The sequence below is a fragment of the Frankia sp. CcI49 genome (assembly GCF_001983215.1).
In the GTDB taxonomy this organism is placed as follows: domain Bacteria; phylum Actinomycetota; class Actinomycetes; order Frankiales; family Frankiaceae; genus Parafrankia; species Parafrankia irregularis.
Genome location: NZ_MOWP01000001.1, coordinates 173,014 through 230,684 on the forward strand (window position 1 = coordinate 173,014; position 57,671 = coordinate 230,684).

Below are 57,671 nucleotides of genomic sequence, written 5' to 3' on the forward strand. Positions count from 1 at the left end.
GGTCATCGACGTCGCCCGCTCGGCGGCGGCGAGATCCCAGATCGCGGGCGCGTCGAAGCTGCGGCCCGTCCACAGCACGGTGGTGCCCGCGGTGGCGATCGCGATGAGCACGCCGAGCTGGGCGGCCCCGTGCATGAGCGGTGCCAGGGTGAAGTAGTTCAGCGGCGGGTTCGCCGCGTGCTCGACGAAGTCGGTGATGCCGGTCGGGATCCGGCCGTCCGGCAGGGGGCGGGCGATCGCCGCCCGGAACAGGTCGGCGGACCGCCACACCACCCCCTTGGGTAGTCCCGTCGTACCGCCCGTGTAGATGATGTAGTGATCATCGCCGTCGCGGGGGATCCGAACCGGTCGCGGATCGGTCGCCGGATCGGCTGTCGGATCCTCGAACCCGACCGTTCGCCACGACGTCGCCTGACTCCCGGCCGCGCCGCCGGTCCGGGCCTCGGCACCGCTCCCGCCGTCGACCTGGGCGTCGACCTGGACGTCGGCCGGGAGCGGGGACCCGTCCTCGAGGACGACGACGGCGCGGACCGGTGAGGCGTCCGCCAGTGCCGTGGCGAGGGTGGGCAGGTAGCGCCGTTCGACGACGATCGTGCGCAGGTCGGCGTTGTCGATCAGATACCGCAGCTCCGCCGCGACATACCGGTAGTTGATGTTCACCGGGGTGGCCCGCAGCTTGAGGCAGCCGATCATCGCCTCGACCCATTCGATCCGGTTCACCGCGTAGATGCCGACGTGCTCGCCGGGCTGGACCCCGGCGTCCCGCAGCAGCCGCGCGGCGCGGTCGGCACGGGCGTCCAGCTCGGCGTAGGTCAGTCGGGACGATCCGGCGACGATGGCCGGCCGGCCCGGCACCGTGTCCGCGATGAGCTCGATCATGTCCGCGAAGTTGACCCCGGTGCTCACAGCATCCCTTTCGACGTTCCTGGCGGATGGAATTCGATTCGGGTGGCGGATCGTCGGGACGGATCGGGATCGGATCAGGGTCGGAGCGGAGCGGATTCGGACCGCTATTCGAAGGTGTTCGTCAGCCTTGCCACATTGGACGGATCGCAGTTGAAGATGCCGTTGTTCGGCTGGGTGAGCTCGCGGTCGTAGACGAAACCGTCGGGGGTGACCTTCATGAGCAGGACGCAGGTGCTGAGATCACCCTTCCCGCCGGGGGCGATGTCGTGTGCGGGATAGAGGCCGCCGGCCGACCACTGCTTCGTCGCGCCGGCCTTCTCCAGCACGCAGGCGCTGGTCAGGTCCGCCCCGCATTCGGTCGCCGCCTTCGCCCACAGCAGCCAGGCGTTGAAGCCGATGGCGGTGAAGTCGGTGAGCTTCGCCTCCGGGTGGGTGTCCCGCAGAATCGTCACGGCTTCCTTCACCGCGGGCACGGTGTCGGCGAGCTCGAACGGAACGTGGTCGAGCGTGAGGTAGACGTTGGAGAAGTTCGCCGTGGTCACCGCCTTGATCGTGCCCGGGTCGTACAGCTGGTGCGCGATGACGACGAAGTCCGGCTTCCACCCGATGTTGTTGATCGCGGTCAGCGGCGCGGTGAGGTCCTGCAGGGCGATCGCCTCCAGCCCCCGGGTCCCCTTGGCCCGCATCTCCTCCATGTACGGCCGGTAGTTCGCCACCAGCGGGGGCCATTCCTGGTAGGAGCTCACCTTGAAACCGTTGGTGGTGAGGGCCTCCTGCAGCCGCAGGCCCTGCGGGCGCAGCGTCGCGAGGTTGTTTCCGGCCACACCGAGATGGTCGGCCGCGTCGGGATAGCGCTTCACGAGCTGCCGGTAGGCGCCGATCGGGTACTGGTCGAACGGCGCCGGAATCGGCACGACCTGAAGCGGAGCCCTGATGGCCTCCGGGGAGACGGTGTAGCCGGAGATCTGACCGAGCCCGCAGTCGACCCGCGGCCCGACCGCGGCGGCGTCACCGACCATGCCGCCGCCGACAATCATGAAGTCGGTCTGACAGGCCTGGATCATCTGCGCGGCGGCTTCGGACAGTTTCGCGTCGTGCTTGATGAGCCTGAGCTTCCGGCCGTTGATGCCACCGGCCTTGTTGCACCAGGCGACGAACGCGTCGCCCACGTCGAAGAACTCCTGGCCCAGGCCGGGGGTGATGTTGCTGCCCACATCGGCGGTGGTGCCGATCGTGATCTCCGAGTCGGTGACCCCGCGAACGCTCGCACCGCCCGCGGCCCCGCCGCCGCTACCGCTACTGCCCCCGCCGCCGCTCGCGGGGCCGGGGCCGCACACGCCCCGCAGGTCGCCGAAGTCGCCGGCCGCGGCGGCTGCCGGCGATGCGCCAGCCGCCGTCGCGGCGGGCTCGGATCCCCCCGTCTCACGTTCGTCGGCGGACCGGGTGCACGCCGTCAGGGCAACGCTGACGGCGATGGCGATCGTCAGCGCGGATGCTAAGCGGCTTCTGTGACGGCGGGGGTGGGGTCTCATCGGGGGATGTCCTCTCCCTTGACGCCCGCACGTCGGCCGGTCAGCCGGCGGCCGGCGGCCGCGGGGAGGCAGGCCGCGGCGACTCGGCGGGCGTGTGAGGCGGCGAAACGCGCTCGTTGCACCGGGCGCGCCGACAGACCGACAGACTAGAACACGTTCTCTTCTGGCGATAGAGGTTTCCGAGAGGTTTCTGACGCCATCTCAGGGCTCGGATCGCTGGCTGTGGCGCAAATGCCGGCACTGGTTGCGTGTACTGAGAGAGCGGGTCGCCCCGTACACCTGACGGATCGTCAGAAACGGAGCTACCCTGCCCCCATGCACGACTTCCCGAAGATTGTCTCGGTAGACGATCACGTCGTCGAGCCACCCGACGTGTGGAGCAGCCGGCTGCCGGCGCGGTATCGCGACGTCGGCCCCCGGGTGGTCCACGCCCCGAAGGGCGAGGTCACCTTCGTGGGCGGCCGGCTGACGGTGACCATGGGCGCGCCGGGCAGCGGCCCGGACGTCGCCTGGTGGCGCTACGAGGACCTGTGCCGCCCGCTGATGCGCCTCGACGCCGCGGTCGGCTTCGACCGCGACGAGGTCGACCTGCGCCTGGTGCGCTACGACCAGATGCGCCCGGGTGCCTTCATGGTCGCCGACCGGCTCGCCGACATGGACGTCAACCACATCGAGTCGTCACTGTGCTTCCCCACCTTCCCGCGTTTCTGCGGCCAGACCTTCACCGAGGCCGCCGACCGCGAGCTGGCACTGCTGTGCGTGCGCGCCTACAACGACTGGATGGTCGAGGAATGGTGCGGCGCGGCGGCCGGCCGGCTGATCCCGCTCGCGATCGTCCCGCTGTGGGACGCCGGGCTCGCCGCCGCCGAGGTCCACCGCAACGCCGCCCGGGGTGTGCGCGCCGTCTGCTTCAGCGAGATCCCACCGTTTCTCGGCCTGCCCTCCATCCACGACCGCGATCACTACTGGGATCCGTTCTTCGCCGCCTGCGCGGAGACCGGGACGACCATCAACATGCACATCGGGTCGTCGTCGAAGATGCCCTCGACCTCGGCGGACGCCCCGCCCGCGGTCGGCTCCACCCTGACGTTCGCGAACTCGTGCTATTCCCTCGTCGACTGGCTGCTGTCGGGCACGTTCGAGCGCTTCCCGGAGCTCACGATCGCCTACTCGGAAGGCTCCATCGGCTGGATTCCGTACATCCTGCACCGCGCCGACGTCGTCTGGCGGGAGAACCGCGGCTGGGGCGGGCTGGGGGAGACCGTGACCGTGCCTCCGAGCGAGCTGTACCGCCGGCACGTGTACGGCTGTTTCTTCGACGACCCGCACGGCCTGCTCAGCCTGGACGAGATCGGCGCCGACACCGTCACCTACGAAAGCGACTACCCGCATTCGGACAGCACCTGGCCCGACACCCGGGCCGTCGCCGAACGCCAGATGAAGCACCTGCCGATGGAGACCATCGAGAAGATCGTCCGCGGCAACGCGATCCGCATGCTCGGCCTCACCCCGGACGGACGCTGGGCCGCCGCCCCCGACCTGCCGAGCGCCGCCGCGCCGGGCGCCCGGGGGTAGTGCCATGTTCGACACGCTGATCACCGGTGGTCTCGTCGTGGACGGTACCGGCGCGCCGGGTCGGCACGCCGACGTCGCGATCAAGGACGGCCGGATCGCGGCCGTCACCCCACCCGGTGAGCCCACCCAGGCTCGGGTGCGAATCCAGGCTGACGGGCTCGTCGTCGCGCCGGGCTTCGTCGATGTCCACACGCACTATGACGCGCAGCTGCTCTGGGATCCGTACGCCACCCCGTCGAACGTGCACGGGGTCACCACGGTGATCGGCGGCAACTGCGGGTTCACCCTCGCCCCGCTGCGTCCCGGCGGCGCCGACTACCTGCGCCGGATGATGGCCCGCGTCGAGGGGATGCCGYTGGCCGCGCTGGAGACCGGCGTCGACTGGAGCTGGGAGACGTTCGCCGAGTACCTCGACACCCTCGACGGGCGGATCGGCGTCAACGCCGGGTTCCTCGTCGGCCACTGCGCGCTGCGCTCCTACGTGCTGGGTGCCGAGGCGGTCGGCCGGGCGGCGACCGCGGGCGAGGTCGCCGCGATGACCGCGGTGCTGCACGACGCGCTCGCCGCCGGAGCGCTGGGCCTGTCCACCACGCTTTCCTCGACGCATGTCGACGGCGACGGCCGGCCGGTCGCCTCCCGCTGGGCGTCCCACGAGGAGACGCTCGCGCTGTGCGCGGCCGTCGGCGAGCACGAGGGCACCTTCCTGGAGGGGATCGTCCCCGGCTGCCTGAACACCTTCGACGACGACGAGATCGACCTGCTCGCGCGGATGAGCGCGGCGGCCGGCCGGCCGCTCAACTGGAACGTGCTGACCATCGACGCGGCCGCCCCCGACCGGGTCCCGCGCCAGTTGGCCGCGTCCGCGCGGGCCCGCGAGCTCGGCGGCCGGGTCGTCGCACTGACCATGCCGACGCTGGTGCCGATGAACATGAGCCTGCGCACCTTCTGCGCGCTGCACCTCATCCCCGGCTGGGGGGACGTCCTCGGCCTGCCGATCCCCGAGCGGATCGCCGCGCTGCGCGACCCGGCGGTGCGCGCCCGCCTGCTGGAACGGGCCCGCGCCCCGGAGGCCGGTGTCCTGCGCCGGCTCGCGGACTTCCGCCGCTACGTCATCGGCGACACCTATTCACGGGCCAACGCCGGCCTGACCGGCCGCGTCGTCGGCGACATCGCCACCGAACGCGACCTCGACCCCTTCGCGGCCCTCGTCGAGATCGCCGCCGCCGACGACCTGCGGACGGTCCTGTGGCCGATGCCGACCGACAACGACCCCGACTCGTGGGCACTGCGGCGCGACACCTGGGCACACCCGGACGTCCTGCTCGGCGGCTCGGACGCCGGTGCGCACCTGGACCGGATGGCCGGCGCGCCCTACCCGACCAGGTTCCTCGGCGACTGCCTGCGCGGGCGCCGCCTCGTCGGCCTGGAGGCGGCCGTCGCGATGATGACCGGCGAGCCGGCGGCCCTGTTCGGCCTGCGCGACCGGGGCCGGCTCGCACCGGGCTGCCACGCCGACATCACCGTCTTCGACCCGGCCACCGTCGACGCCGAGCACGCCGCCCTGGTCGACGACCTCCCCGGCGGCGCGGCCCGCCTCACCGCCGGCTCGATCGGCGTCGCCCACGTGCTGGTCAACGGCGTCGAGATCGTCCGGGACGGGACAACCACCGGCGCCACCCCGGGGACCCTGCTGCGCTCCGGCCGCGACACAGCGACCGTGCCGATCGCGGCTGAACCGCCCAGGGTCAGGTAGCACAAGTGCTACTCTCGGGGGGTGGACGAGATAGGGCTTCGAGAGGTCCGGCAGAACGCCAGCGATCTGGTACGCCGTGCTCAGGCCGGTGAACGGCTCACCATCACCGTGGCCGGCCGGCCAGCAGCCGTCCTCGGCCCGGTGAGTCCGCGTGTGTGGCGGCGCTGGGGCGATCTGGCGGATCTCTTCGCGCAGCCGGAGGACACTGACTGGCCGCAGGACCGCGACCTCGTCGACGGTTCCCTCACGGATCCCTGGGAAGGTCGATGAATCGAGGCATCCTCGACACCAGCGTCCTGGTCGCCACGGACGTCACCCCCATTCCCGGCGAGTTGGCGGTCAGCGTCGTCAGCATTGCCGAACTACAGTTCGGCATCCTCGTCGCCAGGACGCCCCAGGCCCGCGCGACCCGGCTCGCCCGCCTCAGCGCGATCCAACGACGGTTCGACCCACTGCCTGTTGACGATGCCGTCGCCGACAGCTACGGGCGTCTCGCCGCCCGCATCGTCGAAGTCGGGCGCCAGCCACGCGCACGCACCATGGACCTGCTGATCGCGGCCACCGCCCACGCCCACGGAGCCAGCATCTACACCCGCAACGCCGCCGACCTCGTCGGCCTGGAGGACCTCCTGAGGATCGTCACGATTTAGGGCACTGTTGCGTTCCGGGGAAGCTCGTTCCACACCAGGCGATCTTCTCATCAAAGTGCGCGCCGTTCCGTCGGCGAGTACATCCGGGCGACCCCTGGCGACGCCGGGCCATCTTCGGGAAACCGGAATTACCGTGCTATTCATCGGTTGTCGCTGGCGATGCCTCACTGTCTCGGTGCTGCGCCTTTTCGAGGCTGCTCGGTGCGACCCCCGCGTTCGACAACACGATCCAGATCGACTCCGCCAAGGCGATGGCGAAGTTCCTCAATGTGCACGCCGGCGGCATCGGTGGCAGGCCGATCGAACTCGTCACCTGCGAGTCACTGGCCGACCCGGCGAAAGCGACCGACTGCGCGACCGAGTTCATCCAGCAGGACGTCGTGATCACGGTGGCCGGCGAGACGACGGCCATCGGCACCATGTGGCAGTCGCTGCATGACGCCGGCATACCAGTCTTCCTGTATGGAACCACCGAGCAGTCCGTCATCCTCGACCCCGACTCGACGTTCGTCCTCGGAGACCTGATCGCCGGGCTCGGCACGTTGCCGATCACAGTCGCCAAGGAGAACAAGGTCGGGAAGGTCACGGTCGTCGCGATCGATGTCCCGGTCGTCACCGGGTTCTACGACGCCGTCGGCGACCAGGTCTTCGGCGATGCCGGGCTTGACCTGCAGGTGGTCAGGATCCCGCCCGACCAGGCGGACATGACACCGCAGATGGCGAGGATCGCGGCGGGCGAACCGACCGAGGTGCACATCATCGGCAGCGACACGTTCTGCATCTCGGCGTTCAACGGGCTGCGCGCCGCGAGCTTCACCGGCCCGATCGGCGTCGTCAGCCAGTGCGTCTCCGACAGCTCGCGGAAGGCGCTCGGCGATGCCTTCGACGGGGTCTACACCTCCACACCGTTCGCGGTCGGCGACACCGAGAACATCGACATGAGCCAGTGGCGAGCGATCGTGGCTGCCTACGACGAGACCGACATCGACCTGAGCAACTCGATGGGGCCGACCATCTACTTCACGATGACCGCGCTGAGCCGGGCACTCGACGGGATCAGCGGCGACATCACCCCTGCCCGGATCACAGAGAAGATCAAGTCGGCGCCGAAGCTCCCGCTACCGGCGGCACCAGGACTCACCTTCCAGTGCGACGGCTCGGCCAACCCGCTTGTGCCGGCGGCCTGCTCCCGAGGCGCCCTGCTGACGACACTCGACTCCGACGGCGAACCAACGCTGCCCTACCGGTCGTTCGGAACCGCAGGCTAGTTACGGAGCACCGACGGCCTCGTGACCGGGACCACGTCCATGAGTTTTTCCAGGCCGACGTAGTCGCCCGGATTCGTGGTGAACAGGGGCAGGCTCTCCGTGATCGCCGTAGCGGCGATCATGAGATCCGCGACGCGGCGGCGTGGTTTGYGTCCAGCAACGACGACGGCTGCCGACAGACGGCCGTAGACACGGGCGGCCTCGGCATCGAACGGTATCGGGTCGAACTCGTTCTCGGCGCGCTGAAGGGTTTCCATCCGCCGCGCGCGTTCCTCGTGCTCGTCGTACAGGTCCTGTTCGTCGTTGCGCCGGACCTGATGCGGCCCCGCGGACAACTCGGCAAGCGTCACGGCGCTGATCGCCATCTCGTCGGGAAGCTCGGCGGGATCTATCCAGCGACGCAGGATCAGAATGTTGGTGTCGAGCAGGCCCTGCCGGAAGTTCTCAGTGTTCGTAGCCACCGGCGGCCTCGTGGTCGACCACCGCGTCCTGGTCCGCGCGGAAGGCGTCCAGATCCGTGCCGGGGGCGTTACGTGACATTGCGGCGAACTCCTGCCGGGAAATGAACCTGCGCCTCCGTCGAATGGGCACCAGCTGGCCGATCTGACGACCATCCCGGGTGACGGTAAAGGACTCGCCGTGCTCGACGGCATCCATGATCTCCCGCGATCTCGACCGCAGATCTCGTTGGGTGATCTCCAGACTGCCCATGGCGCCTATGGTAGCACTCGGTGCTACAGCGTGCTACTTGCTATGGGGGACGTCCTCGCTCCATCGCCGAAGGTCAGAAGGTGAGCACGCCGCGGGCCAGGTCGCCGGCTTCCAGGTCGACCATCGCCTGGCCGACGGCGTCGAGTGGGTAGGTGCGGGTCACCAGCTCGTCGAGCAGGAGGCGACCGCCGCGGTACAGGCCCAGGTAGGTGCGGACGTCCCGCTGCGGGCGGGACGAGCCGTACCGGCAGCCCAGCACCGACTTGTCGAGGTACAGGTCGGTGATGGGGACGGACAGCTCGGCGGCCTCCGCCGGCACCCCGAGCAGAACGGCGGTGCCGTGCCAGCCGAGCATGTCGACGGCGGCCCGGGCCAGCGCCGGGTGCCCGACGCATTCGAAGGAGTAGTCCACCCCGGTGCTGTCGGCGGGCAGCAGGTCGCGGACGGCGCCGGCGGTGTCCCGGCCGGACGGGTCGACGAAGTCGGTCGCCCCGAACCGGTACGCCAGGTCGGCCTTCGCCGGGTTGGTGTCGACGGCGACGACGCGGGTCGCGCCGGCGAGCGCCGCGCCCTGGATCACGTTCAGGCCGATGCCGCCGACACCGATGACGGCGACCGTCGACCCGGGCCGCACCTGGGCGCGGTTGAGCACGGCGCCGACGCCGGTCAGCACCCCGCAGCCGAGCAGCGCCGCCGACGCGGCGGGGACGTCGTCGGGAACCGGCACGCACTGGTTCGCCGCGACGACGACCCGCTCGGCGAAACAGGACGTGTTCGCGAAGTTGTAGGTGGGCGCGCCGCGCCAGGTGAACGGCTGCGGCCGGCGGCCGAAGGTGGAGCGGCACATCGTCGGCTGGCCGGCGTCGCAGTGCTCGCAGGCACCGCAGTTGCCGAGGGTGGTGAGCGCGACCACGTCACCCTCCGCAAGCCCCGTCGCCCCCGTCACCCCGGGCCCCAGTGCCGAGACGACGCCGGCGCCCTCGTGGCCGAGAACGACCGGGGTCGGGAAGGGGATCGTCCCCCGCACGACCGCCAGGTCGCTGTGGCACAGTCCGGCGGCGGTCATCCGCACCTCGACCTCGCCGGGCCCGGGTGGGCGCACCTCCAGGTCGTCGACCACGTGGTAGGCGGAACCGTCCCAGACGATGCCACGCAGCAGATCACCCATGCTCGTCGCTCCTCAGCTTCAGCTTGACCAGACGATGCTCTGTAACTCGCTGTAGGCGTGCATCGCGAAGGTGCCGCAGTCGCGCCCGACGCCGCTGTGCCTGAAACCACCGAACGGCGTCTCGTGGTTGCGCTGCACGGTGTTGATCCCGACGCTGCCGGAGCGCAGCCGGCGGGCGACGCGGTAGCCGCGCCCGGTGTCCGCGGTCCAGACGTAGTCGCTCAGGCCGAACGGGCTGTCGTTCGCGAGCTCGACGGCCTCGTCCTCGTCGTTGAACGTCATGAGGACCACCACCGGCGCGAAGAACTCCTCGCGGGCGATCGACATCCCGGGCGTGACGTCGGTGAACAGCGTCGGCGCGACGTAGAAGCCGGTGTCGGACGCCGGCCGGCGGCCACCGACCGCCAGGGTCGCGCCTTCGGCCACACCTTTCTCGATCATCGCCTCGACCCGGTCGCGGTGGGCGGTGGAGATGACCGGGCCGACGACGGTGTCCGCGGCGCGCGGGTCGCCGACCCGGCAGGCGCCGGCATAGGCGGTGAGCCGGTCGACGAGGGCGTCGCGCACGCCGCGCTGGACCAGCACGCGGGTCGGCGCGGTGCAGATCTGCCCGGAGTGGAAGCTCCAGGTCGAGCCGATGCCACCGACCGCCGCGTCGAGGTCGGCGTCGTCGAAGACGATGGCGGCGCCCTTCCCGCCGAGCTCCATCAGCACCCGCTTCATGTCACGCCCGGCGGCCGCGGCGATGGCCTGCCCGACCTGGGTGCTCCCGGTGAAGCTGATCATGTCGACGTCGGGGGAGTCGACCAGCGCCGCGCCGATCGACGGGGCGGACCCGGTGACGACGTTGACCACGCCGGGCGGCACCCCGGCCTCCGCGACGATCTCGGCGAAGAGCAGGATCTGCAGCGGATCCTGCGGCGCCGGCTTGACCACGACGGTGTTGYCCATGGCGAGCGCGGGCGCGACCTTCCCCGCCAGGCTGACCAGCGGGAAGTTGTACGGGGTGATGCAGGCGACGACGCCGACGGGCTGGCGTACGGCGACCGCGCCGATCAGGCCGCCGGGCGCGAGCGGGGTGGCGGGCATCGGCTGCGGAGGCAGTGGCACGGTAACCGGGTCGAGCGCCTCCTTGGCGTAGCGGCGGAAGCGGTCGACGGCCACCGGCACCTGCATGGTCTGCGCGACCCGTGCGGTCGCGCCGGTCTCCGCCTGGACCAGCCCGACCAGCTCGTCGTTGTGCGTGATCAGCAGGTCCGCGATCCGCCCGAGCAGCTCTGCGCGCCGCTCGGGGGCGGTCTGCGACCAGGAGCGCCAGGCGGCGCGGGCCGCGGCGGCGGCCTCGCGGGCCTGCTCGGGCGAGGCCTGTGGTGCCTCGCCGACCAGCTCCTCACTGGCCGGGTCGATCACCGGGTAGCGCCCCGCCGCGCCCGGCACGAGGTCGCCGCCGATGAACAGCGACCCGGTGCGCGCGGCGGTCGTCTCCAGAGCGCTCATGACCATCCTTCCGCCCCCGGTGAGAAGCATCCGGACGCCCGGCCTGTACCTGACGGTAGGTCAGGGATGACTCGCCTGGGGGCGACGTCCGGTGACTCTTGCACCCACGGTTCCAGTCGCTAGAGTCTAGAACACGTTCTAGATATTGTCGCTGCCGAGCCGCGATTTCCGGACGGGGCGTCAGATCGGCGGGGCTCGGGTCGGCCGCTTGGGCTGGGCCGCGCCGGGTGGGCCGCGCGCGTCGCGCCGCGGCCGTCAGTCGAACGGTGAGAGGTGGTCCGGCCATGGAATTCGGGATCTTCAACTCGCTCTACCTGCCGCGCCGGCTGTCGGAACGCGACCCGCTGGGCGCGGAGCACAACCGGCTGATGGACGAGGTCACCTGGACCAGGGCCGCGGACCGGGCCGGATTCAAGTACACCTGGGCCACCGAGCACCATTTCCTCGACGAGTACTCGCACCTGTCGGCGAACGAGAGCTTTCTGGCCTACCTCGCCGGGGTCACCGAACGCATCCACATCGGCAGCGGCATCTTCAACATCACGCCGCCGGTGAACCACCCGGCCCGCATCGCCGAGCGGGCCGCGATGCTCGACCATCTCTCCGGCGGGCGTTTCGAGCTTGGTATGGGGCGTGGCTCGTCCACCACCGAGCAGCGCGGTTTCGGGATCACCGACCCGGACCTGACCAAGAAGATGTTCGACGAGGTCGTCGCCGAGCTGCCGAAGATGTGGGCGGACGGCGAGTACGAACACGACGGCGAGTTCTTCTCGATGCCGGCACGGAACGTCCTGCCGAAGCCGTACACCCGCCCGCATCCGCCGATGTGGGTGGCGGCGGGAAATCCCGGGACGTTCGAGAAGGCCGCGCGGATGGGGCTCGGTGTGCTCTGTTTCGCGCACGGAACCCCCGACCAGCTGGCCCCGCTCATCGAGATCTACAAGAAGAACATCGAGAAGGCCGAGCCGGTCGGCGGGTACGTCAACAACAACGTCATGGTCACCAGCCAGATGCTCTGCCTGGAGGACGGCGCCCGGGCCCGGGAGATCGCCACCGACATCACGATGAGCTACCAGAACAGCCTCGTGTACCGGTACCTCGACACCTTCCCGAAGCCGGCCTACATTCCCGACTGGCCGCAGGTGCTGCCCGAGCCGACCGTCGAGCTGCTCGACCTCGCGATCGGGGCCGGCCACATCGTCATCGGTGACCCGGAAGAGTGTGAGCGGGCGGTGCGCACCTACGCCGACATCGGCGCCGACCAGCTCACCTTCGGCATGCTGTCGACGACGATGCCGGTCGAGGTGGCCTGCGAGGCCGTCGAGGTGTTCGGCCGGCACGTCCTGCCGATCTTCGACCGGGACCCGGTGCACAGCACCACCCGCCAGCGGGCGGCGCAGCTCGGCGACGACGCAACCGGGTGACGACGCATCGACCGCCGCCGTTGGCTGAGTCGCGGCAGGCTCGCTCGCCCCGCCGCGGCTCAGCGGGGCGAGCGGGCCTGCGCGTCCTGCGCGGTCTACGGGTTCGGTGCGCCCTCGGGGTTCGGGGTGTGCTGGCGGTTCGGGGTGTCGTCCCGAGCGTCGCCACGGCCGAGCGCGCCCTCGGCCCGCAGGCGGTCGATCCGCGCGTCGTCGTAACCGAGGACATCGCGCAGCACCTCGGCCGTGTGCTCGCCGACCCGCGGCGCGCGGGCCGGGTGCGGAAGGTCGCCGTCGACGATCCTGATGGGAATCGGCAGCTGGTCGGCGCCGAGGCTTTCCTTGGGAATCCAGGGCAGCCGGTCGGCGAACTGGGGGTCGTCCGCGAGCGTGCGGGGGGTGTTTACCGGGGCGATCGGGGTGTTCACCCGCCCGCCGAAGGCGATCCATTCCGCGCTGGTGCGGGTCAGGAAGACGGCCCGCAGCTCCCGGCGCAGGGCGGTGTTCCCGGCGGCGTGGTCGGCGTAACGCTCCCCGGGATAGCGGTCGAACAGGTCGGCGCGGCCCACCCCGACGCAGAAGTTCTTCCAGAACTCCCGTTCCGACGCCATGAAGAGAATGTGGCCGTCGCTGGTCGCGTAGATGTTGTAACGGACGCCCTCGGCCATTCCGGCGGTGCCGGGAAGGCGGCGGCGCCCGCCGTCGGAGGCGTTTCCGGTCACCTCGTCCGCCGGGCGTTCGTAGGCCCGGTGGGTTTCCGAGCGCAGCCAGTCCACGGCGGCCGCCGCGTCGGACTGGGCGACCTCCAGCCACCGCCCGACACCGGTGGACCGGGCGGCCAGAATGCCCGCGAGAACGCCCAGCGAACCGTAGAGCGGGCCGGCGTTGATACCGAGCGAGACGTGCTCGGGAATGGCGGTGAAACCGTCGTCGTCGACGACGGGGGTTACCACTCCGGCCCAGGTGTCGTACGCGACTCCGTGGCTTGGGTAGTCCTTGTACGGGCCGGTCAGGCCATAGCCGGAGATCGTCAGCAGGACGATCGCCGGGTTCACCGCCCGCAGTGCGTCGAAGCCGAGGCCGCGGCGGGCGAGCCCACCCGGGCGCATCGCCTCCACCACCGCGTCGGCCCCGCGGACGAGGTCGAGGAACACCGCGTGCCCGCCGGGGGTGCGCAGGTCCAGCACGATCCCGCGCTTCCCCCGGTTCACATGCAGGTGCATGAGGGACGTCCCGTCGACGATCGGCCAGGTCATCGACCGCACGTAGTCGCCCTGGGGCGGCTCGACCTTGATGACCTCGGCGCCGAGGTCGGCCAGCGCGGTGGTGACGGCGGCGGGCCCGAGCATCGAGCACTCGATGATGCGGACGCCGGCCAGCGGGGTGACTGTCTCGGGCACGCCTGTTCCCCTTCCACTTGCACGACTCCGACGGACCTGACTACCCGTCAGATCTTCGACATTAGCGTGCCGCCTTCGACCGTGGACGACGAACCGGGCAACCGGGACGGATCCCGCAACACCCTGCTCACCAGGGACTCTCGTGATGGTGGGCGACAGAAACTAGTACGTGTTCTAGCCTGGGGCCGCGCCGTGGGGCCGGTCGGCGGCAGCGCGCTCCACCGTGGCAGACGAACCGTGGAGGACATGATGAGCGAACATCTTGTGGTCGAGCGCTCGGGCCCCGTCGTCGTGGTGACGATGAACCGGCCCGAGGCACGCAACGCCCTGTCACCATCCATGATCGTGGGTCTTGCCGACGCCTGGGAGATGATCGACGCCGACCCGGCGGTCCGCGTCGCCGTCCTCACCGGAGCCGGCGGGGTGTTCTGCGCCGGCGCCGATCTGAAGGCGATGAACAACGCGGTGAGTGCCGACGGAGCCGCGAAACGCTTCCGGGAGGACACCGGCATCGCCTGGCGCGCCCTGCTGCGCTCGAAGCAGCTGGCCAAGCCGCTGATCGCCGCGGTCGAGGGGCCCGCCGTCGCCGGCGGCACGGAGATCCTGCAGGCGACGGACGTCCGGATCGCCGCCGAGAGCGCCACGTTCGGCGTCGTCGAGGTCACCCGCGGGCTTTTCCCGCTCGGCGGGTCGACGGTCCGGCTGCGCCGGCAGATCCCCTACGCGCGGGCGATGGAGCTGCTGCTCACCGGCGAGACGATCACCGCCGCCGAGGCCGCCGACATCGGTCTGATCAGCCGGGTCGTCCCGGATGGCAAGGCCCTCGACGAAGCCCTGCGGGTCGCCGAGCGCATCGCCGCCAACGCCCCGCTGGCCGTGCAGGCCGTGAAGCGCTCGGTGCGGGAGACCGAGGGGCTGCCCGAGACGGAGGCGCTGGCCCGTGAGCTGGAGATCGGCCTGCCCGTCTTCGCCACCGAGGACGCCAAGGAGGGCACCCGCGCCTTCTCCGAACGCCGTCCCCCCGTCTACACCGGCCGCTGACCCGAGACGGATCACCCGAAAGGAGCCGGCGTGCTCGCCGTGCTGCGCTTCAACTTCGCCGTGCCCGGCCTGGATCCGGGCGCCCTTTCCGCCGCCTACACCGCGGGCATCGAGATGGCCCGCCATGCCGACGCACACGGCCTCGACCTGGTCAGCCTGGAGGAACATCATGCGTCCGGCGATGGCTGGAGCCCCGCGCCGCTGCTGAACGCCGCGATGATCCTCGGTGCGACGTCCCAGTTGCGGGTGATCATCCAGGCGCTGCTGGTGCCGTTGTACGACCCGCCGCGGCTCGCCGAGGAGCTCGCGGTGCTCGACCTCGCCAGCGGCGGGCGGCTCACCATCGTCGCTGGTCTCGGATACCGGCCGGAGGAGTACACGGCGCTGGGCCGGGACTGGAAGACCCGCGGCCGGGCGCTCGACGAAGCCCTGGAAACCCTGCTCGCCGTCTGGTCGGGCGAGCCGTTCGAGCATGAGGGCCGGCAGGTGCGGCTTACCCCGGTGCCGCGGCGCGCCCCCTCCGCGCTGGTGTGGGTCGGCGGCGGAAAGCCGGTGTCGGCACGCCGGGCCGCCCGCCTCGGCCTGCCGTTCTGCATGCCGAAGAACGACCCCGCGCTCGCCGCCTACTACACCGAGCAGCTCGCCGCGCACGGGACGTCCGGCTTCGTCATCATGCCGCCGGAGCGGACCCGGCTGACGTTCCTCGCCGACGACCCCGACCGGGCCTGGGCGCGGCTCGGCCACCATTTCCTGCACGAGGCCCGCGCCTACGCCTCCTGGCAGCAGCCCGGCCAGACCTCGGCGGTCCGCTCACACGCCGACACCGTCGACGAGCTGCGCGCCGAGGGCGTCTACGAGGTGCTGACCCCGGCTGAGTGCGTCGAACGCGCACAGGCGGCCGGGCCGATGGACACGATGGTCCTGCATCCGCTCGTCGGCGGCCTGCCACCTGCCGACGGCTGGGAGAGCCTGCACCTCTACACCGACAAGGTCCTGCCCGCGCTCACGGCCGCCGCTGGCTGAACCCGAGTACACGGATGACCGAACCGACCAGCCGCGTCCCGGAGATCCGTTACCGGCAACTATGAAATGAACATTACAAATGACGTGCATGGCCGGACTTCCTTGATCTCCACGTCGGTTTTCAGGTAACGCTTACCGTCGGGATCGGTGACCATCGCAAGGCCGCCCGCATGACTTACTTGGCCGGTGAAGTCGTCTGCCTGCTGGAAGGCGACCATCGGTATTATCCTTGGCACATCAAAGAAGTCGTCGACCGGGCCGAACCTGAGCGTGTACCGCCCCGGCCCGCTGAGGTCTATGGGGAGTGAGGCGTAGGCGTAGTCGCCGCTGTTCGTCGTCTGTGGCTCGGATGTGGCCGAAAGCTTCGGCGGCGGCGCCGTCGCCAACTCGCGCTTGCCCGCACGAATTCTGAGCAGCTCAGCCGGCACGTCGACCCTGGTGCACAAAGGGTCGGTGTTTCCGGCCGGCGGTACCGTACTGGCTGCGGTAACCCCTGCGCTGGGCGCGGTGGCCGTCACAGCGGTACTGGCTGCGCTAGTCGTCCCACCGGCTGCGGTGACCGTCGCGCCGTCGCCGCCGCACCCCGCCGACAGCGCTACCGCCATAGCTCCGACGACAACGACGAAATAGCGCATGGCGCGTTTCATCCGGCTCTCACTTCCGCTCCGGTGCAGAGATGGCTGAACCAGCGCCAAGGATTGCGTCGCCAGCATTTGGGGGCAATGATTTGTGATCTTGATCACGGTGTAGTCGAATGCTGGTCGTGGAATTATTCCGCCGGGCTGCCCCTGACCTGCGGCTTCTTGTCGGGGCGTGCAGACGGTCGAGGGGTCGAGCTGAAGCGTGAAGGATTCTGGTCACGGGAGAGCCTGTCCCGGATTGACGCGGCCAAGATCGTTAGTTGGTGAGTGGGGGCTCGCGCTCCATCGTCAACGCGGCCGGACCGCTGAGAACCCGGTGGCCTGAGGCCTCGGTTTGGCGAGCCGCAAGAGTGAAGGATTTCTGTCGTTCCAACGACCAAAATCCTTCACTCTTGCGAGTTGTCAGGCGGGGACCACGCCCCTTTCGTCCCTATTAAGGCGAATTGCTGGCGCTGCGCGGCGGTGCGGGACCCTCGATGCGTGGGCGTGCGGGTGGGGTTGGCGTTCCATCGGCGCGGCTCCGCCACGCCCAGGCTGGTGGCCCGGATCCGCCGCGTCTCAGGATTCTGCTACGGGCTCTGGAACGACGAGAATGCGCCACTCTTGGGATGAGCTGGGCGCCGGGGGCGTCAGGGAGTGGTGGGCGGTAGGTCGTCTGCGTCGGTGGCCGGGCCGTGCGGGCGGATTCCGTCCAGGAGCATGCGCAGAAAGTGGTCGGCGAGCTGGTCGGGTGACAGCCGCCCGCTGGGGGAGTACCACCGGACGGACACCCAGACCGAGTCGCGCAGGAGCCGGTAGGTGATCTTGGGGTCCAGGTCGGCGCGCAGCTGGCCGGCCGCGATGCCGTCGCGCAGCACCTTCATCCACAGCCGTTGGGTCGACTGCTCGGCGGCGGTCAGATAGGCGAAGCGCGGAAGCTGGATGAGGTGCACCCGCTCGTTCTGGAAGACGGTGACCGCGGCGCGGTGCCGGGCCACCGAGGAGAACGCGGCCCGCACGAGACCGTCGATCTGGTCGACGGCCGTCCCGCCCCGCTCGACGATGGCCTCGTATTCGCGGTGCAGATCGTCGAGGTAGCTGGACAGCAGCTCGTCGATGATCGACTCCTTGGAGTCGAAATGGTGATACAGGCTGCCGGAGAGCATCCCGGCCGCGTCGGCGATCTCGCGTACCGTGGTGGCCCGGTAGCCGCGCTCGGCGAACAGGTCGGCGGCCAGCCCGACGATCGCCGCGCGGCGCTCCGACTCGCCCGACCCGGCGGCCCGGCCACCGCCAGCTCGCCGACCCGCAGCGTTGCGCCGGCCGCCCTCCGCTGGCGCGGGCCCGGCGTCGCCCGCCGGCACCGCCGCACTCTGGCGCGGGCGGCGAGCTGGCTGGTCGGGCGACGACACTGAACTTCGAGCCATGCCGGGATTATGCCCCACCAAGCGCTTGCTCTTCAGATGGCGGCCTCAGCCTCGACCGCTCTGGAGGGCCTATGCACTCGTGGTGGCGGTGCGGCGGCCCTCGACGGTGTAGGTGAGAGCGGCCGTTCCCCTGCTTGTGATGCCGCTTCCGATGAGCCGGAGTGGCCGTGGTGCCGGCAGGCCTCCGAACAGCCGCTTCCCCGTCCCGAGCAGCAGCGGGTGCACGAACAGCCGCAGTTCGTCGACGAGATCGGCCTCCATCAGCTGCCGAACCACGGCCCCACTGCCAAGTACCACGATGTCCCCGCGGTCCGCGGTGTTCTTCAGCCGGGTCACGGCGGTGACCAGATCATCTTCGAGTGGCTCGGCCCCCTTCCAGCCAAGCGGAGCGCTCAGCGTCCTGGTCGCGACGTACTTGGGTGTGGCGTTCAGAGCCGCAGCCATGGGGTTGTCGTTCGGCTGGAAAGGCCAGAACGCGGCCATCTTCTCGTAGGTCCGGCGCCCGAAGAGGTACGCCGAGGTCCCGCCGAGCCCAGCCGGATCGATCACCTCGTGCAGCACCTCTCCATACGGAACACCCCAGCCGCCGTGCTCGAATCCACCATCCCGGTCCTCGTCGGGAGAACCGAGACCCTGCATCACACCGTCGACGCTGAGGAACTCGACAGCTGCCAGCCCGCGCATGTCATCTCTCCCATCTCGATCGTTCACACACTCTCGATGCGGCGACCGCCGAGGTCGGCATGCCGCGCCGCCGTTGTGGTCACCGGAGGCGTGCTGTGCCTGGGGTTGGCGCATCAGCGGTGATGCTGCCGTGGCAGGGCCGGTGATGGCTTGAAGAAAACTGACCGCCGATACTCGCCTTATGGCGGCAACAGCGCCCGAGCTCGTCCGGCGTCCCGCGCACCCCGCCCTCGCCGGGCTGGTCGCGGGAATCGTCGGCTACCAGCAACGCGCTGACCGCCCGGTCGAGCGCCGGCAGCCGGCCGGGAGCCTGCTGCCGCTGGTGCTGTCCTTCGGCGACCCGCTCGAGGTGGTCGCCCTGTCCGACGGCGAGGGTGTCGGCCGGCATGGCTCCTTCGTGGCCGGCTTCATGCGGGGGCATGCGACGACTCGCTTCGAGAACAGCCAGCGATGTGTGCAGGTCTATCTGACCCCGCTCGGCGCGTACCGGCTCCTCGGCCTGCCCGGACGCGACCTCGCCGGCCGCGTCCTGCCGTTGGGCGACGTCTCGCCGACACTCGCGGGATCGCTGCCCGAGAGGCTCGCCGTGGCGGGGTCATGGGACGAGCGGCTCGCCCTCGCCGAAGACGCACTGCTACGGCTCGCCGTGGTCGAACGCGAACCGGAGCCGTTCGTGACATGGATGTGGGAGCGGATCCAGGCGTCCGAAGGGCAGGCCCGGATCGGCCAGCTCATCGAGAGCACCGGCTGGAGCGGGCGGCACGCCGCCGCCCGCTTCCGCGAGCAGGTCGGACTGACGCCCAAGGCCGCCGCGGCCGTGGTCCGGTTCGAACACGCGGCGGCTGACCTCAGGCGGTTCCCGCTCGCCCAGGTCGCGGCCCGGCACGGCTATGCCGACCAGAGCCACCTCACCCGCGAGGTCGTGCGTTACGCCGGCGAGCCGCCGCGCGTGCTTGTCGCCCAGCACCGCCCCACCGCGCACACCGCGCTGGGAAGGCCACCGCAATGTGGGTGTCAGACGGGTAGCAGTTCGAAGCCGGGGCTGTGACGCCGGGTCGCAGCCAGGAAGCGACGGCGGTCGGTGGTCGCCAGTTGCCTGATGTCGAGGCGCTCGGCGAGCCCGATGACGTAGGCGTGGCTTGATGCCGTGAGGAAACCCGACGTACAGGTCGGATCCAGGAGCTTCTGGCTCGGGTTTGGGAGATATTCTATGTGGCCAGTTGACGCCGACTTCTAGCCACCCACCTCGTAGGGGATGGGTCCCTGTCTACATCGGAGTACCATGATGATCATCTTTTGTCTATATGCAACCACTTGAGTCCGGAGACCCCTCGACGATCGGTCCGTACACTCTGCGGGCCCGTATCGGTGAGGGCGGGATGGGGCGCGTCTACCTGGCCAGTTCACCTTCGGGTCGACTCATCGCGGTCAAGGTGGTGCGACCGGATCTGGCGAGCGACGGCCAATTCCGTCATCGTTTCCAACGGGAGGTGGAGGCGGCCAGTCTTGTCAGCGGGGCGTTCACCGCTCCAGTGGTTGACTTTGATCTCACGGGTGTCATGCCCTGGTTGGCCACCTTGTATGTTCCCGGTCCCTCCCTGCATGAGGCCATCGTCAGGTATGGAACATTACCGGAGGCCGTGCTCTGCCGGCTGGCTGCCGGCATGTTGGAGGCAATTATTGCCATCCACCGGGTCGGCATTGTGCACCGCGATCTGAAGCCGAGTAATGTTCTGCTCGCCAGTGACGGGCCGCGTGTCATTGATTTCGGCATCGCGCGGGCGATGGAGCAGACGTCACTGACTCGGGTTGGTGGTGTTCTTGGGACTCCTGCGTACATGTCCCCAGAGCAGGCGGCGGGCGCTCACGCCGGTCCCCAGAGCGACGTTTTCTCCTTCGCCGCGGTACTCGTTTTCGCCGCGACCCGGCGTGGCCCGTTCGGCTCGGGCGATCCGGCGGCGCTGCTGTTCCGGGTTGTACACGGCGAGCCGGATCTGACGGGGGTGCCCACAGCGCCCGGCGATCTTCTTCGCCAATGCCTGGTGAAGAATCCGGCGGAGCGGCCAGCCCCAGATGCGCTGCTTCGGATGTTCGTGGACCGCCTGCCCTCAGGGCCGGTTGTCTGGCCGGAGGACATCACCCGACTGGTCTCGGCACGTGAGACCGAGGTCGCCGCACGGGTACCGACCCACCGTCCTCGGATCGCGCCTCCCGATACCGAAGTCGCTCGGGAAGCCGAAGCCGAAACCTACGTTTTTCCGGGAAATCGCCGAAAAATTCTCCTGGCTGGCTCCCTGCTGCTCGGCATCGCCATACCGCTGTTAGTCCTGTTTGTGATAGGGCTGGTAAATGTTGCGGTTTCGGTCGCTCGGCATGAGCCCATGGCCACCGATGATGTTGTCGGCAACATCGTCGGCGGCACCTTATGGGCAATTCTCACAATTATTCCACTTGTGTCCGGGTTGTGGCGATTTCGTTATGGTAGTTCCCGGCTGGAACTGTCCATGGCACCCGACAGCCTGCACGTCAGGGCGGGTGGACGACGTTATGATATTGCGTGGCAGGATCTGGTGAGCGTGAGCGTCGTCAGGCTGGGGAAGCGCGAGGTGCTGGCGGTCTGGCCGACCGCAGGATGGGCGCTCCGGAACCGGSACCTGGGATGGGTGCGTCGCGGACTTCTGAAATGGGTTGTACGAGACTCCTATTCGTTGCGCTACTACTTTGGAATTTGGTACCACCCGGCACTGAAATGCGATATGCTTATCGACTTGAAACTGCTGCGCGGGGCGACTCCCGACCATGTGATTTCCGCTGTCACCGCCCACGCCGGTGCTCTGAGCCGTTAGGGCTGGCCGCGGACCGTGTCCGGCAGCAAGGCCCACGTCACTGCCCTGGGCCAGCGCTCAGGGGTGCGCTGGTCGCGTTGGCGGACAAGGTGGACCTGATCAGCGTCAGGTCTGGGAACAGCAGGGCCGTCTGGCAACCACTCTCTGGGGGAAAGTCGGTTCAGCAGGCGTCGCCGGGGTTTTCCAGGTGTACAAGGGCATCGCCGAGTTCGCTCAGCAGGGCTGAGGCGCCGCCGGTGAGCAGCTCGATCTGTTTGCCCCAGAGGAAGTAGCGGTGGACGGGGTAGGAGATGTCGGCGCCGAGGCCGCCGTGCAGATGCTGGGTGAGGTGGACGCAGTGCTGGCCGGCCTCGGCGGCCCACCAGGCCGCGGTGAGGATCTCGGCGGTGGCGTCCAGGCCCTGGTCGAGGCGCCAGGCGGCCTGCATGGCGGTGGCGGAGATGCCGACGGTGTCGACGTAGGCGTCGGCGGCCTTGAGCGCCACGCCCTGGAACGTCGACAGCGGGCGGCCGAACTGGGTGCGGGTCGAGGTGTGCTCCGCGGCCATTTGCAGCGCCGCCGCTGTCACCCCGGCGGCGAGGGCGGCGAGCAACACCAGCAGATGCGCCCGCAGGTCGGTGGCAGCGCCGGGCAGGCGCAGCGCGGGCACGTCGGTGAGCTCCAACTCACCGTGCAGCTCACCGCTGGTGGACGGACCCGATCGCACAGCGCAGCCGGGGCTCGACGGGTCGAGAAGCCACCCGTCGGCGCCGATGGGCAGCAGGATGCGTTCGGCGACATGGGCGTACGGCACCCCGGCGATCCGTCCGCTCACCCGACCGGCGGCGGGGCCGGTCGCGGTCACCCGCAGCGGTGCGGCGACCTGCTCCGGTGCGCAGGTCAGCATCACCTCGCCGGCGACCACCCTGCGCAGCAGCGCCAGGATGTCCTCCGCCCAGGCCGGGCGCTCCGGTTCCGCGGAACCGCTGGGGCATGCCGGTTCCGCGGAACCGGAGCGGTGTTGTGCTTCTGCGGGGCCGTCGGGCCGTGCTGGTTCCGCGACGCCGGTGAGATGTTGCGGTTCCGCGGAACCGCCGGGCTGGGCCGGTTCCGCGGAGCCGGAGTGGCGTTGCGGTTCCGCGGAACCGAGGGGCTGGGTGGGGTTCGGGCCGGACGCCGCAGCGACCGCAGCCGGGCCCGGGGTCGGGGCTGCGTGCGCGAGCACGCGGGCAGCGGCGATCGTCCAGAGCAGGGGGACGGGGGCGACGACGCGGCCCTGTTCGACGCAGACGATGGCGGCCTCGACCAGGCCGAGGCCGGCGCCGCCCAGCTCCTCGGGCAGGGCCACCCCGAGCAGGCCGGCGGCGCCGAGATCGGCCCACAGGTCACGGTCGACGCGCTCCTCGGTCGCCTCGACCGCCGCCACCCGGGCGACCGGGGACCGCTTGGCGAACAGTTCCGCCGCGAGCTCGCGCAGCGCGTCCTGGCTTTCGTCGAAGGTCAGGTCCATCGCGGCGTCACCTGGCCCGGCGGGCCATGCCGAGCCCGGCGCTCGCGACGATCTCCCGTTGCACCTCGTTCACTCCTCCGCCGAAGGTGTTGATCTGCGCGGCCCGCGCGGCGCGTTCGATCTCGCCGGCCAGCAGGGCGCCGGGGGAGCCGGTGCGCAGCCAGGCGCCGGCGCCGAGGATTCCCAGCAGCAGCCGGTAGACCTCGACGTGCGTCTCGGTGCCGTAGAACTTCACGGTGCTGGAGTCGGCGGGGCGCAGCTCACCGGTCGCGATCGTGGTGGCCATCTGCCAGTTGAGCAGCTTCATCACCTCGAGCCGGGCGAAGCACCGCGCCAGGTCGGCGCGCACCCACGGCCGGTCGGCGATGCGCGCGCCCGCGGGCGCGCCGGCGGCGGGGGTGGGGTCGGGGGTGGCCAGCGCCCAGCGGCGCACCTCGCCCCACATGCGCCAGGCGTGGCCACCGAGCGCGGCGAGGCCGACCCGCTCGTGGTTGAGCTGGGTGGTGATCATGCGCCAGCCGCCGCCCCGTTCACCGACCAGGTTCGCCGCCGGGACGCGCACGTCGTCGTAGTAGGTCGCCGTCGTCATCACACCGCCCACGGTCATGATCGGCGTCCATCGGAAGCCCGGTTGCGCGGTCGGCACGAGGAGGATGGAGATGCCCCGGTGGCGGGGCAGGTCCGGGTCGGTCCGGGCGGCCAGCCAGATGTGGTCGGCGTGGTTGGCACCCGAGGTGAAGACCTTCCCGCCGCGCACCACCCACTCGTCGCCTTCCAGCCGGGCGGACGTCCGCAGCGAGGCGAGGTCGGTGCCCGCCTCCGGTTCGCTGTAGCCGATCGCGAAGACGGACTCACCGGCCAGGATGGCGGGCAGGTACCGCTCCTTCTGCTGATCCGATCCGAACCGCATCAGCGTCGGCCCGACCGTGTTCACGGTGACGAACGGGAACGGGACGCCGGCCCGCTGCACCTCGTCGAACATGACGTACTGGTCGGTCGCGGGCCGGCCCTGGCCGCCGTACTCGACCGGCCACCCGAGGCCCAGCCAGCCGTCCGCGCCGAGCCGGCGGACGATCCGGCGGAACGTCACGCTCGCGGTCGCCGGGGACGTGGCCAGGGCCGGGGCTGTGGCCGTGGTCGTGGCCGGGGCCGGGGACAGAGCCGGGGACGCCAGGTCGGCGCGGTCGGCGGGGGTGAGCAGCTCGGCGAAGTACGCCCGCAGCCGCCGGCGCAGCGCCAGCTGTTCCGGCGTGTAGTCCAGGAACATGTCTTCGCACCAATCGACATCGACGGAGGTGGGGCTGCGCGGGTGCGCTCGGGCTGTGCGCCGGGCCGCTCAGGCTGGCAGGGGCTCGTCGGCGAGCAGCGCGCCGAGCGCGGCGGCCTGGCGGCTGACCCCGCCCAGGGCGAGCTCCAGCTGCTTGGCCAGCACGTAGCAGCGGTGCACCGGGTAGGCGCGGTCGACGCCGGTCGCGCCGTGCAGATGCTGCGCGGCCCGGGTGACCCGCCGCCCGCCGCTCGCCGCGACGAGCTTCGCGACGGCGACCTCCTTCGCCGCGGGCAGTCCCTCGTCGAGCCGCCACAGCGCCTCCGCGGCCGTCCACCGGATGGCCCGGGCGTCGATGAACCCGTCGGCGAGGCGCTGGCGCACCGCCTGGAAGCCCGCGATCGGATGTCCGAACTGCTCGCGGGTGCGGGTGTGCAGCGAGGTGAGGCGCAGCGCCTCGTCGACGACGCCGGCCATCACCGCGCAGCTCGCGGTCGTCGCCCGGGCGAGGGTCCAGTCGAGCGCGCTGGTGTCGAGTGGGCCGACCGCCGCGGCGGGCGCCACCCGGACGTCGGTGAGCTCCAGCTCGGCCTCGACGGCCCAGGCGATCGTCCGCTGTGCCCGCCGGGTCACGCCGGGGGCAGCCGGGTCGACGAGGAACAGCCCGGCGCCGGTCTCGGTCGTCGCCGACACCAGGATCGCGTCGGCGATCATGCCGGCCGGGACGCAGGTCTTCGTCCCGGAGAGCACCCAGCCTCCGCCCGAGCCGGCCCCCGCGCCGCCGCCGCCCGGGCCGCCGCTGCCCTCGGCCCCCGCGCCGCTGGCCTCGGTGCGGGCGGTCGTCGCCGGGCGGCGTGGGTCGCCGAGCGGCTCGGCCAGCGCCGCCGTCAGCACGGTGGAGCCGTCGAGCACCCCGGGCAGCAGGGCGTCCCGCAGGGCCGGTGTCCCGAAGCGGACGATCGGGGGCACGGCGTATCCGAGGGTGGCCAGGGCGGGGACCGGCGCCGCCGTCCGGCCGGCGTGCTCCAGCAGCCGGGCGAGCGCGACCAGACCGAGGCCAAGACCGCCCGCCTCCTCCGGAACAGCGGTTCCGAGCAGGCCGGCGTCGGCGAGCGCGGTCCACAGGTCGCGGTCGAAGGGGGGATCGGCGCCCTCCTCGGCGGCCCGCAGCCGCTCCGGGGAGGTGTGGTCGCCGAACAGGCGGCCGGCGAGCTCGTCGACCGCCAGCTCCGGCTCGCTCAGGGTGAAGTCCACGGTCATGGTCCTTCCGGACGTCGGCGGGAGTCAGCGGTGTCAGCGGCGTCAGCGGTGTCAGCGGAGTCGACGCGCGTCGGTACGCGTCAGCGGGTGACGGGAAGCCCGAGGCCGAACTGGGCGATCAGGTCCCGCTGCAGCTCGTTCACGCCACCGCCGAAGGTGAGGATCACCAGGCCGCGGTAGAGCGACTCCAGCCGGCCGGCGAGCACGGCGCCGGGTGACGAGGCCCGCAGGTAGCCGGGCTCGCCGACGATCTCCATGAGCAGCGTGAGGGCGTCGAGGTAGTGCTCGGTGCCGAAGACCTTGATGCCGCTGGCGTCGGCGACGTCCAGCACGCCGCGCTCGCCGTCGGCGGCGACCTTCCAGTTGAGCAGGCGCAGCACGGAGAACCCGGCGTAGGCGTGGGCCAGGTTCGCCCGCACCCACTCCTGGTCGATGACACGGCGGCCGTCGGGCAGCAGGGTGCTCGCGGCCCAGCGCCGGACGTCCGTCAGCGCGCTGTCGACCATGCCGGGGCTCGCGAGCGTCACCCGCTCGTGGTTGAGCTGGTTGGTGATGACCGTCCAGCCGTTGTCCTCGCCGCCGACGAGGTTCGCCGCCGGCACCCGCACCTGGTCGTAGTGCACGGCGGCGATCTCGTGCTCGCCGAGCAGCGACAGCGGGCTGACGGTGATGCCGGGGGTCTCCATCGGCACGATCAGGATCGAGATCCCGCGGTGCTTGCGCACATGCGGGTTCGTCCGGACCGCCAGCCAGCAGAAGTCGGCGGTCTGGGCGTAGCTCGTCCACAGCTTCGACCCGCTGATGACGTAGCTGTCGCCGTCGCGGACGGCGGTGGTGCGCAGCGACGCCAGGTCGGTGCCGGCCTCCGGCTCGCTGTAGCCGACGCAGAAATGGACCGTGCCGGCGAGGATCGCGGGCAGGAACCGTTCCCGCTGCGCGTCCGTGCCGAACTGCATCAGCGTCGGCCCGATGGTGTTGATCGTCAGCATCGGCACCGGTGCCCGGGCCCGCAGCGACTCGTCGAAGAAGATGAACTGCTCGACATGGCCGAGCCCGCGCCCGCCGTAGCGGGCGGGCCAGCCGAGACCGAGCCAGCCGTCGGCACCCATCCGGCGGACGAGCCGGCGCATCACCGGCCCGGTGAGGTCGGCGTCGAGGGCGGCCCGGGTGTCGGCGTCGATCAGCTCGGCGTAGTAGTCACGCAGCTCGGCGCGCAGCTTCTCCTGTTCGGGTGTGTACGCGAGGTGCATCTCAGCCCGCCCCGCCCCGCTCGGCGAGACCGGCCTGCAGCTCCCGCTGCTCGTGCTGCTCCCGCTGTTCGAACAGGATGCGGGCCAGCCAGAAGCGCAGGAAGCCGGTCAGCGAGTAGCGCAGGAAGAGCGCCGTCCCGGTGACCGTCACGCAGACGCCGATCAGCGAGATGTTGAGGGCGTCCCGCTGCTGCAACGGGTTCGTGGTCGCGTGCGAGATGGTGTAGCCGAAGATCGCGAGGAGGATCCCGAGCGCCATCAGGACCACGCCGAGGCGCAGCAGCTGGGCGTCGAGGCGGGTCCGCGGGTCGCGGATGCGCAGCCGGGTGAGCTCGGCGCGGAACCGGTCGGACCGGTCGGACCGGTCGGACCGGTCCGACCGGTCTGTCGCAGAAGCGGTGCTCGTCGGGGTGGCCGCGGTGTTCATGGTGTTCGCGGCGGTGCTCGTGCTCGTGGTCGTCTCGGCGCTCATGCCCTCTCCGTCAACACGTCGTCGCGGTGGTCTGGCCCGCCCAGGTACACGCCCTGCAGCTCGCCTCGGATGTCGTCCGGTGCGCCGGCGAGCACGATCCGTCCGTCCGCCAACACCACGGCGGTGGTCGCGACCCCGAGCACCGCCGCCGCGAACTGCTCGACGGCGACGATGGTCACGCCGGTCGCGGCGATCTCGCGGACCTTGTCGTAGAGCTCCCCGACGATGCGCGGCGCCAGCCCCATGGACAGCTCGTCCAGCAGCAGGACGGCGGGGTCGCCGGCGATCGCGCGGGCCATCGCGAGCATCTGCTGCTCGCCGCCGGACATGGTGCCGGCACGCTGGCGCCGCCGCTGCGCGAGCCGGGGGAACGCGGTGAACGCCCGGTGCTCGACCTCCGCCCGGGAAACCCCCCGGTAGGTCACCATCCGCAGGTTCTCCCCGACGGTGAGCGTGGGGAAGATCCCGCGCCCCTCCGGGATCAGGCACAGGCCGCTGCGGGCGAGCGCGACCGGGTCCGCGCCGGTCACCGGCCGCCCGTCGAGCAGCAGATCGCCCGCGGACGGACGATGCAGCCCGGCGGCCACCCGCAGCGTGGTGCTCTTGCCCGCCCCGTTGGGCCCGAGCACGGCGAGCACCTCGCCGGCCGCGACCTCGAGATCGATGCCGTGCAGGACCGTGATGGCGCCGTAGCCGGCCTCGACGCCGCGCAGCGTCAGCAGCGGCGGCTGCGACCGGGTGGCGCTCACCGAGGTTCCCGGACGAGCTGGTCCGATCCGGTGTCGCCGAGGTAGGCGGTGCGCACCCGTGGGTCGGACCGCACCTGCGCCGGGCTGCCGGCCACCATCAGCTCCCCGAAGTCGAGGACGTAGAGGTGTTCGCACACATCCATCACCAGGTCCATGTCGTGCTCGACGAGCAGGATGGCCATGCCGTCGGCGGCCAGCTCCCGCAGCAGCGCCGCGAACCTCGCGGTCTCCTGGCCGTCCTGCCCCGACGCCGGTTCGTCCAGCAGCAGCACCGACGGACGGATCGCGAGGGCCCGGGCCAGCTCGACCAGCCGCCCCAGCCCGGTGGGCAGGGAGTCGGCACGTTCGTCCGCGACCGCGGTGAGCCCGACCTGGGCGACGATCGCCGCCGCCTCGGCCCGCCCCCCGGCGGGGCGCGCGCCGGCGGGGCGGCCCGCGCCGTCGGCGCTGTGCCGGCCGCCGAGCCGGGCGCTGTGCCTGCGGCTTCTGGTCCATCGTTCGCGCATGCGCACCGCGATCAGCACGTTCTCCAGGACGGTGAGCTGCCCGAACAGCTCCAGCTGCTGGAAGGTGCGGGCCATGCCCAGGCGGGCCCGCTCGTGCGGGGCGAGGCCGGCGAGCTGGTGCCCGCCGAGCCGGACGCTGCCGCCCGTCGGTGTCAGGAGACCGGTGATGACGTTGAACAACGTCGTCTTGCCCGCCCCGTTGGGACCGATCAGGCCGGTCACCCGCCCGGCGGGCACCGCCAGGCTGATCCCGCCCAGGATCACGTGTGCCCCGTAGCGGACGGTGATGCCGTCGACCTCGAGAACGGAGAGCACCTCAAGGGCGGGGCTGGACGAAGCCGCGGGGCCGGGGCTGGCGTCAGAGGTGGGGCTGACGTCAGAGGCGGGGCTGGAGTCGGAGGTGGGGCTGGTCTCAGGGGTGGGGCTGGTCTCAGGGGCGGGCATGGGCCACCTCCGGCAGGCCGAGCGCCCGGTCGACGGCCGCGATGTCCGCCCGCCCCACCTGCCCCCGCAGGCCGAGCCACTCCAGCGGTTCGGACAGGCCGCCGTCCGGCAGTCCGCCGGTGCCGGACGACGGCCCGTCCTGGCGGGCGGCGAGCCGGCTGCCGGCGACCATCGCGGCGAGCACCGGCACCGCCGCCGCCAGCAGCAGGACGCCGAGCACGAGTGAGTAGCCGTCGATGAGGTCCACCAGGCGGGCCGCCCAGAGCAGGACCAGCACCCCGAGCCCGGCGACCGCGACGCCCGGGGCCCGGGCGACCGGGGCGAACGCGGGCCGCAGGAAGCCCGGGATCAGCCCGTTCGGGTTCGCGGCCAGCGCGATCGCGGACAGCCCGACCGCGGTCGCGGTGATCCTCGTCGCGTCACCACCGAAGGCGTTCGACAGGCTGGAGGTCCCCAGCAGCAGGGCCACCGCGAGACCACTGCCGAGCGAGCTGACCCCCGCCACCACCACGATCAGCAGCACGGTCAGGCCGGTGACGAACGTGAACGTCTCCGGGGTCGCCGACTGCAGCCCGGCCGCGTAGATGCCGCCGCCGAGCCCGGCGATGGCCGCGGACAGCGTGAACACGGCGAGGTTCGTCGTGCGCAGGTTGACGCCGATGGTCGCGCAGGCGGTCGGGCTCTCCTTGCGCGCGATGAGGCGCTGCCCCAGATCGCTGCGGCGCAGCCCGACCAGGCCGAGGATGACCAGGCAGAACACGACGGCGCCGAAGACGAAGTAGGGCCGGGTGCCCGCGGTGTCGACGCCGAAGGCGTGGAACCGGGTGAACGTGAGCGACCCGGCGCCGAACAGGTCGAACCGGTGCCCGAACACGGTGAACGCCGGCAGCTGGAAGATCCAGCCGTCGAGCGCGACGGCGAACGCGCCGGTGAGCAGCGCCAGGAAGATGGCGGACAGCCGCAGCGCGGGCAGCGACACCAGCGCGCCGACCAGCGCCGTCACAGCCGCGGCGAGCAGCAGTGAGAGCGGGTTGCCGTCCGCGCCGGCGTGCGCCACGACGACCGCGCCGATCCCGGCGAAGGAGAGCTGGCACAGCGACGTCTGACCGGCGTAGCCGACCAGCGGCACCACTGACAGCCCGACGATGCCCAGCCCCCACATCTGCGTCGAGGAGAACAGGTCCGCCTCGGTGACGGTGGTGACCGCGATGGCCGCCCCGAGCAGGGTGCCGGCGACCAGCAGCCCGGCCGCGGGCCAGCTCGGCGACGGGGTGATCTCCCGGATCCGGGCGGCCGGGCGGCCACGCGGCCGGGACGACGGCAGCACCAGCAGCGCCAGCGCCAGCACCACCACCGGGATGATCGCGACCAGGCCGGTCAGGTACTGGGCGCCGGTGTGGATCTTCGGTAGGTAGCCGATGCCGTAGTCGTTGGCCAGCCCGACGACGAGCGCCCCGACGAACGTCAGCGGGAGGCTGCGCAGCCCGCCGATCACCGCCGCCGCGTACGCGTTGACGATCAGCAGCGTGAGCGGGATGGCGGACAGCGTCAGCTTCGGCGCGACCAGGATCCCGGCCAGCGCCGCCAGCGAGGTGCCGACGGCCCAGGCGAGGCGGGACGTCGCCGTCGGGCGGGCGCCGTTGAGGACGGTGAGCGTCCGGTCGTCCACCACCGCCCGCATCGCGACCCCGACCCGGGTGAAGTGCAGCAGCGCCCACAGCCCGGCGGCGACCAGCGCCGCGAGCCCGAGGACGAGCACGTCGTCGTAGGGCACCGCGACACCCGCCACGGTGAAGCCGGAGCCGGGGAACAGTTCGCTCAGGGCACGGAAGTCGGACGGATCCCAGATCCACTGCGCGGCGCTGAGCAGGCTGACGAGCAGCGCGACCGTCGCCATCAGCCGCGTCGTCGGTGAGGTCCCGTCCAGGCGCCGCATGACGAGGCGCTCGATCAGGATGCCGAGCGCCGGGGCCAGCACGCAGACGCACAGCAGCAGCGCGACCGGCGTGGGCCAGCCCCAGCCGACGCGCAGCTGCCAGTAGGCGAACGCGGCGATCATGCCGGTCGCGCCGTGGGCGACGTTGAACACGCCCGTTGTCACGTAGGTCAGCGTCAGTCCGCTGGCGGTGATCGCGTAGATGCCGGCTGTGGTGAGACCACTGATCGTGAAGACGAGGAACTCGTGCATCCGGTTGCCGTTTCTCTGTGACGTCGCCCGGCCCGGGTGGTGGAAGCCGCGTGGTCGCCGACGGCGGCCGGCGGTGGCCGGGCCGTGTGCGGTCCGTGCGGGAGACCGCGGCCGACGGATCGCCCGACGGACTACCGATGTTGTGCTTCGGGTCACATAATGAAACACGTTCTCGTATGGGTGCGCAACGGCCCACCCGCCACCTACGGGCCGACCTGCTCGGTTTCGTGTTACCCAAGCAAGCGCTTGACCGTACGCACTGCCGCCCCTACCGTCCCTCAGCGAACGGACCCACCGGCCAACGGGAGGTCGAAAGACGTGGCACGGCTGCTGGAGAGCAAGGTCGAGTTTCCCTACCGGCGCAGCCTCGGACCGGTCGTCGGCGGCTACGTGGCCGCCCTCGGCCAGCGCCGCCTGACCGGCGTGCGTGCCGGCGGCCGGGTGCTGGTCCCTCCGCTCGAATACGACCCGGAGACCGGCGAGGCCAGCGATCCCACCCCGGTCGACGTCGGCCCGGCGGGCACGGTGCGCACCTGGACCTGGGTGCCCGAGCCGACCCGCGCGCACCCGTTCGACCATCCCTTCGCCTTCGCGCTCATCCAGCTCGACGGTGCCGACACCGCGCTGTTCCACGCCGTCGACGCCGGTGACCCGGCCGCGATGAGCACCGGCCTGCGGGTCGTCCCACGCTGGTGCGACACCCCGCGCGGGCACCTCGACGACCTCGTCTGCTTCGTTCCCGCCGGCGCCGCGGAACCGGCGGAGGCGGCTGCTCCGACTGAGGCCGCCGAGCCCGCCTCGGCGCTGGAGCCGGCCCCGGCGCTGGAACCGGTCTCGGTGGTCGAGATCCCGTCGTCGCTGCGGTACGTCGAACGGCTCGCCCCGGCCGGCTCCCGGTACGCCGACTCGCTGCTCGCCGGAGTCCTGCTCGGGCAGCGCTGCACCCGGTGCGGCCTCGTCTACGTCCCGCCGCGCGACTTCTGCCCGATCGACGCCGTCCCGCTCGGCCCGGACGACGACGTCGTGCTGCCCGACCGCGGGGTCGTCACCAACTTCACGATCGTCACGCCCGTGCCCTACCCCGGGCAGCGCGAGACCGAGCCGTTCGCGCGGGTGTCGGTGCTGCTCGACGAGGCCGACGCGCTGCTGGGCCTGCAGGCCGTCGTCGACGTCGACAACGCCGACGTCCGGGTCGGGATGCGGGTGGCGGCTGCCTGGCTGCCGCCGGAGGAACGCGACACCAGCGCCCTGACCAACCGGGGCTGGGGCGCTGTCGACGGGGTCATCGAAGGCTGGCGGCCGACCGGCGAGCCGGACGTCGCCGTCGCCGACGCGATCGAGCGGGTGTTCTGACGATGGCTGACAACACGACCGGCGCCGCCGAGCCCGAGGTCGCCATCGTGGGCTACGCGGTGTCGCCGATGGTGTCGTTCGCCGAGCAGACCGAGGTGCAGCTGTGCCTCGCGACCGTGACCGAGGCGCTCGCCGCCGCGCACCTGACCCGCCAGGAGATCGACTTCACCTGCTCCGGCAGCAGCGACTACCTCTCCGGCGGCACGTTCACCTTCGTCGCCAACCTGGACGCCGTCGGCGCCTGGCCGCCCATCAGGGAATCCCACGTCGAGATGGACGGCGCCTGGGCGCTGCACGAGGCGTGGATCCGGCTGCGGATCGCCCCGCACACCGGTGCCGACCCCGAACAGACGGCACTCGTCTTCGGTTCCGGGAAGTCGTCCACCGGCGAGCTCGACATCGTGCTGGCCCTGCAGGGCGACCCCTACTACCTGGCGCCGCTCGGCGCCGACCCGCACACGTTCGCGGCACTGCAGGCCCGGGCCCTGATCGAAGCGGGCCGGGCGACCGAGCGCGACCTCGCCGAGGTGGCCGCCCGCTCCCGCCGCGCCGGCGTCGGCAGCCCGCACGCCGTCGTCTCCGGCACCGAGACGGCGGACGACCTGCTCGCCACCCCGTACGTGCGTGACCCGTTACGTGCGAGCGATCTGCCGCCGGTGACGGACGGGGCGTGCGCCGTGGTGCTCGCCACCCGCCCGGTCGCGCTGCGGCTCGCCGCCGAGCACGGCATCGTCCCGGTCTGGATCAGGGCGATCGAGCACCGCGTCGAACCACACCAGCCCGGTATGCGTGACCTCACCACCTCGACGTCGACCCGGCTGGCCGGCGAGGCCGCCGGGGTGGGCGACGGGCCGGTCGACGTCGCCGAGCTGTCGGCGACCTACAGCCACCAGGAGCTGATCCTCACCGAGGCCCTCGGCCTCGACCCCGGCGCCGTCCAGATCAACCCGTCGGGCGGCGCGCTGGCGGCGAACCCGGTGATGGCGACCGGCCTGGTCCGGATCGCCGAGGCCGCCCGGGCCGCCCGCGAGCGCGCCGCCGCCCGGGGGAACGGTGCCGCCCGGGGGAACGGTGCCGCCCGGGGGAACGGTGCCGCGCATGCCGTGCGTGCCGTGGCCCATGCGACGTCCGGGCCGTGCCTGCAACAGAACCTCGTCTGCCTGCTCGAGACGACGACGACCGGAGGACCGGAGGTACGCAGTGAGCGCTGAGCCGTGCGCGGTGGTCGGTGTCGGCCAGACCCACCATCGGACGAAGCGCCAGGACGTCTCACTCGCCGGCCTGGTTCGCGAGGCCGCGCTGCGCGCGTTGGAGGACGCGGCGATGACCTGGCGGGACATCGACGCGATCGTGATCGGCAAGGCGCCGGACGCGTTCGAAGGCGTGATGATGCCGGAGCTGTACCTGGCGGACGCGCTCGGCGCCGCCGGTAAGCCGATCATGCGCGTGCACACCGCGGGCAGCGTCGGCGGCTCCACCGCCATCGTCGCCTCCCACCTCATCCACGCCCGGGCGCACCGCCGGGTGCTCGCGGTCGCCTTCGAGAAGCAGTCCGAGGGCAACGCGCAGTGGGGGCTGAGCGGAGGGAAGTCCGGCAGCATGGGCGCCGGCGGCATCTTCGCGCCGTGGATCCGCGCCTACATCCGCCGCAGCGGGGCGCCGGAGCACATCGGCTGGCAGGTCGCGGTCAAGGACCGGCTCAACGCCCTGAAGAACCCGTACGCCCATCTGCGGCTGCCCGAGATCACGATCGAGAAGGTCCGCGAGTCGCCGATGCTGTGGGACCCGCTGCACTGGCTGGAGTCCTGCCCGTCCTCGGACGGCGCCTGCGCCCTGGTCCTGACCGACGAGGCGGGGGGCCGCGAAGCCGCCGCCGACGGCCGGGCACCGGCCTGGGTCGCGGCCACCGCGATGCGCAGCGAGCCGTCGTCGTTCCCCGGCCGCGACCCGATCCGCCCCCGCGGCGGCGTCGAATGCGCGGCGGACCTGTACCGCCAGGCCGGCATCACCGACCCGCTGGCCGACATCGACGTCGCCGAGCTGTACGTCCCGTTCTCCTGGTACGAGCCGATGTGGCTGGAAGGCCACGACATCGCCGGGCCGGGGGAGGGGTGGAAGCTCGTCGACCGTGGCGAGACCGAGATCGGCGGCAGCTTCCCGGTGAACCCGTCGGGCGGGGTGCTGTCCTCCAACCCGATCGGCGCGTCCGGCATGCTGCGTTTCGCCGAGGCGGCGCAGCAGGTCCGCGGGCAGGCGGGGGAACACCAGGTGGACGGTGCCCGGGTCGCCCTCGCCCAGGCCTACGGCGGCGCCGCCCAGTACTTCTCGATGTGGGTGGTCCGGACGTCCCTCGACGGCTGACCGTCTCGTCATCTCGTCGTTTCGCTTTCACCGTGGCAGGGAGGGGACCGGTCGGTTGGCGATGCCGGAGGAGTTCCACGAACTGGCGCGGGCGGTCAACAACTGGGGCCGCTGGGGCCCGGCGGACGAGCGCGGGACGCTCAACCTGCTCACCCCCGAGGCGGTGCGGGCCGGCGCCGCCCTCGCCCGCCACGGCCGGCTGTTCCCGCTCGCGCTGGGACTGTCGGCGAACGGCCCGCAGACCGGCATGGTGCCCGGCCGCCTGAACCCGCTGCGCACCATGCTGTCGGTCAACGAGCCGCTGACCGGCGACCCGGCCGACGTCAGCTTCAGCGACGACATCGTCATCATGGGCCTGCAGGCGGCCACCCACTGGGACGCCCTCGCGCACGCCACCTACGCCGGCCGGCTCTACAACGGCTTCCCGACGTCGACGGTGACCACCGCCGGTGCCCGCCACTGCGGCGCCGACAAGATCGGCGCCGTCGCCGGCCGCGGGGTCCTGCTCGACGTCGCCCGCGCCCGCGGCGTCGAACGCCTGCCCGCCGGCCACGCCATCACCGCCGACGACCTCGACGCCGCCGCGGACCTCGCCGGCCTGATCGTCACCCCCGGCGACATCGTGCTGGTGCGCACCGGGCACATCCAGTTGCTCCACGCCGGCGACCGCAACGGCTACACCTACCCGTCACCGGGGATGTCGCTGGGCACCGTCCGCTGGCTGCGCACCCGGGACGTCGCCGCCGTCGCCATCGACACGCTGACCTTCGAGGTCTTCCCCTGCGAACGCCCCGACCTGCTGCTGCCCGTCCACCTGCTCCACCTGGTCGAGATGGGCCTGCTGCAGGGCCAGAACTTCGACCTGGAAGCCCTCGCCGCCGACTGCGCCGCCGACGGCGAGTACCGCTTCCTGCTCTGCGCGACCCCCGAACCGTTCACCGGAGCCCTCGGCGCCCCCGTCGCCCCGGTCGCGGTGAAGTAGCCCAAACCGCCGGCGCCCAGGCCAGGTACGTCGGTCTGTGGCGACAGCCGAACCGGCGTTTAGGACACGGCGCTGTGGTAACCGGTGCCCCCAACCGATCGGCGCGTCGCTGGCGTTTGTGCGAGGGCGCAAGGAAACGACCCCCGCTCGGCTGCCAGCGCAGCATCGTCACCGTCATGCAGTTCGGCGCGGATGTCGTCCCAGTCGTGGAACTCGGTTATGAGCCCTCCCGCCGTCATCGGCGCATTCGACAGTGGCCGCGATGATCTGTCCGAACGGGTGGATGAGGGGCTGTTCGACGCTGACGGCCTTGGGCGAGACGTCGGTGATCCTGTGGGATACCGGTCCTCTCTACGCCGCGTTCGACCGCGAGGACAAACATCACGAGGCGAGCGCCGTTCGGCGCCCTGGTCTCTTGTCAGGCGGTCCGGGCACCTCGGACGGTACCGAGGTCGAGTTCGATGCGGCGCCCGTGGACGGTGACGACGATGCTGGCGGTGTCGGCGCCGGTGGCGGTGAGGTAGTCGTAGAGGGTCGACAGGAGCATGTCCTCACGGCTTTCGAGGCGCGAGACGGCGGCCTGGCCGACACCGAGCTTCTTGGCGACCTCTGTCTGGGTCATCTGTGCCGCCTTGCGGATCATCGCCAGGTTCATGGCATGGACCCGGTCCATCTCCTCGGCCGCCGTGTGGGCCTCGGCGACATCGGCGGCGAGCCGGGGGTCGGACAGGAGCCGGTCCAGGTGGTCGTTGCCGCGGACGAACTTCGACGGCCGCTGCGGGGCGTCCTCTGTCATGACTTCTCCTCGTAGGAGGTCTCGCGCTTCCACTGGTCGATCATGGGATCGGCTCTGGCGGCCACTCCGTCATAGAAGACGTCTCCCAACCCGGCCTTGTCCGCGGCGAACAGCGTGACCACCACGGTGCCGGCGCCCAGGGGGAACCAGCAGATCAGCCGGACGGCCACCCGCGGGTCGTAGGCGTGCGAGACCCGCCAGAGCGGGTAGCGGCGAGACTGCCGTACCCAGCGCAGGGTGGCAGTCTCGCCGTCCCGAGATGGCGGATCTGTCAGGCTCCGCAACTGGTCCAGGGCGCGGGCGGTGTAAGCCAGCAGGAGACGCGAGTGTTCGTCGCCAGTCCGGGCCTCTCCCTCAAGGCGGTCGAGCCACCGGCCGAAGTCCTCGGGCCAGTCGATATCCACCACCGCAGTATTACATCGAGGGGATATTCCATGCAAGGCATCTAGTCGATCCTCGGCCCATCGGAGCCGGTCAGCTCCGCCCCGGGCAGTGAGCTATGCACGAGCACAAACACACGGAGGGACGGACGGGCGCAGACATTGACGAGCGCCAGTGGGCAGTGCGAGCCAGGCTGGTGGACGCGACAGGCTCRCACGGGCGTAGACCGAAGATCCGGGATTCAGTCGCGGATCCAGTGAGCTTCAGCTGGTTCCGTACCGGTCGCGCAGGACGTGTTTGAGGATCTTGAGGGTGGCGTTGCGGGGCAGTTCCGCCGCGACTTCGAGCTGTTCCGGGACCTTGTGCCGGGCCAGGCCGGCCGCCCGCAGATGCTCGGTCATCTCGGCGAACGTCAGGTGGCTCGGGTCACCGGTGGCCGGGTCACCGGTGGCCGGGTCACCGGTGGCCGGGTCGGCGGTCGCCGGTCGGTCGGTCACCGGGGCGCTGGCAAGCGGTTCGACGACGGCGCAGACGCGCTCGCCGCGTTCCGGGTCGGGCAGGCCGATGACCGCGACGTCGCCGACCTTCGGATGGGTGAACAGGAGATCCTCGATCTCCTTCGCGGAGATGTTCTCGCCCTTGCGGATGATGACGTCCTTGAGTCGCCCGGTGATGGTGAGATGGCCGTCGGCGTCGAGGGTTCCGAGGTCGCCGGTGCGGAACCAGCCGTCGTCGTCGAAGGCGGCGGCGGTCAGCGCCGGGTCGGTGTAGCCGTGGAACACGGTCGCGCCACGAACCCGGATCTCGCCCTCGGCGCCAGGCTCGCCAGAAGCACCAGGCGTGGCGGGCGTGCTGGGTGCGGCGACTGTTCCGTCGGGGCGCACGATCCGTACCTGCACGCCGAGCACGGGGTGGCCGTCGGTGTGCGCGAGCTGGTGGTCGGTGTCGACACGGCGGCCGGAGGTGATCATTGGGGCCTCGGTCATGCCGTAGCCGTGGACGATCGGCACACCGGCCTCGGTGAGGAGCTGCGCGAACAGCTCCGGCGGCTTGGGCGCGCCACCGCCGGACAGCATTCGCAGGGTCGGTACGACCGGCCCGCGCTCACCGCGCGCGGCGGCGGCGCGCTGCTGACCGAGCACCGCGGCGTAGAACGCGGTCGACCCACCGGCGATCGTCACCCCGGCGCGCCGGTAGGCGGCGATGGCCGCGGCCGGGTCGAACGTCTCCAGCAGCAGCGCGGGGAAGCCGCTCACCAGCATCATGATCAGATAGTCCGGGCCGCCGATGTGGGCGAACGGGAACGCGATGGATCCGACGTCCGCCGGGCCGGTTCCGAGCGCCGCGGCGAGGCCGTGCCCGCCGGCGATCAGGGTGCTGTCGCTGTGCCGCACACCCTTGGGGTCGGACGTCGTCCCGGAGGTGTAGTAGATCCAGCGGACCGCGCGGGCCGACTCGCGGGTCGCCGGGGGCGGCGGTGGCAGGGTCGCCGGGTCACCGGTGGGCAGCCCGCCGATCCAGCGGCTCGTGCTGTTCCCGTCGCTCTCGCCGTCGATCCCGGCACCGATGGACAGCACCCGAGGCGGGTGCGGCAGGGCGGCGGCGACGGATTGCGCCATCGACTGGAAGTCGGTGCCACGCCAGCGGCCCGGCACGCAGAACAGCTCCGCACCGGTCTGGGCCAGCGCGAAGCCGACCTCGCGCTCCCGGTAGATGTGGATGATCGGGTTCTGGACGGCGCCGAGGCGGGCCAGCGCCGTCGACAGGACGACGGTCTCCGGCCTGGTCGGTAGCTGCCAGCTCACGGCCGACCCGGGCCCGATGCCGAGCGCGTGCAGGCCGGCGGCGACCCGCTCGCATTCCGCGGCGAACTCCGCGCAGCTCAGCGTGTTCCCGGTGCCGGTGCCGGTGACGGTGCCGGCGCTGGTGCCGCTGTCGCTGCCGCTCCCGTGGTCGGCCGTCGCCGGGTCGTCGATGATCAGGAGCGGTGCGTCCGGGGTGAGGGTGGCACGCTGGCGCACCAGCTCCCAGACCGTCGCCCCGTCGTCGAGATCCAGCCACCCGGGCGCGGTCAACGGTCCCTCCCGAGGACGAGTGCGCTGGTGGGGACGCCGGTGCCGCCGGTGACCAGCACATGGTCGGCGTCCGGGACCTGGTTGACCGCGCTGCCGCGCACCTGCCGTACACCTTCCGCGACGCCGTTCATCCCGTGCAGGTAGGCCTCGCCGAGCTGCCCGCCGTGCGGGTTCACCGGCAGGCGCCCGCCGAGCTCGATCGCGCCGTCGCGGATGAAGTCCGCCGCCTCGCCCCGCCCGCAGAACCCGAACTCCTCCAGCTGGGTGAGGACGAACGGGGTGAAGTGGTCGTACAGCACCGCCGCGGCGATGTCGTCGGGGCCGAGCCCGGACGTCTCCCACAGCTGCCGGGCGCAGGTCGCGGCCTCGGGCAGGCCGACCAGGCTCTCCCGGAAGAACGAGCGCATCATCTGCTGGTCGTCGGCCATGCCCTGCGCGGCGGCCTCGATGACGGCCGGCGGCTGGCGCAGGTCACGGGCCCGCTCGAGGGTGGTGACCAGGATGGCCTGGCCGCCGTCGGTCTCCTGGCAGCAGTCGAGCAGCCGCAGCGGCTCCACGATCCACCGGCTCGCCTGATGGTCGGCGAGGGTGATGGGACGTCCATGGAACCGGGCCAGCGGGTTCGTCGCGGCGTGCCGGCGGCACGCGACGGCCACCCGCCCGAAGTCCTCCGTGGTCACGCCGTGCTCGTGCATCATCCGGGTCGCGAACATCGCCACCCACGACGCCGGGGTCAGCAGCCCGTACGGCGACGTCCAGGCGAACGACGCCTGCTCGGTGGTCGTGCCGGTCGGCCGGTCACCGACACCGGAGCCGAACCGGCGCCCGGAGCGTTCGTTGAACGCCCGGTAGCACAGCACGTAGTCGGCGACGCCCGCCTCGACGGCCAGCGCCGCCTGCTGCACGGTCGCGCACGGCGCCCCGCCGCCGAAATGGATGCGGCTGAAGCTGGTCAGCTCGTTGATCCCCAGCCCGCGCATCAGGTCAGACTCGGGGTTGCCGTCCATGGTGAAGGTGACGAGCCCGTTGACCTTGGAGGCCGGCAGCCCGGCGTCGTCGAGCGCGGCCACGCATGCCTCGAGCGCGAGCCGCAGCTCGCTGCGCCCGGAGTCGCTGGAGAAGTCGGTGGCGCCGATGCCGGCGATCGCCGTCCGCCCGGCGTAGCTGTGCCCGCTCACGACCGCGACTGCCAGGCGGCGGCGGCGCGGGCCTCGTCGTGTTCCCGGCCGCCGGGCAGGACGACCTCGACGGCGCCGACCAGATGGTCCCCGAGGCCGCCGGTCGCGCGGACCGCGACGGTGACCCGTCCCGTTCGGGCGTCCGCCGAGGTGAGGCGGCCGGTGAAGACGAGATGATCGCCGGGGTAGGCGGGTGCTCCGAGCCGGACCCGGATGGCGCGGACGATCAGGTCCGGGCCGAGCGCGTCGCTGACATAGCGCTGCAGCAGGCCGACCGAGGTGTTGATGTTCAGGAAGATGTCGGCGGACCCGCGCCGCGCGGCCAGCTCCCGATCATGGTGGACGGGCTGGAAGTCCCGGGTGGCGATCGCACCCGAGACGATCAGGGTCGCGGTGACCGGAACCGACCACAACGCCAGCTCCGCCTCGCGGCCTCCGAAGCCTTCGAAGCGTTCAGGGCCATCAGGGCCTTCGGGCCCTTCGCGGGTTGCGGAGGCCTCGGAGCGCTGGACGGCTGCCGCGGCCTCGGGGGCGGTCAGGGTGTCGGTGCGCCGCGGCGGGGGAGCAGGGCGGAACGCGGGCAGGACGATCGGCCCGCGCTCGTCGGCCGCGCCGTCGACCAGCGCCGGATGGGTCTCCACCCAGGTCAGCTCCACCGGCATCCCGACCCGCAGGCCGGCCGGGGGGCAGCCGACGAGGTCGGCGACCACCCGCGTCCCCTCCGCCAGCTCGATCAGCCCGACCGGCAGCGGATAGCGGAACCCGGGTGCCGGCGGGTGGTGGACGACGGCGTGCGAATACAGCCGGCCGCGGCCGGAGGCGACGATCCATCCCAGCTCGAAGCCGCCGCAGTGCCAGCACCTGGCGGTGGGCGGGGAGAACAACGCCCCGCACCCGTCGCACCGCTGGATGCGCAGCTCCCGGGCTCGTGTTCCGTCCCAGAAGAACTGGTTGTCGCGGTTGATCGCGGGCCGCGGCCGCCGAGCGGGATCCGGATCAGGCGGCCCTGACGGCCCTGACGGCATCGACGGTCCTGACCGCGTCGGGACGGAGCTGGCGCCCGAGACGTTCACGGAGTTCGGCTTCGCCGCGGCCGGTGGGCGCTGCCCGCTGCCCGGCCGGAACTTCAGGATGCGGAAGAGCAGGTCGCCGACGTGTTCGCCGGCCTGGTCGGTGAACCGGTGCCGGGACGTGACGAAATGCCCGACGCCGAGCGCCGTCCGCTTCTCGGCGGAGACGTCCGCCAGCGTCTGCACGTTGCCGAGCAGGTCGCCGGGCCGCAGGTAGCGGTGGATCTCCAGCTCGGCGTTGACGGCGACCACCGAGATGAACCCGGCCTGCTCCAGCGTGGCGATGACGCGCGCCCGCGGGTCGTCCGCCTCGCGGCGTTCGAGCAGGCCATGCCGGTCCCAGACGTCGAGCATCGCGGGAGGAGCGACCAGGCCGCCGTGCACCGTGGTGGCGGCGTGCGCCGCGTCGGTGTAGGCGGGGTTCGCGTCCCCGATCGCGTCGCACCAGTGCGCGATCATCGGCTCGTTGACGGGATGGCGCGCGACGCGCCGGGGTGCCCGGGCGCCCACCTCCGCGCGCAGCCGATCGGCGAGCCCGGCCCGCTCCTGCTCCTGCGCCGGGCCCGGTTCCGGTGTTGGCGTGGCGGCTCCGGAGCCGTCCTCCGCGGGTGTGATGGTCGTGTCGGCAGCCGTCGGCACGCGTCCTCCCAGTGGGTGCGGCGCTCCCGTTCGCAGAGCGAATCTAGAACGGGTTCCAGTCGCGCACAACCGCGATGGACGAAAACCTGATGAGCCGTCAGGGCTGTTGTCCAGATCGAATGAAACGTGTTCTACTTCCGCCTGGCGTGGGTCACGGTGGGCCCCGGCGGTGGACGGGAGGCCGAACATGTCCGGTGGTGCGGCGACCGATCGGGATGACACAGGCAGCGGCGCGGGCGGCGCGGGTGGTCCGGTGGGCCCGGGCCCGCTCGCCGGCCGGGTCGCGGTGGTGACCGGAGCCGGGCAGGGCCTGGGGCGCGCGGAGGCGCTCGCCCTCGCCGCGGCCGGCGCCAGCGTGATCGTCAACGACCTGGCGGAGTCCGTCGCCGACACCGCCGAGGAGATCAACGCGAGCGGGGGAGCGGCCCTCGCGATGCGCGGCGACATCGGCGACTGGGAGGTGGGAGCGAGCCTCGTGCAGGCGGCGGTCGACGCGTTCGGCGGCTTCCACATCCTCGTCAACAACGCGGGCTTCATCCGCGACCGGATGCTGTTCAGCCTCCCGGAGGAGGACTGGGACGCCGTCGTGCGTGTACACCTGCGCGGGCACGCCGGTACCTGCCGCGCGGCGATGGCCTACTGGCGGGAGCGCTCCAAGGCCGTCGGCGGCCCGGTCGAGGCCAGCGTCGTGAACACCACCTCGGAGTCCTTCCTGCTCGCGCCGCCCGGCCAGCCGAACTATGCCGCGGCCAAGGCCGGCGTCACCGCGCTGACCCTGTCGACCGCCCAGGGCGCGGCCCGTTACGGCGTGCGCGCCAACGCCGTCGCCCCGCGGGCCCGCACCGCGATGACGTCGGCGACCTTCCGGCCGGCACCGGACGAGGGCCCCGACCCGTTCGCCCCCGAGCACGTCGCCACGGTCGTGACCTGGCTCGCGTCCCCCGCCTCGGCGCCGATCACCGGCCAGGTTCTCATCACCTACGGAACCCATATCGGGGTGCTGGCGCGGCCCCGCGTCGAGGCCGTCTACACCGCCGCCGGCGACACCTGGACGGCGGACGAACTGTCCAAGACCCTCGGTGCCGAGGCCAGAGCCGGTGCCCACGACGGCTACGCCGTCCCACCCGCCGAACTGCGCCTGGACTGACCTCGATATCTCACCGGCGCTCCCCGTTGATCCGGGCCACCAGGCCCACAACCGGCTCCAGGACGTTCATCGGCGCCACCCGGCCGCGGATGCGGGGCACTCCACCGGCCATCACGATGTTCGAGTAGTCGGCGGAATTGAACTGGCCCTCCGGGCCGACGAACAACCCGATGGAGGAAGTCGCGTAGTAGCGAACCCGCGACGGGTCGAAAAATCCGCCGATCGCGTCACGCAGATGAGAGGCGCCGATCGATCTGTCGCAGAGCTGATCGAAATAGCGATGGGCGACATCGCTGTCGATCCTGGGCGGCCCCGATTCGTTGGCCAGCGCGGCGAGCCGGCCGGGCTCCAGGGCGGCCCCGAGCACCCGGGGGTCGTCGAACTTCGTGATGCAGACGGAGAGGTGGTGCGGCAGCAGCCGACTCCGGCTTCGCCCTGCGTTGTGGACCTTCCTGAGCACCCGGTTGATCATGGCATCGAAATAGGCATAGTTGTCGCCGTCCGCGCGGTCCCGCTCCCGGATCGGGTCGAAGAGAAGGACGATCCCGTCGCAGCGGACCAGATGGTCGACCAGCTCGTCGTGCTGCGCCGCGCCGCGTTCCCGGGGGCGGCGAGCCGGGGTCGGCGCGATGGCCTCGTCGTCGTCGAATCTCAGCCCGTCGTCCTTGACGCCATAGCCGCGGATGCCGTCGGCCAGGGTGCTGATCTCACCGCCACCGCTTCCACCGCCCCGGTAATACAACGCACCGGAGACGTCCAGGAAGTCGAGGGTGAAATCGATCGGCGGCGTGCGCTCACGCCTCGGCCGCGCGGGATTCGAGCCCGGCCGCAGCACGCGGCCCTCGAAGATGAGCCGCAACGGTGTGTTGGCCAGCGTGGCCGCAGGAAAATGGTGGTCCTCGACCAGTGTGCTCCGCAGCCTTTCCAATGCGCTTCCGGTCGCTGCGTCCGCGCTGGTGATGCTCCATCGGACGTGTCTGCCCCCCGGCTCGCGGGGCTTGTGCTGGATGGCCGCGAGCTGCATGGCGGCCATCAGGGTCGTCTTCCCACTGCTCGTCGCACCCCAGAGCCCGACGCGAATACGCCTCTGTGTGAGACTATGGGGTACGGCACCGTCTTCTGTGGTGAAATTAGTGTCTTTTTTCTGGGCTGTTTCGTCGGAGTTGTCTGTGATCTGCCGGGCGTTCTCGATCCGCCGCGTGGTGGCGGGCGGAGAAATCGTGGGCCGTCGAGGGGTGCGCAGAACAGGGCTCGGTGGGAGCTCGTCCGGGTCGTCGTCCGCCTCGGCGGTCAGGCCGAGGCCTTCCTCGAGGTTCATCTTCAGAATGGCGAATGGCGCCTCTTGGGGGTCGAAGGCCGCACCGCCAACCGCTCCTGCATCGTCGTGGCGGGGCCTGGCCTGATCGCCGGTGTCGACCGGTACGACGCCGAACGGTCGGCCGGGCTGGCTGGTTGTGCCTCGTCTGACGGCCAGTGTCTCGAGGTACTCGGAGACAACGGTGTGCAGATCCCACTCGTCGAGCTCGCTGGTGGAGCGGCGTAGCAACTCGGCGATGCCCGGCCGGAAGCGAAGCCGTCGGCGATCGGTGGGGACGCGCCGCCTGTGCTCTTCGTCTCCGGCCTCCTCGTGCAGGAGGCCGGAGACGAAGATCTCCGCCACCTCGCTTATACCGGTCTCCGGTGCCAGCTTGGCCTGGATCACCCAGATCAGTGGCAGGGTGAGGATGGGAGCGGCGGCCAGCAGGCGGGCGAGGCGGCATGCGCCTTCGGAGGCGCGCGCGTCGAACGCCAGCACCCGGTCCGCGGCGGTGTGCGCCGCCAGACCCGCGATCCGGTCGGCGGCGGTTCTTCCTTCGTCGGCGGGCGGCCGGGCGAAGGTGGCGTCCACCCGGTGGATTCCGGTCAGCAGCGTCTCCGCCCAGGACCGCAGCTCCGTCGGAGTCAGGGAGATGACCGGGATGGCGACCTCGGCACGGATTTCACGTGCCGGCGAGGACCGTGCCCACCACATGTTCTCGACCCGCAGTGCCGTGTTCGGTCCTGTGGGCTGGTGTCCGCCCCGCACCACCGCAGGCAGGTCGCCGATGCCCGTGGCGGACCAGTACCGGTTCCGCGGCAGCACCTGGATGAGCACGGTCGGCATCAGCCGGGCCCAGGCCGCGACGGTCTCCCAGCGAGTCGGGCCGTGCCAGCTGGCGTCCACGGCGTCGGTCAGGATCATGACGAGCTGACGGCGGGACGGATCGAGGATTCTCGACGCCGGATGGAGGGCGCCGGCATGGTCCCGCAGCGCCGTGCGTGTGGCACCGGGAGCCGCTTCCGGTAACTCCCAGAAGGACACGCTCCGAAACGCGCCCACCTGTACCAGCTGGCGCCGCAGTTCCGCGGCGAGATCACGCCACGGAAGCATGGATGGACTGTCATCAACAATCAGCACCGCGTCGAGTGCCTGGCGGGTCTCACGCCTGGTGACAACGACAAGACTAGACGGATCCAGCAGGCGTGCGTCCGCCGTCGCGGCCACGGTCGCCTCGACGTCCACGACTTCGCGGCCGCCGTTGGTGCGCACCCGCCGGAACATGCGCAGCGCGCCAGCCAACTGGCCGACGTCGGTTCCGTGACCACCATGCGGCACTGCGACAAGAGTGCCCGGACGAACCGTTGCGGTACCCGGCGCACGGCCCGCCTCCGCGTGCAGCGAGGCCGCCTGGGAGCCTCCGCCATCGGACCTGCGAGCTGGCGCGTGGTCGGTGCCCCCGACGAGGCCTTCGTCGCGCGGCGGAGCCGGCCGATCGGCCGGCCTGGTGGCGGCGGCCGTACCGCGGGCTTGGAGCAGCCAGAGAACATCCGCCGTGGTCTCAGGATCGAGGCCGGCCGTGAGCATCGCCCGGAGCAGCGGTCCGTCCATCTAGGAATTCAGGTCCGAGAGCAGGATCTGCTCGATGTTGTCGCGGGCCTCAGAATCGATCGTGTCTTCAGCCGTGACCAGGTGCACCAGGTTGAGGAGCTGATCGATCGCGAGCGTCTGGTCGCCCGTTATCTGACGATAGAAGGCCGCGATCTCTTCCCGTACGAGGACGGCGGTCTCGGGGCTGAAATGTGCTTCGACTATCCTGGCCAGCTCGTTCAGGTCGGGTTTCGGCATCGTGAATCGGACACACCGGCGCAGGAAGGGCGGGGGGAAAGTTCTTTCGTTGTTGCTGGTGAGAACGATGACGGGGGTATGGATGGCCTGTACGGCACCGTCCGTGACCGGATAGAAGTTCTTGTCATCGCCGCGGACGCGGCGGGTTCGGGCCCCAGAGCGCCCACCGTGGGAATCGGTGGAGTGGCGCTCTTCCGCGGAGTCCCCATCGGTGGCGAACTCGCCGGCGTCGCGGGCCAGTGGGGGGATCCGGAACTCGTGGCGTTCGAGCACATCGAGAAGGTCACCTGGTAGATCGGGATCGCTCTTGTCGATCTCGTCGATGAGCACGGCCCTGGGGCGTTCGGTGTCCGCGAGCGCTGTGCCGAGCGGCCCCAGCGTGACAAATCTCGCGACATCGTCGGCATTTCCGACGGAACGTGCGCCCTCGGCGAGAGTGCTCGTCCGGGCGCGTTCGACCTGACTGGCGTGTAGCCGGCCCAGGGCGTCGTAGCCGAAGAGACCATCCTCGAGCGTGCTTTTCGAGGTGATGTGCCACCGGAGCACCTCGCCGAGCTGCAGCTCGGCCGCGATCATCTCGACTAGCGTCGACTTCCCGGAGCCGGGCAGCCCGGTCAGCAGAAGCGGCCGGCGCAGGTGGAGGGCCGCGTTGACCGCGTCGGTGAGACCTGGCGGGGGGAGGAATGTCGGTGCCGTGCCGGCCGGCCTGTGCCGCCGCCAGGGTGGCGGCTCGGGAATCGCCTCCCACGCCCGGCCAGCTGTCCTCGGCGTTCCGCTGGCTGTGAAGATTTCCCACACCACTGACGCTATTTCCTTTCCGTGCCGGCGCCGGGCAGTAGGCCCACCGGCGAGTAGGCGTAGCCTTCGCGACCATCAGGGTCGTCCCAGATGACGGCCATCGTGGTCCGGACGCGGGGCGGAATCTGCTCGGGCAGGGCCACCCGGCGCAGCTCGGCCAACATTGGCCTGGCGATCTGTGTGATCGTGTGAGGAAGCATCGGGTCGGCCTCGGGTGAGAGCCAGATAATGAAATATGAGCCGTGGGCGAGCAGCGTCCCCAGCGGATCAAAAGGCGCCTCGATGGCGGTCCCCATCAGGAACGGATAGGCCTCGTGCTCACGATCCAGCAACCAGCGCGTCAGGCTGTCGCGGTCGCGGAGCAAGTCCTGGGCGATCGCACAGGGGTCCATGCGCCAGGTTGACTTCCACTTCGCTGGGAGCGGCCGGCGTTCGTACCGGTGGTGCAAACGCCGCGACCAGCGCAGCCGGATGTCGTCGTACCGCTTGCTCAGCGCCTGGTATCCCGCACCGAAGCGCACGACGTCCCAGTGCTCGACCCGCGCGGCCATCAGCGACGCGGGCAGGGCGAGGTCGACGACGAGGTTCTGCTCGTCCTGCACCTCCTCCATCAGCAGCCGCATCGCGTCCTTGAGGCCGTGCGATGAGCGCTTCGTCCAGGAGCGGGCCTGCCCGTCCGCCGTGGACAGCACGCCGCGGACCACGAACGGCGGTGCCGCCGCGGTGCCGTGCTCGCGCGGCTCGTCGCCGAGGTCGATGAGTAGCCACGAAGGCCGTCCCATCTGCTGGCGGTAGTCCTCTGCGTCCGCTATCGAGACGCCGGCGTCCTCGAGCCATTCGGAGAGCGCCGGTGTCTGAGGAGGGGAGATCCCGTAGTGGCTGGCCAGGCCGATGACGAGACGGGCCAAGGCGTTCTTCACGGACCAATCCGTGTCGTCCCGCACGCCCGCCGCGGTAATGAGCAGGCGCTCCAGCGTCGCGCCCGGCGCGGGAACGTTGTTCACGGCCTTCCAGTAGATGTGCACGAACAGGTGGTGCTGGAGCCGGGTCGCGCCGAGCTCCTGAAGCAAGGCGCGTGCATTCAACGCGCGGATCAGGATCTCAAGCCGCCTGCGGGCGGCCATGTTCGTCTTTGCGTCGACGCCCGGGTCTTTGCGGTGTGCGCAGAGATAATCCCAGAAGGCGGTCAGCTCGTTGATGGTCCAGGCCTCGGTCAGCCGGTAGCCCGTCTGCTCGGCAGCTTTGTCGAGAATCCGTCGGTGGTTGGCGCGTTCGTCGATGCTGATGCGCGGCTCGGCGGCTCGGCCTGCCCGAAAGGGCGTCGGTGGGGAGTCCGGCCGCAGGGCTGGCTGGAACTCGTCGCGGGCCGGGCGCTCAGCGTGGGCTTCGTCAAGGATCCGTCCTCGCAGGCCGGCCAGGCTCGCCTGCTCGATCAGCCTGTTGACGGCGCGCCAGAAATCCACGGCTGAGAACGAGACGGGGGTCCAGCTGGGCTGCCGTGCCCGCGTGAGCCCGGCCCGCTCAAGAACCAACTGTGCGAGGGGCTGTTCGAAGGAGTCGGCGAGTGCCTGCAGCTCTCGCTCGGTCAGTAGGTCGGACATCCGCCCTTCTGGCACGGCAGCCGAACGGTAACGGCCTTCCCCCATGTGCATAGCGTCGCAGGTCGCGTGCGACGGGCACAAACCGCCCTGCCGGTCCGGTTCGTCGGAGCCCGCGACCATGACCGGGTTCCGACGCTTCTCGCTGCTGGACCTGGATGTTCTCGCGGTTGACGTCGCGCCTACCCGCGGCCGCCGTGACGGTCTAGACGACGAGGCGGATGGCGCAGTAGCGGGTGGCGGCGCGGGCGAGCCGGGCGTCGGAGGTGACGAGGGTGATGGCTCGGGATTCCGCGAGGGCGACGTAGGCGGCGTCGTAGCCGCTGATGCCGGCACGAAGCTGCCACATGCGAGGCAGGAGCGGTTCGACGGGAACGTGGTCGACGCCAAGCTCGGGAATCCGACTGATCGCAGCGTGCGCCATGTCATCACTGATCTTGTTTCCGAGTGCCAGCCCCCGCATGACCGAGAACAGCTCGATCTTCCAGTGCTCGGGAGCCGCCCATTCGGGATCGGCACTCAGGATCGAGCGGGCCCGATGCCCTCGCTCATCGGCGTAGACGAGGGCGTTGGCAAGCACGGAGGCGTCCACGACGATCATCCGGAAACGTGCGCTCCGGGCTCGTTCGCGGACGTCTCCTCGACGCGACTGGCGCGGGCAGCGGCCAGGACGTCGGCGGCAGCTGGGGCATCCGGGCCGGCGCCGCCACCCGCCGCGAGCTCGCCGCCCACGGCGGCAAGGATCTGCTGGTTCCGGGCATACCCGGCTTGCCGTGCGAGCACTCCGAGCAGGAACGCCTGCAGCGACTGGCCTTGTTGGCGGGCATACTGCGCAAGCGTGTCCCGTACGTCTTCTGGTACGTCGCGTACGGTGACTGCAACGGTCATGCCTGCATTATCGCTGCAGAATGCAGGCTGGGTAAAGTCTAGCTGTCCTGGTCTGGTCGCATCGGGCTGGAATGACCACCGGGGAGGGGGCGAACACCCGCCCGGGCGCGCTTGTCAGGGCGTGGAACCCGGTCCGTCGGGTGGGAAGTCCGGCTCGGTGGCCGGCTTCTTCCGGCCCGCGACAACGCTCGTGACGGTGTCGAGGAGACGTTCCTTCGCCTGATCCCGCGCAAGACCGAACAGGTCGACGGAGACCACGCCCTCCAGCAGTTCGGGTCGCGGACAGTTCTCAATCCGCACGGGGATCACCTTGCGCTTGAAGCCGTCAGGGTCGTGACGCAGCGCCGCCTGCCATTCGGCCGCCCCCCACACCGAGGTCATGTAGGCACTGGAGAGCACCGCGATGGTCCGCTGGGAATGCTCGATTCCCCTGGTCATCATGTTCATCCAGTTCGACCCCGCCACGAAGTCCCAGGCCTGGAGGTAGACCGAGTATTCCGCCTCCTCCAGCTGCCAGGCGATCCATTCCGCCCACCGCTGGTCAGCCCCGGTGTAGGAGATGAAGAAGTCCCAGGGGCCGATGGCGCCCGTCGACGGCCCGCTGGCCGCGGAGGTCGGCGCGGCCCCGGCTGTGCCCGTCGGTGAACCGCCTGTGCCCGCTGGCGAACCGGCTGCGCCGGCTGCTGGACCAGCTGTGTTCGTTGGCCCGGCACCACCGCTGTCATCCGCTGCGGCGTGGGCGTCATCGGGCGAGGAGGCGGGCTTCGCCGCGGAGGTGATCGAGACGCCTGCCGCGGCCGCCGCCGCGGTGATGACAGGATTGCCCGGCCGTTCGAGGTGGGCCTCGCGCAGCAGTTTCGGCCAGCCACCCAGAACCGCGCCGCCCTTGAAGAGGCGGTGCACCTCCGACCAGAACAGCTCCGCGTTCCCGGTCTGCCACCCGGGCTGCCGCCCCCGTCTTAGCTCCGCGCGCTCCACAAGGGTCTTCGCCTCCAGCGGGTCCGAGAACTCCTCCGCCAGCGCTCTGATCACCTTGAGGTCAGTTGGTGCCGCCACTTCGCCCCCGTTCCGTCACCGTGTTCCGCCCGCTGTTCCGGACCCTTCCGGACCCTTCCGGACCCTTCCGGACCCGGACCGCGGGTGGACGCACGCTGCCGTTCTGATCACCGGAATCGACTCTAGCGACCCGGGCAACGGGCACGCTGGATGTCGGGTTCTGACCGGTGGGTGGCAAGCGTGGATGGGGCGGGCCTGATCTCGGCGCGAGGCTGCTGACCTGCGCTGTTACGTCATGGCGTGCGCTTCGTTCGTATTCCGCCGCACCCCAGCTTTGGCTAGGTTAGCCTTACCTAAGCCGAAGATGAGGGGTGTTGACGCGATGCCCAGCCTGCGCGAGGCGATCCGTTCCCGCAGTGCCGACCGTGCCGGTCGCCTGCTCGACTGCTCGGTGGAGGTCGAGTCCGTCGCCGAGGTCTCGCCGTCCTTCCGCCGGGTGACCGTCGTCGGAGCCGGCCTGGCCGCCTACACCGACCCGACGCCCGCCGATGCCTTCCGCCTGTTCCCGCCGGGGGCTGGCGACGACGACGGCGACGACGGTCCAGGCCTGTCGCGGGCGTTCACCGTGCGCTCGTTCGACCCGGAGACCCGCCGGCTCACCTTCGACGTCCACTCGCATGGCACCGGTCTGGTGGCCCGCTGGCTCGACGACCTGGCGGGCGGCGACGTCGCCGGCATCATCGGAATGCGCATCGAGTTCGTGGTCGGATCGCAGGTCGGGGGTGCGCGGCCGGAGCTGACGATTCTCGCCGCCGACGTCTGCGGCCTGCCGGCGGTCGCCGCGATCGTCGCCGCCCTGCCGCCGGAGCAGCGAGCCGTCGTCGTGATCAGCGGGGCCGCCCCGGCTGACCGGGAACTCCTGCCCGACCGGCCCGGCGACGACGTGCGCTGGGTGCCGGCTGGCAGCCTGACCGACGGGGTGCGGGCACTGCCCCGTCCGCGCGGCGGCACGCTGGCCTGGGTCGCCGGCGAGGCGGGGGAGGTGCGGGCGATCCGCCGGGTGCTGCTCACCGATCTCGGGGTGGCCCGTGACGACCTGCGCGCCGCGGCCTACTGGAAGGCCGGAGTCACTTCCGACGACGTCGACGCCCAGGCCGCCCAGCGCTACGACGACGCCGTGGCGGCGGGCCGGGACGTCTCCGATCCCGACGTTCTGGAAGACCTCGCCCTGGGCTAGTGCGCCCCTGGCCGCGCTCAGGGTGACGAGGCGCCTGCCGCTACAGTGCCCATTCATGCACCTGGCGTGACCACGGGTGGGGTGGGGAGTGGCGGGTTCACCGGATCGGCGCGATGTACCGGACGTCGTTCGCGACGTCGTGGCGTTGGCTGGCGGCAGCGGCAGCGGCAGCGGCGGCGGCAGCGGCGGCGGCAGCGGCGGCAGATGGTGGTGGGGAGCCCGTCCGGTTGTCTCGGCACCGGTCGTGTCCGACGAGCTCGCGGCGGCGGTCGCGGCCGCCGTGCCCGGTGCCTGGGTGGTGCGGGTGCCACGGGCCGACGACCGGCGCGTCCAGGACGCGATCGACGAGGCGCTGCGCGGGGCGGGCTCGGCGGCTCCGGACACACGGAGGTACGACGATCTCACCGCCGCGCTGCGGCGACCGGCCGGAGCCGTCAGTGGATCGGGCGGAGCCGGCGGTGGATCGGGTGGCGGAGCCGGTGAGGCGGAGGATCTCCTCGACCGGCGGCGGATCGCCGCGCGGCGGGAGCGGTGGAAGCACGCGGTGGAGCCGGTCGTCCTGCTGTGGCTCGGTCTCGCGAGCCTGGGCGCCTCCCTGATGAGTGCCGCCGACGTCAGGGAGTTCGGCCAGGGGGACCTCGCGTACAACCTCGGCGCCGTCTGCCTGGGCACAGGCATGCTGCTCATCGCCGCACGGCTGCTCGCCGGGCTGTGGCGACTGGCCCGTGGCGGCATCCGGGCAGTACCGACGGAGCAGGAACTGGCACAGGCGCTCCTGCGTGACCTTCGGTACGACGCGCGCCGCTTCTTCCCCACCGGCTGGTTCCGCGCGCGTGACGTGCCGGGGCGCCTGCCGGTCCTGCTCGTGGCCACGCCCGCGGACGGCAGGCGGCCGGTCCTGCTCGACGAGTACCTCCGCTGGCATTCCCCGCGGCTGCCCCGATGGATGTGGTGGATCGTCGCTGCCGCTCGCCGGCCCTCGGCGATCGTCGTGACCGACCATCCGATGCCGGCGACCGTGGACCAGCAGATCCGTGCCGCCTGGCGGCGACGCGCGCAGGGCCGTTCCTGGCTGCGGGCGCGTCGCCGGGCCCTGCGAGGCCTGCCCGCGGCCGTCGTGACCTGGTGGAACAGCCTGCCGGGCCCGGCATGGTGGCGGCCGGGAGCCGCCGCGTTGGCGGTGGCTCGCCTGCGCTTCGCCAGGCGCTGCCGTGCCCGGCTGGCCGGCGGGTTCCTCGCGCTCCTCGCCCTTGCCTGGCCGCGGCGGGCCCGACCGCGGCTGCGCCGGCTGACCGCGTATGCCCTCGTGTCAGTCCTGACGGCGACGGCGCTGTACATCCAGCGCAGCCCCAGCCAGCCCTACTGCCTGCGGCCCATGGCCGGCTCGGAGCAGGACCTGTCGACCGACAGCGCCGGGGACGAGTGGATCGGCTACCGGACCTGCCTCGGCTGGAGCCAGCTCGCCGGGAACGTCGCCGGTGGGGCGGTGTCCGCCGTCGCCGCCCGGCTCGCCGTGCGCCAGCCGGGCCCCGACGACACTCCCGACCTCTTCGACGAGGACCTGATCTACCGGGAGAACAAGAGAGTGCGACAGCTGGCCGGCGCCCAGCGCCCACTCGTCACGGTCGCGCTGATCACCTCTCTCACCTCCGCCGCCCCCACCAGGGCGATCCGGTCGGTGGTGGCCGAGCACGAGGGCCTCGCCGGCGCCTACGCCGCACAGCGGCGGATAAACAGCGCGCGCAGCACCCACCTGCCGTACGTGCGTCTCGCCATCGTCAACACCGGCGACCTCACGGTCCGCCGCGGCACCGAGACCGCCATCGGCGGACATCTGGAAACCCTGACGAAGAAGCTGCGGCAGCTCGCCGCGGACCCGACGCTGGCCGCCGCCGTCATCACCGTGAACAGCATGGCGCAGGTGCAGGACGCCCTGGGCGCGTCGCTCGGCGCCGCCGGCGTCCCGATGATCAGCCCGACGATGAGCGCGGACGGATTCGGGGAGCCTCTCGCCCGCGCCGTCGGGCGCGACGACGACCTCGCCACGGGCGCGCCCGGCACCTCCCCGGCTGGTACCTCCTCGCCCGGTACCTCCTCGCCCGGCACCTCCCTGACCGGTGCCGCGCTCCTGAGCGCGGCTGCCGGCGCGGCGGCGCCCCGCCCGCAGCCGATGTTCTTCCAGATCAACTCCACCAACGACGACCAGGTCCAGCTGATCTACGAGTACGCCCGCAACCGGAACGAGCCGCTGGCCTTCTTCTTCCCGGTCACCGACGCATCGCAGACCGAGCCGGCCGCCGACGATCTCTATCTGACCTCGCTGTACTGCGACGTGTGGCGGCGGCGCCTGTCGTCACACGTCCAGGAGCTCTCCGGGGGGGCCGCAGGCCTCGGGAAGGCGCGGTCGACCTGCCCGCCAGCGCCCGTGGCGGTGGCAGCATCGATCCCGGCCGCACCGCCGGTGCCGGTCTCCCTCGTACCGTGGTCGTCGGACCGGCCGCTCTCCGAGACCGCCCGCGTCGCCTGCCCGCCGGAGACACCCGACGTCCAACCTCGAACGGCCTCGGCCTCGGCCTCGGCTTCGGGTCCGGGTCCGGGTCCGGGTCCGGGCACGGCTACGGCTACGGAGGAGACGTCCGGTGCTGGGCGCCCTGTGGTCTTCTTCGGTGGGCGGTACACGGATTTCGCCGAGTTCGCCCAGGCACTTCGTCTCGCCTGCGGATCCAGGATGCCGCAGGTGGCGGTCTCCGACTCCGCGGGGCGTTTCCTGGCGGACCGGGAACTGGCCCGCCATGTGCCGCACGGCGTGCAGGTGCTCATCGCCTACCGGGGCCGCACGCTGACCTGCGCGGGAATGGCCGGCGCCGGTGACACTGGCGTCGGCGCCGGCGGACAGCAGCTGGACTTCTACGACGACATCCGCGCCTACCTGGGCCGCTGCGCGGGGCCGGGAGCCCACCCGGAGGACCGCTGGCTCGCCGGCGGGTGGGCGGCGTTCAGCTACGACTCACTCCTGCTGATCAACGACGCGTTGATACGAGCGGGTGTTCCACCCACCGCGTCGGACGCCCGCGGACGGATCCTGGGCTGCCTGCGCGGCCCGGCGGCCGGAGTCTGCACCAGCACCGACTACCCCGGCGTCTACGGAACCATCCAGCTCGACGGCAACGGTGTCGGCCGGCCCCCCGCCGTCCTGCTGCGGGTCGAGGACCTCACCACCGCCTTCGACTCGCCCAGTCAGGTGAGCGTCGTGGGTACCTGTGCTCCCACGGCGGCACCGTGCGACGCCCGTTTCCCGACGGACGTCCGGTAGCGGCAGCCGGGTGCGCACGGCGTCATGGCCGCGTGTCGGCCAGGTTCTGGACCGGCGGCGGTGTCGGCATCGACGCCGACGCAGCCTCCACCGACGGCGACGGCGACGGCGACGGCGATGCTGGCGGCGGTGTGGGCACGGTTGTGGTTTCCGGGCGGTTCGGGCGCAGCAGGAGGCCGGCACCCGCCGCGGCGAAGGACAGCGCGGCCATCAGCCAGTAGATGTGCTCGTAGGGCGTGAGGGGATCGCTCCCGGCGCGGCTCTCGAGGAGCATCGCCAGTGCCGCGATGCCGAGGGCGCCGCCGATCTGGCGGGCGGCGATGTTCAGGCCGACGGCGGCGGCGAAGCGGGTCGGGTCGACGGACAGCGCCGCCGCGCTCGACGAGCCGACGGAGATGGCGCCGATCCCGAGGCCCAGGCCGAACCCGCCGGGCAGCCACGCGGTGAGGAAGCTCGGCTCGGCCGGGAGCCACAGCGCGAGCGCGCCGGCCGTCGCCGCCAGCGTGAGCGCGCCGGCGACGACGAGCACCCGCGGTGACGCCTGCCGCTTCGATCGGCTGATCGTGATCCCGACCAGCGCGGAGAACACCGCTCCCGGCGTCATCGCGAGCCCGGCGCGCAGCGCTGAGTAGTCCCAGACGCTCACCAGGAACAGCACGCCCAGCAGCAGCGACGCGAAGAGGAACGCGCCGAACAGGGCGGAGACCGCGTTCGCGGCCGCGTAGGTGCGGTTGCGCCAGAGGCCGACCTCGATCGCCGGGCTGGGATGGCCCGCGGACCGGCCGATGGCCACCAGCGTCGCGGCGCCGCCGCCGATCAGGCAGGCGAGCGTCGCCGGGTCCGCCCAGCCCCACCGTTCGGCTTCCGTCAGCCCGAGGACGAGGGCCGCGATCCCACCGGTGAGCAGTGCTGTCGCCGTGGCGTCCGGGAAACGTCCGCGCTGGGTGGCGGCTGTCTGGGTGTGCGCTGGAGTTGGAGTTGGGGTGGGGGTGGCGGTCGGCAGCTGCCGGGCGCGGGCGAGCAGCCAGATTCCGAGTGGCACGTTCACGCAGAACAGCACCCGCCAGCCGACGGCGTCGACGAGAACTCCGCCGACCACCGGCCCGAGGACCGCCGCGAGACTGGCCGAGGCGCTCCACAGCGCGATGGCCGCCGCCCGGCGTTCGGGCGCGGTGTCGGCGAGCACGATCGCGAACGACGCGGGGATCAGCAGTGCCGCGCCGACTCCCTGGGCCGCGCGGCCGACCAGCAGGGCCGCGAACACCGGGGCGACGGCGACGAGCAGCGACGCGGCCGTGAACACGGCTGCGCCGATGAGGAACAGCCGCCGGCGGCCCAGCACGTCGGCCAGCCGCCCGGCGGGTGCGAGCAGCGCCGCGAGGGGGATCGCGTAGATCGTGACCACCCAGGACACGGACGTCACGCCGACCTCGAAGTCGTGCGCCAGGTCCGGCACCGCGAGGTTGGTGATCATCGCGTCGAGGAAGGCGAGGAACGAGCCGCCGCAGGCGAGCAGGAGCGGCGTCCGTGCGGATGGGGGAGCAGGGGCTCGGGAGCTCATGGCGGCAATTTAGCGACCGAACGTTCGCACTTCAATAGCGAACGATCGATCGCTATGCTGATGGCCGCGGCGGGCTCACGCTTCGCCGTCGCCGTGCTCGACACGGTGCGCGGCGTCCCTGTGGTGCGCCGCGGGGATCTCCGGCCGAAGACCTTCTCGACGCAGACGGGAACGTGAGGCAGCAATGAGCGACGACCTCGGCGAGGTGGATGCGCAGGTGGCTGGTGACCATGTGCCTGGTGGTCACGTGTCTGGTGACCACGTGTCTGGTGACGACGCGCCCGGTCACCACGCGCCCGGTCACCATGTGCTGCCGACCGCCGAACGGCAGGACAGGTACATCGCCACCCCGGAGCAGACGGACATCCTGCTCAGGGCCGCGACCTGGAACCGGTACGCCGCCCTCGGCGACTCGATGGCCGAGGGCATCCTCGAGCCGCTGGACGGCTACGACCCGACCTGCTGGGCGGACCGGATCGCCGCCGCGCTCCGGCGCGTCCGGCCCGGGCTGGCCTACCTCAACACCGGCCGCCGCGGCCAACTGTCCACCGAGGTCCGCGAGACCCAGCTGGGAAAGGTGCTGGACTTCGGGCCCGACCTGGTCACCGTCGTCTGCGGCGGCAACGACATCCTGGCGCCGGCCTTCGACGCCGACGTCTACCGCGAGAACCTCGACGCGATGGTCGGCGCGCTGGCCGGGGCCGGCGCGACGATCTTCCTCTACAGCCTGATGGACATCACCGCCGGGCTGCCGGAGCTGGCCGGAATCCGGCCGCGGCTGGAGCAGCTCAACGACGCGACGCACCAGATCGCCCGCGGGTACGGGACGATCTGGGTCGAGCTGTGGGCACATCCCGCCGCCGGTGACCGCGACGCCTACAGCTCCGACAGGATGCACATGTCCGCCCGCGGGCACGGGCTCATCGCCACCCGGACGATCGAGGAGCTCGGCCACCACCTCGAGACCGGGCGCACCCGCCCAGGAGAGACGACCGAGACGACCGAG

48 protein-coding genes and 1 pseudogene (2 of these 49 only partly in view) are annotated in these 57,671 nt (G+C 71.3%); 19 read left to right on the forward strand and 30 right to left on the reverse strand.

All coding sequences use genetic code 11. The features are described from left to right. Both CcI49_RS44350 and CcI49_RS00635 read right to left on the reverse strand, forming a co-directional pair. Positions 1-879: pseudogene (locus CcI49_RS44350) on the reverse strand (AMP-binding protein); its annotated part reaches 714 nt to the left of the window's first position; the annotation flags it as partial. A gap of 131 nt (positions 880-1,010) precedes the next feature. Continuing rightward, the gene (locus CcI49_RS00635) at positions 1,011-2,438 is read right to left on the reverse strand and encodes an ABC transporter substrate-binding protein (protein WP_076823632.1); all 1,428 of its coding nucleotides are present in this window, start codon (positions 2,436-2,438) and stop codon (positions 1,011-1,013) included. A 315-nt stretch (positions 2,439-2,753) separates the two neighbouring features. On the opposite strand from CcI49_RS00635, the gene CcI49_RS00640 reads away from it, so the two are divergent. From CcI49_RS00640 to CcI49_RS00660, 5 genes are all read left to right on the forward strand, one after another. After that, positions 2,754-4,013: an amidohydrolase family protein gene (locus CcI49_RS00640; RefSeq protein ID WP_076823633.1), complete on the forward strand. Its 1,260-nt coding sequence runs from the start codon at positions 2,754-2,756 to the stop codon at positions 4,011-4,013. Between the two features lie 4 nt (positions 4,014-4,017). Beyond that, positions 4,018-5,766, forward strand: coding sequence for an amidohydrolase family protein (locus tag CcI49_RS00645; protein WP_054564318.1), 1,749 nt, complete (start codon positions 4,018-4,020; stop codon positions 5,764-5,766). Between the two features lie 21 nt (positions 5,767-5,787). Continuing rightward, a complete protein-coding gene (locus CcI49_RS00650; RefSeq protein WP_076823634.1) occupies positions 5,788-6,036 on the forward strand; it encodes a type II toxin-antitoxin system prevent-host-death family antitoxin in 249 nt (82 codons plus the stop codon). Next, the gene (locus CcI49_RS00655) at positions 6,033-6,416 is read left to right on the forward strand and encodes a type II toxin-antitoxin system VapC family toxin (RefSeq protein ID WP_054564316.1); all 384 of its coding nucleotides are present in this window, start codon (positions 6,033-6,035) and stop codon (positions 6,414-6,416) included. The genes CcI49_RS00650 and CcI49_RS00655 overlap by 4 nt, the downstream gene beginning before the upstream one ends. Positions 6,417-6,667: 251 nt before the next feature. Then, on the forward strand, positions 6,668-7,684 hold the full coding sequence (locus CcI49_RS00660; protein WP_083472956.1) for an ABC transporter substrate-binding protein: 1,017 nt from the start codon (positions 6,668-6,670) through the stop codon (positions 7,682-7,684). Here CcI49_RS00660 and CcI49_RS00665 read toward each other — a convergent pair. The 4 genes from CcI49_RS00665 to CcI49_RS00680 all read right to left on the reverse strand — a co-directional run bounded on the left by CcI49_RS00665 (position 7,681) and on the right by CcI49_RS00680 (position 11,060). Next, positions 7,681-8,145 carry a type II toxin-antitoxin system VapC family toxin gene (locus CcI49_RS00665; protein ID WP_076823635.1) on the reverse strand — a complete coding sequence of 155 codons (465 nt, stop codon included), beginning with the start codon at positions 8,143-8,145 and terminating at the stop codon, positions 7,681-7,683. The genes CcI49_RS00660 and CcI49_RS00665 overlap by 4 nt on opposite strands. After that, positions 8,129-8,395 carry a type II toxin-antitoxin system prevent-host-death family antitoxin gene (locus tag CcI49_RS00670; protein WP_054564314.1) on the reverse strand — a complete coding sequence of 89 codons (267 nt, stop codon included), beginning with the start codon at positions 8,393-8,395 and terminating at the stop codon, positions 8,129-8,131. The genes CcI49_RS00665 and CcI49_RS00670 overlap by 17 nt, the downstream gene beginning before the upstream one ends. A 73-nt stretch (positions 8,396-8,468) precedes the next feature. After that, positions 8,469-9,551 carry a Zn-dependent alcohol dehydrogenase gene (locus tag CcI49_RS00675; protein WP_054565331.1) on the reverse strand — a complete coding sequence of 361 codons (1,083 nt, stop codon included), beginning with the start codon at positions 9,549-9,551 and terminating at the stop codon, positions 8,469-8,471. A 30-nt stretch (positions 9,552-9,581) separates the two neighbouring features. After that, on the reverse strand, positions 9,582-11,060 hold the full coding sequence (locus CcI49_RS00680; protein ID WP_076823680.1) for an aldehyde dehydrogenase family protein: 1,479 nt from the start codon (positions 11,058-11,060) through the stop codon (positions 9,582-9,584). Between the two features lie 284 nt (positions 11,061-11,344). Between CcI49_RS00680 and CcI49_RS00685 the strand changes: the two genes are divergently transcribed. Further along, entirely contained in the window at positions 11,345-12,484 is a 1,140-nt protein-coding gene (locus CcI49_RS00685; protein WP_076823636.1) for an LLM class flavin-dependent oxidoreductase, read from the forward strand. 95 nt (positions 12,485-12,579) lie between these two features. On the opposite strand, the gene CcI49_RS00690 is transcribed toward CcI49_RS00685, so the two are convergent. Further along, positions 12,580-13,881: a CoA transferase gene (locus CcI49_RS00690; protein ID WP_076823637.1), complete on the reverse strand. Its 1,302-nt coding sequence runs from the start codon at positions 13,879-13,881 to the stop codon at positions 12,580-12,582. A 249-nt stretch (positions 13,882-14,130) separates the two neighbouring features. Between CcI49_RS00690 and CcI49_RS00695 the strand changes: the two genes are divergently transcribed. Both CcI49_RS00695 and CcI49_RS00700 read left to right on the forward strand, forming a co-directional pair. Continuing rightward, positions 14,131-14,922, forward strand: a complete 792-nt coding sequence (locus CcI49_RS00695; RefSeq protein WP_054565330.1) for a crotonase/enoyl-CoA hydratase family protein — start codon at positions 14,131-14,133, stop codon at positions 14,920-14,922. A 30-nt stretch (positions 14,923-14,952) separates the two neighbouring features. Beyond that, the gene (locus CcI49_RS00700) at positions 14,953-15,945 is read left to right on the forward strand and encodes an LLM class flavin-dependent oxidoreductase (protein ID WP_076823638.1); all 993 of its coding nucleotides are present in this window, start codon (positions 14,953-14,955) and stop codon (positions 15,943-15,945) included. Between the two features lie 59 nt (positions 15,946-16,004). Here CcI49_RS00700 and CcI49_RS00705 read toward each other — a convergent pair whose 3' ends face one another. From CcI49_RS00705 to CcI49_RS00715, 3 genes are all read right to left on the reverse strand, one after another. Then, positions 16,005-16,688: a hypothetical protein gene (locus tag CcI49_RS00705; RefSeq protein ID WP_131830962.1), complete on the reverse strand. Its 684-nt coding sequence runs from the start codon at positions 16,686-16,688 to the stop codon at positions 16,005-16,007. Positions 16,689-17,215: 527 nt separating this feature from the next. Continuing rightward, positions 17,216-17,992, reverse strand: a complete 777-nt coding sequence (locus CcI49_RS00710; RefSeq protein ID WP_083749229.1) for a TetR/AcrR family transcriptional regulator — start codon at positions 17,990-17,992, stop codon at positions 17,216-17,218. A gap of 69 nt (positions 17,993-18,061) precedes the next feature. Next, positions 18,062-18,676 (reverse strand): dihydrofolate reductase family protein, encoded by a 615-nt coding sequence (locus tag CcI49_RS00715; RefSeq protein WP_054564307.1) that lies wholly within the window; start codon positions 18,674-18,676, stop codon positions 18,062-18,064. 181 nt (positions 18,677-18,857) lie between these two features. Between CcI49_RS00715 and CcI49_RS00720 the strand changes: the two genes are divergently transcribed. Then, a complete protein-coding gene (locus CcI49_RS00720; RefSeq protein ID WP_076823640.1) occupies positions 18,858-19,724 on the forward strand; it encodes a helix-turn-helix domain-containing protein in 867 nt (288 codons plus the stop codon). 256 nt (positions 19,725-19,980) lie between these two features. Then, entirely contained in the window at positions 19,981-21,522 is a 1,542-nt protein-coding gene (locus CcI49_RS00725) for a serine/threonine-protein kinase (RefSeq protein WP_076823641.1), read from the forward strand. A 160-nt stretch (positions 21,523-21,682) separates the two neighbouring features. Here the strand turns inward: CcI49_RS00725 and CcI49_RS00730 are convergent, their stop codons facing one another. From CcI49_RS00730 to CcI49_RS00765, 8 genes are all read right to left on the reverse strand, one after another. After that, positions 21,683-23,011 carry an acyl-CoA dehydrogenase family protein gene (locus CcI49_RS00730; RefSeq protein ID WP_076823642.1) on the reverse strand — a complete coding sequence of 443 codons (1,329 nt, stop codon included), beginning with the start codon at positions 23,009-23,011 and terminating at the stop codon, positions 21,683-21,685. Between the two features lie 7 nt (positions 23,012-23,018). Next, positions 23,019-24,278 carry an acyl-CoA dehydrogenase family protein gene (locus CcI49_RS00735; RefSeq protein ID WP_076823643.1) on the reverse strand — a complete coding sequence of 420 codons (1,260 nt, stop codon included), beginning with the start codon at positions 24,276-24,278 and terminating at the stop codon, positions 23,019-23,021. 69 nt (positions 24,279-24,347) lie between these two features. Next, positions 24,348-25,532 (reverse strand): acyl-CoA dehydrogenase family protein, encoded by a 1,185-nt coding sequence (locus tag CcI49_RS00740; RefSeq protein ID WP_076823682.1) that lies wholly within the window; start codon positions 25,530-25,532, stop codon positions 24,348-24,350. 86 nt (positions 25,533-25,618) lie between these two features. After that, complete coding sequence (locus CcI49_RS00745; protein WP_076823644.1) at positions 25,619-26,788, reverse strand: acyl-CoA dehydrogenase family protein; 1,170 nt, start codon at positions 26,786-26,788, stop codon at positions 25,619-25,621. Between the two features lies 1 nt (position 26,789). Further along, a complete protein-coding gene (locus tag CcI49_RS00750) occupies positions 26,790-27,260 on the reverse strand; it encodes a hypothetical protein (RefSeq protein ID WP_076823645.1) in 471 nt (156 codons plus the stop codon). Continuing rightward, positions 27,257-28,009 (reverse strand): ABC transporter ATP-binding protein, encoded by a 753-nt coding sequence (locus tag CcI49_RS00755; protein ID WP_076823646.1) that lies wholly within the window; start codon positions 28,007-28,009, stop codon positions 27,257-27,259. Before CcI49_RS00755 ends, CcI49_RS00750 begins: the two co-directional genes overlap by 4 nt. Then, complete coding sequence (locus CcI49_RS00760) at positions 28,006-28,959, reverse strand: ABC transporter ATP-binding protein (RefSeq protein WP_083749231.1); 954 nt, start codon at positions 28,957-28,959, stop codon at positions 28,006-28,008. Before CcI49_RS00760 ends, CcI49_RS00755 begins: the two co-directional genes overlap by 4 nt. Beyond that, positions 28,946-31,147, reverse strand: a complete 2,202-nt coding sequence (locus CcI49_RS00765; protein ID WP_076823648.1) for an ABC transporter permease — start codon at positions 31,145-31,147, stop codon at positions 28,946-28,948. Before CcI49_RS00765 ends, CcI49_RS00760 begins: the two co-directional genes overlap by 14 nt. 318 nt (positions 31,148-31,465) lie before the next feature. On the opposite strand from CcI49_RS00765, the gene CcI49_RS00770 reads away from it, so the two are divergent. The 4 genes from CcI49_RS00770 to CcI49_RS00785 are packed head-to-tail and all read left to right on the forward strand — an operon-like array spanning position 31,466 to position 35,843. Then, entirely contained in the window at positions 31,466-32,500 is a 1,035-nt protein-coding gene (locus CcI49_RS00770) for an OB-fold domain-containing protein (protein WP_076823649.1), read from the forward strand. A 2-nt stretch (positions 32,501-32,502) separates the two neighbouring features. Further along, the gene (locus CcI49_RS00775; protein WP_076823650.1) at positions 32,503-33,711 is read left to right on the forward strand and encodes a lipid-transfer protein; all 1,209 of its coding nucleotides are present in this window, start codon (positions 32,503-32,505) and stop codon (positions 33,709-33,711) included. Beyond that, positions 33,701-34,861: a thiolase domain-containing protein gene (locus tag CcI49_RS00780; RefSeq protein WP_076823651.1), complete on the forward strand. Its 1,161-nt coding sequence runs from the start codon at positions 33,701-33,703 to the stop codon at positions 34,859-34,861. Before CcI49_RS00775 ends, CcI49_RS00780 begins: the two co-directional genes overlap by 11 nt. A gap of 55 nt (positions 34,862-34,916) precedes the next feature. Continuing rightward, positions 34,917-35,843, forward strand: a complete 927-nt coding sequence (locus CcI49_RS00785; protein WP_076823652.1) for a cyclase family protein — start codon at positions 34,917-34,919, stop codon at positions 35,841-35,843. A 418-nt stretch (positions 35,844-36,261) separates the two neighbouring features. On the opposite strand, the gene CcI49_RS00795 is transcribed toward CcI49_RS00785, so the two are convergent. The 5 genes from CcI49_RS00795 to CcI49_RS00815 all read right to left on the reverse strand — a co-directional run bounded on the left by CcI49_RS00795 (position 36,262) and on the right by CcI49_RS00815 (position 41,982). After that, positions 36,262-36,639: a helix-turn-helix transcriptional regulator gene (locus CcI49_RS00795; protein WP_063792961.1), complete on the reverse strand. Its 378-nt coding sequence runs from the start codon at positions 36,637-36,639 to the stop codon at positions 36,262-36,264. Further along, on the reverse strand, positions 36,636-37,046 hold the full coding sequence (locus CcI49_RS00800) for a hypothetical protein (protein WP_241839839.1): 411 nt from the start codon (positions 37,044-37,046) through the stop codon (positions 36,636-36,638). Before CcI49_RS00800 ends, CcI49_RS00795 begins: the two co-directional genes overlap by 4 nt. A gap of 237 nt (positions 37,047-37,283) precedes the next feature. Beyond that, on the reverse strand, positions 37,284-39,095 hold the full coding sequence (locus CcI49_RS00805) for an AMP-binding protein (RefSeq protein ID WP_076823653.1): 1,812 nt from the start codon (positions 39,093-39,095) through the stop codon (positions 37,284-37,286). Continuing rightward, positions 39,092-40,273 (reverse strand): lipid-transfer protein, encoded by a 1,182-nt coding sequence (locus CcI49_RS00810; protein ID WP_054564292.1) that lies wholly within the window; start codon positions 40,271-40,273, stop codon positions 39,092-39,094. Before CcI49_RS00810 ends, CcI49_RS00805 begins: the two co-directional genes overlap by 4 nt. Continuing rightward, positions 40,270-41,982, reverse strand: coding sequence for a MaoC family dehydratase N-terminal domain-containing protein (locus CcI49_RS00815; protein ID WP_076823654.1), 1,713 nt, complete (start codon positions 41,980-41,982; stop codon positions 40,270-40,272). Before CcI49_RS00815 ends, CcI49_RS00810 begins: the two co-directional genes overlap by 4 nt. 187 nt (positions 41,983-42,169) lie before the next feature. Between CcI49_RS00815 and CcI49_RS00820 the strand changes: the two genes are divergently transcribed. After that, positions 42,170-43,129: an SDR family NAD(P)-dependent oxidoreductase gene (locus CcI49_RS00820; RefSeq protein ID WP_198955427.1), complete on the forward strand. Its 960-nt coding sequence runs from the start codon at positions 42,170-42,172 to the stop codon at positions 43,127-43,129. A gap of 10 nt (positions 43,130-43,139) precedes the next feature. Here the strand turns inward: CcI49_RS00820 and CcI49_RS42995 are convergent, their stop codons facing one another. The 6 genes from CcI49_RS42995 to CcI49_RS00850 form a co-directional block, all read right to left on the reverse strand. Further along, positions 43,140-46,037, reverse strand: a complete 2,898-nt coding sequence (locus CcI49_RS42995; RefSeq protein WP_241839840.1) for an SAV_2336 N-terminal domain-related protein — start codon at positions 46,035-46,037, stop codon at positions 43,140-43,142. Then, positions 46,038-47,075, reverse strand: coding sequence for an AAA family ATPase (locus CcI49_RS00830; protein ID WP_083749233.1), 1,038 nt, complete (start codon positions 47,073-47,075; stop codon positions 46,038-46,040). A gap of 5 nt (positions 47,076-47,080) precedes the next feature. Beyond that, a complete protein-coding gene (locus CcI49_RS00835) occupies positions 47,081-48,793 on the reverse strand; it encodes an effector-associated domain EAD1-containing protein (protein WP_131830963.1) in 1,713 nt (570 codons plus the stop codon). Positions 48,794-48,875: 82 nt separating this feature from the next. Next, positions 48,876-49,271 carry a type II toxin-antitoxin system VapC family toxin gene (locus tag CcI49_RS00840; protein ID WP_076823656.1) on the reverse strand — a complete coding sequence of 132 codons (396 nt, stop codon included), beginning with the start codon at positions 49,269-49,271 and terminating at the stop codon, positions 48,876-48,878. Beyond that, the gene (locus CcI49_RS00845; protein WP_076823657.1) at positions 49,268-49,558 is read right to left on the reverse strand and encodes a hypothetical protein; all 291 of its coding nucleotides are present in this window, start codon (positions 49,556-49,558) and stop codon (positions 49,268-49,270) included. The genes CcI49_RS00840 and CcI49_RS00845 overlap by 4 nt, the downstream gene beginning before the upstream one ends. Before the next feature lie 114 nt (positions 49,559-49,672). Continuing rightward, positions 49,673-50,614 (reverse strand): toll/interleukin-1 receptor domain-containing protein, encoded by a 942-nt coding sequence (locus CcI49_RS00850; protein ID WP_076823658.1) that lies wholly within the window; start codon positions 50,612-50,614, stop codon positions 49,673-49,675. 304 nt (positions 50,615-50,918) lie between these two features. Between CcI49_RS00850 and CcI49_RS00855 the strand changes: the two genes are divergently transcribed. Both CcI49_RS00855 and CcI49_RS00860 read left to right on the forward strand, forming a co-directional pair. Next, entirely contained in the window at positions 50,919-51,791 is an 873-nt protein-coding gene (locus CcI49_RS00855; RefSeq protein ID WP_241839841.1) for a siderophore-interacting protein, read from the forward strand. An 88-nt stretch (positions 51,792-51,879) separates the two neighbouring features. Then, positions 51,880-55,104 (forward strand): sulfotransferase family protein, encoded by a 3,225-nt coding sequence (locus CcI49_RS00860; RefSeq protein WP_076823660.1) that lies wholly within the window; start codon positions 51,880-51,882, stop codon positions 55,102-55,104. Positions 55,105-55,126: 22 nt separating this feature from the next. On the opposite strand, the gene CcI49_RS00865 is transcribed toward CcI49_RS00860, so the two are convergent. Beyond that, positions 55,127-56,665, reverse strand: a complete 1,539-nt coding sequence (locus tag CcI49_RS00865) for an MFS transporter (RefSeq protein WP_076823661.1) — start codon at positions 56,663-56,665, stop codon at positions 55,127-55,129. Between the two features lie 54 nt (positions 56,666-56,719). Between CcI49_RS00865 and CcI49_RS44040 the strand changes: the two genes are divergently transcribed. Further along, positions 56,720-56,842 (forward strand): hypothetical protein, encoded by a 123-nt coding sequence (locus tag CcI49_RS44040; RefSeq protein ID WP_255354675.1) that lies wholly within the window; start codon positions 56,720-56,722, stop codon positions 56,840-56,842. Positions 56,843-56,849: 7 nt separating this feature from the next. Further along, positions 56,850-57,671, forward strand: the 5' portion of a protein-coding gene (locus CcI49_RS00870; RefSeq protein WP_076823662.1) for an SGNH/GDSL hydrolase family protein. The gene runs 51 nt beyond the window's last position; only the first 822 of its 873 coding nucleotides appear in the window; it begins with the start codon at positions 56,850-56,852; its stop codon lies off the right edge, out of view.

What these genes read in the sequence shown, in the direction of transcription:
- CcI49_RS00635 (WP_076823632.1), bottom strand. Translation starts at nt 2,438, where the DNA reads ATGAGACCCCACCCCCGCCGTCACAGAAGCCGCTTAGCATCCGCGCTG.
- CcI49_RS00640 (WP_076823633.1), top strand. Translation starts at nt 2,754, where the DNA reads ATGCACGACTTCCCGAAGATTGTCTCGGTAGACGATCACGTCGTCGAG.
- CcI49_RS00655 (WP_054564316.1), top strand. Translation starts at nt 6,033, where the DNA reads ATGAATCGAGGCATCCTCGACACCAGCGTCCTGGTCGCCACGGACGTC.
- CcI49_RS00660 (WP_083472956.1), top strand. Translation starts at nt 6,668, where the DNA reads ATGGCGAAGTTCCTCAATGTGCACGCCGGCGGCATCGGTGGCAGGCCG.
- CcI49_RS00670 (WP_054564314.1), bottom strand. Translation starts at nt 8,395, where the DNA reads ATGGGCAGTCTGGAGATCACCCAACGAGATCTGCGGTCGAGATCGCGG.
- CcI49_RS00685 (WP_076823636.1), top strand. Translation starts at nt 11,345, where the DNA reads ATGGAATTCGGGATCTTCAACTCGCTCTACCTGCCGCGCCGGCTGTCG.
- CcI49_RS00695 (WP_054565330.1), top strand. Translation starts at nt 14,131, where the DNA reads ATGAGCGAACATCTTGTGGTCGAGCGCTCGGGCCCCGTCGTCGTGGTG.
- CcI49_RS00710 (WP_083749229.1), bottom strand. Translation starts at nt 17,992, where the DNA reads ATGGCTCGAAGTTCAGTGTCGTCGCCCGACCAGCCAGCTCGCCGCCCG.
- CcI49_RS00715 (WP_054564307.1), bottom strand. Translation starts at nt 18,676, where the DNA reads ATGCGCGGGCTGGCAGCTGTCGAGTTCCTCAGCGTCGACGGTGTGATG.
- CcI49_RS00720 (WP_076823640.1), top strand. Translation starts at nt 18,858, where the DNA reads ATGGCGGCAACAGCGCCCGAGCTCGTCCGGCGTCCCGCGCACCCCGCC.
- CcI49_RS00730 (WP_076823642.1), bottom strand. Translation starts at nt 23,011, where the DNA reads ATGGACCTGACCTTCGACGAAAGCCAGGACGCGCTGCGCGAGCTCGCG.
- CcI49_RS00735 (WP_076823643.1), bottom strand. Translation starts at nt 24,278, where the DNA reads ATGTTCCTGGACTACACGCCGGAACAGCTGGCGCTGCGCCGGCGGCTG.
- CcI49_RS00745 (WP_076823644.1), bottom strand. Translation starts at nt 26,788, where the DNA reads ATGCACCTCGCGTACACACCCGAACAGGAGAAGCTGCGCGCCGAGCTG.
- CcI49_RS00750 (WP_076823645.1), bottom strand. Translation starts at nt 27,260, where the DNA reads ATGAGCGCCGAGACGACCACGAGCACGAGCACCGCCGCGAACACCATG.
- CcI49_RS00760 (WP_083749231.1), bottom strand. Translation starts at nt 28,959, where the DNA reads ATGCCCGCCCCTGAGACCAGCCCCACCCCTGAGACCAGCCCCACCTCC.
- CcI49_RS00765 (WP_076823648.1), bottom strand. Translation starts at nt 31,147, where the DNA reads ATGCACGAGTTCCTCGTCTTCACGATCAGTGGTCTCACCACAGCCGGC.
- CcI49_RS00775 (WP_076823650.1), top strand. Translation starts at nt 32,503, where the DNA reads ATGGCTGACAACACGACCGGCGCCGCCGAGCCCGAGGTCGCCATCGTG.
- CcI49_RS00795 (WP_063792961.1), bottom strand. Translation starts at nt 36,639, where the DNA reads ATGACAGAGGACGCCCCGCAGCGGCCGTCGAAGTTCGTCCGCGGCAAC.
- CcI49_RS00820 (WP_198955427.1), top strand. Translation starts at nt 42,170, where the DNA reads ATGTCCGGTGGTGCGGCGACCGATCGGGATGACACAGGCAGCGGCGCG.
- CcI49_RS42995 (WP_241839840.1), bottom strand. Translation starts at nt 46,037, where the DNA reads ATGGACGGACCGCTGCTCCGGGCGATGCTCACGGCCGGCCTCGATCCT.
- CcI49_RS00835 (WP_131830963.1), bottom strand. Translation starts at nt 48,793, where the DNA reads ATGGTCGCGGGCTCCGACGAACCGGACCGGCAGGGCGGTTTGTGCCCG.
- CcI49_RS00840 (WP_076823656.1), bottom strand. Translation starts at nt 49,271, where the DNA reads ATGATCGTCGTGGACGCCTCCGTGCTTGCCAACGCCCTCGTCTACGCC.
- CcI49_RS00845 (WP_076823657.1), bottom strand. Translation starts at nt 49,558, where the DNA reads ATGACCGTTGCAGTCACCGTACGCGACGTACCAGAAGACGTACGGGAC.
- CcI49_RS00855 (WP_241839841.1), top strand. Translation starts at nt 50,919, where the DNA reads ATGAGGGGTGTTGACGCGATGCCCAGCCTGCGCGAGGCGATCCGTTCC.
- CcI49_RS00865 (WP_076823661.1), bottom strand. Translation starts at nt 56,665, where the DNA reads ATGAGCTCCCGAGCCCCTGCTCCCCCATCCGCACGGACGCCGCTCCTG.
- CcI49_RS44040 (WP_255354675.1), top strand. Translation starts at nt 56,720, where the DNA reads ATGCTGATGGCCGCGGCGGGCTCACGCTTCGCCGTCGCCGTGCTCGAC.